Here is a 57,317-nt window from a genome sequence, read left to right as displayed (position 1 = left end):
CATCGTTGATGCACATTTGGCGAAGACGCCGTTCATGGTCGGCGGGCGCTTGACCATCGCCGACCTGTCGTTGGCGGGGTATGTGTTCATGCCTGAAGACACGGGTATCGCGCTGGACGAATTCGTTCATATCGAGGCCTGGAAAGCGCGGATCAAGAGCACGCCAGGCTGGAAGCACCCCTATGACCTGATGCCGCGGAAAGCGCCTGTTCAAGCGCCATTCGGATGACTGGTCGTGACAAGCGCTAGCGCATGACTACGCTCAGGACGTAAGACACATTCTGCAACAACTGGCCAGTTGGCCCTGATGGATCTCGCTCACCCGCTGCAGATGGAAGGCCGCACTGGTTTGCAGGTCGCCCCATGGGGGGGCCGGAACTCACGGGGTGTCATGTGCAACCCCCGTGCTACTCCAAGCGGAGGCTCTACATGCTCAAAAAATGCTTGTTGGCTTTGGCAATCGGCGCGGTTTTGTCAGCGTCGGCCGTGTTGGTGCCTGACTCCATTGGCGGTGCGTCCAGCGCGTATGCGAAGGATGGCGGTGGTGGAGGTGGCGGTGGTCATGGTGGCGGCGGTGGCGGCGGTGGTCATGGCGGCGGTGGGGGTGGTAGCGGTGGTGGAGGCGGCGGCGGTGGCGGTGGTCACGGCGGCGGCAGCGGTGGTGGAGGTGGTCATGGTGGTGGCAGTGGAGGCGGCGGCAGTGGCGGCGGTGGAGGCCACGGCGGCAGTGGGAGCGGACACAGCGGCGATGGCGGCGGGCATGCCAGCTCAGGCCGTGGTGAAAGTGGACGCAATGGCGCCGATGATGGTGCCAACCATGAGGCAAACCATGAGGCCAACCATGAGGCCAACCACGAAGCGAATCACGAAGCGAATCACAGTGTTGGCGAGGCCCACGGTGTAGGGCATGGCGCCGATGATGGGGCCGATCATGATGTCGGCGATGATCATGGCGGTGACCGCACCTAGCATTTGAGTGGCCCGTACCGGCCTCTTCGCGGGTAAACCCGCTCCCACAGGTATTCCACTGCTTTCAAGGCCAGTGAAGATCCTGTGGGAGCGGGTTTACCCGCGAAGAGGCCGGTACAGGCACTGCACATTTCAAATCGACAACCGCACCACCCGGTTATCCAGAACCTGCGATTCTTGCCCCCGCCTTTTGTTCACCACCAACTCGCCAATCGCAATCAGCCGGGTCCGGGTGATGTTGCGCGACAGCCCCAGCAACTGAGCGGTATGCACCTGGTTGTAATGGCAAAAACGGTACGCCGAGCGCAGCAGGGCATTTTCGACCTTCTCGTACAGCCCCCCAGGCTGCTCCTCGTACAATTGGCTAAACGCCCGCTGCAGCAGTTCCTCCACTGCATTGCTGGCAGGCTCCTCCTGCCGTTCGATACGCAGGTTGGACAGCCGCAAATCCTGCGTCTGGATCACCCCGTCAGCACAGGTCAACAAGCTGTGGTGAATAACGTTTTCCAACTCACGGATATTGCCAGGCCACGCATAGTCAACCAGCTTGGCCTGGGCCGTCGGGCTCAGCTCCACCGGCCCGTAGCCCAGCCGGTCGCTGTAGCTACGAATGAAATGCCGCGCCAATGGCAGGATGTCACCTGGCCGGTCACGCAGCGGGTGCAACTGCAAGGTCACCACGTTCAGCCGGTAATACAGGTCTTCGCGAAAATGCCCGGCATTGATGGCCTTCTCGAGCTGCACGTTAGTCGCCGCCAGCACCCGCACATTGATCGGGATGCTTTTGCGTGAACCCAGCCGCACCACTTCGCGCTCCTGCAACACCCGCAGCAGCTTGACCTGGATCGGCAAGGGCAGGTCGCCAATCTCATCGAGAAACAGCGTGCCGCCGTCAGCCTCCTCGAACCAGCCGGCCTTGGCCGCCAGGGCGCCGGTGAAGGCGCCTTTTTCATGGCCAAACAGTTCGGCCTCCACCAGCGACTCGGAAAACGCCCCGCAATTGACCGCGACGAATGGGCCGTTACGCCGGCCGCTGAGGTTATGAATATGGCGTGCGACCAGCTCCTTGCCCGTGCCGGTTTCGCCGATGATCAGCACGCTCGCCTCACTCGGCGCGACCTGTTGCAGGTGGGCGAGCAGCGCCTGTGACCTGGGGTCTTCGAAAACCTGCGCGGTCGCCCTGATCGAGGTGGCCAGTGTCGGGGACGGGGGGAGGGTCAGCAGTTGCATGGGCAATCCTCAGGAATAGAAGGAGGGGGCAGGGCGCTTGCCGTTGAGGGCCCACTCGCCCAGTTCATGGAGGCGGTAGTCCACGGGGTCGTGCAGGGTCTGTGTCCTCAGGTTGCGCCAGTGGCGGTCGAAGCGCAGCGAGGCGTGGGTAGCGCGGGCACCGGTGACCTCGAACAGCCGGTTGCAGATATCCAGGCCATGGCGGCTGGCGGCAACCTTGGCAGTGCCGATGGCCAGGGCCAGGTCGCCACGTTCCTCTGCGCTTAAGGCATGCTCCTTGGCCCAGGCGCTATCGAGCTGGCGGGCAGCGCGTTCGATCAGCAAACGGACGCTTTCCAGGCCGACCCAGAACTCGCCGTAATGGCGCAGCACATAAGGGTCTTCGGCAGTGGTGGTGGCGTTTGAGCGGAACCACGGCCGGCTTTCCTTGAGGGTGTACTGGCGGGCTTCTTCGTACGCGCCTTCGGCGATACCCAGGAACAGATTGGCAAAATGCAGCTGCGCAATCAGCGGGCGCAAGGCGGCGAAGGGCGTGCTCAGCGGCCCTGGGTCGAGCAGCAGTTCAGTGTGCTCGACCCGCACCCGTTCAAACGTGGCGCTGCCGCTGTCGGTCTGGCGCTGGCCGATGTTGTGCCAGTCGCCGTGCAGGCTGATACCGGTGCGGCCACTGGGGATCGCGGCGATCAGCAGTTTGCCGCCCGCGCGTTCGTCCACTGCGGAGGCGATCAGCATTTCCGAGTCGCTGGCACCGGAGCAGAAGCTCTTCTTGCCAGAGAATTCGCACCAACCGTCGAAGTGCTTGACCACGGTGCGTGTGTCCAGCGGGTTGAGGGCGTTACCCCAAAACCACTGCTTGCGTGCAGTCTGCTCGAACCACGGCTGCCATTGGTCTGGGCGCGAAAACAGGCGCACGGTGGCCAGCATCAGGTGATGGAAACCGAAGACGTGGGCAATGGAGCTGTCGACCCGGGCGAACTCGCGCACCACTTCGAAAGTATCGAACCAGCTCGCGCCTTGGCCACCGAACGCCTGTGGGATAGCCAGCGACAACAGGCCGCTGCCACGTAGCGCGTCGCGCTCAGCCTTGGGCGTACCGCCGCGCTCGTCACGCTCTACGGCGGTCTGGGCGAACTGCCCAGCCAACTCGCGGGCGATGGCCAGGGCAGGGCGTGGTGCCGTGTTTACCGGTGCATTCATGGCCGCTCCTCAGGCGCTTTTGCGCAGCGCGTGATGGGCGCCGAACAGCGGCACGGCACGTTCGGCGGCCAGGCGGATACGCGCTGCGAGGGCCTCGCTGGAAACGCGGTAGTCGGCCAGTTCCGCTTGGCTGGCAAACACACCAATCGGCAGTGTCAGGGCCTGCAGGAAGCTGAACAGCGGGCGCAACTGGTGATCGAGCACCAGCGCGTGGCGCTCACTGCCCCCAGTGGCGGCGAGCAGCACTGGGGTGTCGACCAGGGCGTCCTGGCCGATCAGGTCGAACAGGTGCTTGAAGTGGCCAGTGAAGCTGCCGCGGTACACCGGCGTGGTCACCACCAGCTGGTCGGCCTTTTCCACCAGCCGCAGTTGCTGCTCCACGGCCTCGGGCAGCTCGCTGCGCCACAGGGCACTGCCCAACGGGCGGGCAATGTCACCCAGGTCGATGAGGTGAGGCTTGATGTTCAGGTGTTCGGCCAGTTCCGCGAGGATCGCCTCGGTCAGGGCCAAGGTGCGCGAAGGGCGGGAAGTACCGCCAGACAGGGCGACGACATTCAGTGGGGTGCTCATGGGCAAGTCTCCGGTTCGGGTTGAGCGGGGGACTTTGCTGGAGCAATCGTCGTGCCGTTTATAAAACGTATTTTAGATCAACGGGTTACGCGTTTTAGCGCCCGGGGCGATGTTGCCGTGCGGGCGCTGGCTGTTGATCGGGTGTTGCGCTGCAGACAGTTGGCCGGGTGTTGGCGGCTGTACAGTTGGGAGTGTTATAGAGGCATTTGGGTGCGGCTAAAAAAGAATAAGAACTTATATTCTTATTCCGCTGACCAGTCGGCGCGCGCGAGGCTCGATTTCATAGGCGCTGCAAATCCCATGGCGACCCCCTAGCAACCCATCGCCACATCCACCCCTAACCGTGCGGCACTGCCTTGGTCGCCGCATTGCCCGCATATTCAGGCTTCAAGTGCCCCTGCTCATCCAGCAGGTACGCATCCATCACCTCGCGCACCACCGGCCCTGCCACGCGCCCGCCCGCTTCGCCGTTCTCGATCATCACCGCCACCACCACGCTTGGGTGATCGGCCGGTGCGAAGCCGACGAACAGGGCGTTGTCGCGGTGCCGTTCCAGGGTCTTGTTGCGGTTGTAGCGCTCGCCTTGCTTGATCGCCACCACCTGCGCCGTGCCGCTCTTGCCGGCGATGCGGTACTGGGCGCCGGCTGCCGAGGCGCGGGCGATGCCGCGGGGGTCGTGCATGACCATCTGCATGCCTTGGCTGACCTGGTCCCAGGCGCGTTTGTCATGCAGCACGATGTCGGGCATCGGGTTGGGGTCGACCGGGGTCTCGCCACCCACTGTCATGGCCAGGTGCGGGCGGTGCCATACACCCTTGCTCGCCAGCAGGCTGGTGGCCTGGGCCAATTGCAGCGGGGTGACCTGCATGTAGCCCTGGCCGATCCCCAGGATCAACGTCTCGCCCGGGAACCAGGCCTGGCGGCGCGTGGCGCGCTTCCATTCGGCGGAAGGCATCAGCCCGGACGCTTCCTCGAACATGTCCAGCGACACTTTCTGCCCCAGACCGAATTCGGCCATGTAGTCGTGCAGGCGCTCGATCCCCAGCTTGTGCGCGAGGTCGTAGAAGTAGGTGTCGTTGGACCGCATGATGGCGGTGTACATGTCTACCCAGCCGTCACCGCTGCGGTTCCAGTTGCGATATTTGTGTTCGTAGTTGGGCAGCTCGTAGTAGCCCGGGTCGAACACCCGGCTGCCGGGGGTGATCACGCCACTGTCCAGGCCGGCGATGGCCACTTCCGGCTTGACCGTCGAGCCCGGCGCATACAAACCGCGCAGCACGCGGTTGAACAGCGGCCGGTCGATGGAATCGCGCAGGGCGGCGTACTGCTTGAAGCTGATGCCTTTGACGAACAGGTTGGGGTCGAAGCTTGGGTTGCTGACCATCGCCAGCACGTCGCCATTGGCAGGGTCCAGCACCACCACCGAACCGCGGCGGTCGCCCAGGGCCTTTTCGGCCGCCAGTTGCAAGTGGCTGTCCAGGCTCAGGATGATGTCCTTGCCGGGGATCGGGGCCTTGTGGTTGAGCACGCGCATGACCCGGCCCTGGGCGTTGGTCTCGACTTCTTCATAGCCCACCTGGCCGTGCAGCTGGCGTTCGTAGAAGTGCTCGATACCGGTCTTGCCGATCGACTGCGTGCCGCGATACTCGGTGCTGTCGAGGGTCTTGGCTTCTTTCTCGTTGATGCGCCCGACATAACCCACCGAATGGGCGAAATGCTCGGCCAGTGGGTATTCGCGGATGAACTGCGGTTCTACCTCAAGGCCGGGCAGGCGGAACTGGTTGACCGCAACCAGGGCGATCTGTTCTTCGTTCAGGCCGACCATCAGGGTGACCGGCTCGAAGGGTTTGCGGCCGCGGCGCAGGTCCTTGTCGAACTGCCGGCGGTCATCCTCCGAAAGGCTCAACACCTGCGCCAGGGTATCCAGCACTTTGGCTGAGTCGCCGGCCCGCTCACGGGTCATGGTCAGGTCGAAACTGGGCTTGTTGTCGGCCAGCACCACACCGTTGCGGTCATAGATCAGCCCGCGCTCAGGGGCGATGGGCAGCACGTGTACGCGGTTGTTTTCCGACACGGCGCTCTGCTGGTCATGTTGCAGCACCTGCAGCACATAAAGGCGGCCCACGAGGACGGCGACCAGGGTGAAGACCAGGGTGGCGCAGGCGATCAGCCGGCGGTTGACCAGGTGCTTTTCCTTTTCGTGGTCCTTGAGGGGGATGGGCTGCGGCATGGGTGGCTCTGTGGGGTGGCGGTGTGGCCGGGCGGCGGCCCCGGGGCCGGCGATGCTACGCAACCCCTCCCTTTCGCTCAAGGCAGGGGGCCTTGGGCCGGGGGCGGCGATCAGCTGTTGGCCCCGGTATCAGGGTGTTCACGGCGAACATGAAGATTTGTTCATGCCGGCACTCGGATGGCTGCGCAGAGGGGGCGTATAAGGTTGTTTGTGGATCCACAAAACAACTGCTGTGCGATAAGCGAACGAAATAATCATCAGGCGCTAAATTCATAAAATATTGAAAATTAACGTGTTCTTGTATTAATTCGTTGTGAGCTTGCCGCTTTGTGTCGTCGGATTGGTGTTTAGCAAATCACACACGGTTGTCTGTGGATCCATTATCTGGTTGATTAGCGCCTGACGACGGCCAGCCCTCCGGCCGTGCGCGACGACAATTACAAGAAGGGTCCAGTCATGAATGGCTTATCTGGGGCACGGAACCGTCAACGTTCCTTCTGCTCTGCTTGCGTGTGCACGTCTGTCCTCCCGCCTGTGGCCCGCATTGGCCTGCAGGTGGCCCCATGAACATCGATCTCAAGCAACGTCTGGACAATGACCCGATGGGCCGCTTCCAGTGCCTGGCCATCGGCATTTGCATCGTGCTGAACATGATCGATGGCTTTGACGTGCTGGTGATGGCCTTCACGGCCGCCTCGGTGTCTGCCGAGTGGGGCCTGAGTGGGGCGCAGGTGGGGCTGCTGCTCAGCGCCGGCCTGTTCGGCATGGCGGCAGGGTCACTGTTCATTGCGCCGTGGGCCGACCGCGTTGGCCGGCGCCCATTGATTCTGTTCTGCCTGGCGCTTTCCGGTGTGGGCATGTTGCTCTCGGCGTTGAGCCAGAGCCCGTTGCAACTGGCGCTGCTGCGCGGGCTGACCGGCCTTGGCATCGGCGGCATCCTGGCCAGCAGCAATGTGATCGCCAGTGAATATGCCAGCAAACGCTGGCGTGGCCTGGCAGTGAGCCTGCAGTCCACGGGGTATGCCCTGGGCGCGACCTTGGGCGGCTTGTTGGCGGTATGGCTGCTGGGCCACTGGGGCTGGCGTTCGGTGTTCCTGTTCGGCGGCATCGTCACGGTGCTGGTGATCCCGCTGGTGCTGCTGTGGCTGCCGGAGTCGCTGGACTTTTTGTTGGCACGCCGCCCGGCGAACGCCTTGGCGCGGGTCAATCGGTTGGCCGACAAACTCGGGCAACCGGCACTGTCCCAGCTGCCGCTGCCCGCGCAAAGCGTGCCTGGTGCCGCCACAGGGTTCAGGCAGTTGCTGACCCCCGCCATGCGCCGCACCACGCTGGTGATCTGGTTGCTGTTCTTCCTGGTGATGTTCGGCTTCTACTTCGTCATGAGCTGGACCCCGAAGCTGCTGGTCGCGGCTGGCTTGTCGGCGCAGCAGGGCATTACCGGCGGGGTGCTGCTGAGCGTTGGCGGCATCCTTGGCGCGGCGCTGATTGGCGGCCTGTCGTCACGCTGGCCACTGAGCCGCGTGTTGGCGATGTTCATGCTGGTCACGGCCGGGCTGCTGGTGCTGTTCGTGGCCAGCGGGTCATCGGTCACCGCCGCGCTGGCGCTGGGCTTGCTGATCGGGCTGTTCGCCAACGGTTGCGTGGCTGGGCTGTATGCGCTGTCACCGGTGGTCTATGACGCGTCGGTGCGCGCCACTGGGGTGGGCTGGGGCATCGGCATTGGCCGGATTGGCGCAATCCTGTCGCCGACCGTGGCCGGCGTACTGCTAGACGGCGGCTGGCAACCGCTGCACCTGTATGGGGTGTTTGCCAGTGTCTTCGTGCTTGCTGCTGGTTGCCTGCTGTTGCTCAAGCCAGCATCGCGGCCGGGGCAGGCAGTGATGGCCGATGCCTAGGGTCGGGCTTTTGGTGCCCGGCCTGGCCGTAGATCCCAGCAAAATGTTGCCTAGAATGGGTGTGGCTGGCAGGTGTACGCCGCAGCAATTTTGCCGGCATTGAGATCGAGCGCCGCCCGCGCGGCGCTTCGCAGCACAAGGCTGCTCCCACATCTGTTTCGGGCCAATTATTCCTGTGCCATGAGCGCGCACCCCCTTGGCGCCTGACACGATATTGAGTCGGACCAACAAGGCGGTCGCGCGCAAATATCACAGGCCTCACTGGCCCGAAACAGATGCGGGAGCAGCCTTGTGCTGCGAAGCGCCGCGCGGGCGGCGCTCGATCTCATGGCCACCCAATGCGTCGTGGCGAGCACTACGATAAGATTACCGCTCATGTCTCTGGAAACTGCCTGGATGAGCAAGCCCGGTCAATTAGTGCTGGTTACGCTTCGCAAGATGATCGCCTCCGGCGAATTGGCGGCCGGCGAGCGTCTGATGGAAATCCCCACCGCCGAACTGTTCGGTGTCTCGCGGATGCCGGTGCGCATGGCATTTCGCACCCTCGAACAGGAGGGCCTGCTGGTGCGTTTTGGCGGGCGTGGGTTTCAGGTGCGTTCCGTCAGCGCGGACGACATCGCCGGTGCGGTCGAGGTGCGTGGCGTGCTGGAAGGCCTGGCTGCGCGCCAAGCGGCAGAGCGTGGGCTGTCCGCTGAAGCGCGCGCAGCGCTGCAGCGCTGCCTGGTCGAAGGCGACCAGCTGTTTGACAAGGGTTTTGTCACCGAGGAAGACCTGCAGGCCTACCATGACCTCAACATGCGCTTTCACCAGGTGATCATCGCGGCCAGCCACAACCCGGCGATTGCCGATGCCCTGGCGCGCAATGACCACCTGCCGTTTGCCTCGGTCACTGCGCTGGCCGTGGACCGCCACGACCTGGCGCGAGAGTACCGGCGCTTCAACTATGCACACATGCAGCACCATTCGGTGTTCGATGCCCTGGTCAGCGGGCAGGGCGCCCGCGCCGAGGCCATCATGCGCGAGCACGCCAATGCCACCTTGCGCTACGCCGAGACGTTCGGCGCGGCCACGGCCGATGCGCGCATGAAGGTCATCCTGCCCTCGTCCTGAAGCGCTTCAGATATCCAGCACCAGCAGCGGCGTTTTCGAGCGCGAGCAGCAGGGCGTGAACTGATCGTTCTGCGCCTGCTCCTGCTCCGTGAGGAACAGGTCGCGATGCTCCGGTGTGCCTGCCAGCACGCGCGTCAGGCAGGTGCCGCAAATGCCTTGCTCGCACGACATGGCGATCGCGATGCCGTGCTGTTCAAGCACCTGCACCACACTCTGGTCGGCGGGCACTTCGAAGACCTGGCCGGTGCTGTTCACCTGCACCGAGAAGCTGCCGTCGTTCTGCGTATCAACCGGCGCGGCGGCAAAGTATTCGCGGTGCAGGCAGGCCTCCTGCCAGCCCTGCGCCTTGGCGCTTTCCAGCACATGCTGCATGAACCCGCTTGGGCCGCACACATACAGGTGCATATCGTCTTGCGGGTTGGCCAATACCTGAGCGATGTCCAGTGCAGTCTCGGGTTGCTCGTCGAAATGCACGAACAGGCGGTCGGCGAAGGCGGCACCGCGCATGCGTTCGACGAAGGCTGCACGTTCGCTGGAACGGGCGCAGTAATGCAGTTCGAAGTCCTCGCCGCTGTGGGCCAGTTGCTCGGCCATGCAGAGGATCGGCGTAATGCCGATGCCACCTGCGAACAACAGGCTGCGACGGGCGCCCTGGGCCAGGGGGAACAAGTTGCGCGGTGCGCTGATACGCAGGCGGGCACCGTTGTGCACCTGCTCGTGCAGGCTGCGCGAGCCGCCACGTGAGGCAGGGTCCTTGAGTACGCCGATCAGGTAACGGTGGCGTTCTTCGGGGTGATTGCACAGTGAATACTGGCGGACTTGCCCATCCGGCAGGTGCACGTCAATGTGCGCGCCTGCACTAAAGGGCGGTAGCAGGCTGCCATCGAGTGCGGCCAGCTCGAAGCTGCAGATGTCCTGCGCTTCGTCGTTACGGGAAACCACTACGGCATCGATCATGTCCGTTCCTCGTCAGGCTGGGCTTGCGCTGGTCGCGATCAGTTGGGCTTGGGCCGTGCGTTCGTTGGCGATCAGGCGCTCCAATATTTTGCGCGACTGGACCCCGCCGGCATCGATGTTGAGCTTGAGCAGGTTGCGCTCGGGGTAGGCGAGCAGGTTCTGTTGCTGGCGTTCGAGCATTTCCAGGTCTTCGCTGAAAATCTTGCCCTGGCCCTCGCGGATGTTGGCGGTCAGCGTTTCGTCGTGCGCTGCAAAGTTGCGCGCCATGCCCCAGAAGTACCAGATCGAGGTGTCGGTCTCTGGGGTGATGAAGTCGACCACGATGCTCGAGGCTTTGTGCTGCGCATCGGCGTGATAACCCCCTTTGCCTGCGTGGGCCACGCCAACTTCGATCAGCACATGGCTGGGTGGGGTGAAGCGGCAGATCTGCCAGCGGTCCACCGGCACATCGTCAGCCAGGCCGTTGCCGCGCAGGGCCATGCGCCAGAACGGCGGTGCCATGATGTTTTCCATGTGTCGGGCAGTCACCACTTCGTCACCGGTGACGGTGGTCACGGGCGGGGCTTCGTCGATTTCCTTCTGACCAATGCTGGAGGCATGCACGTAGGTTTCGTGGGTCAGGTCCATGAGGTTGTCGATCATCAGCCGGTAGTCGCAGCCAATGTGGAACAGCCCGCCGCCGTAGGCCCACGCGTCATTCACCGCCCACTCCAGGTGTGGGATCAGGCTTGGGTCCGCTTGCGCCTGGTCGCCGGGCCAGACCCAGATGAAGCCGTAGCGCTCGACCACCGCGAAGGTCTTGTTGCAAGGGAAGCCCCTGACCCGCTGCCCTGGCATCTCGACGGTCTTGCCGTCGCAGCCCATCACCAGGCCATGGTAGCCACACACCAGGTTGCCGTTTTCGACATAGCCCAACGACAGCGGGGCGCCACGGTGCGGGCAAAAATCTTCCACTGCAGCCACCCGGTTTTCGTGGCCCCTGTAGAACACGATCCGCTCCCCGCAGACCTGACGGCCCAGCGGTTTCTCGGCGATTTCATCGGGGGTGCAGGCGACATACCACGTGTTTTTGGGGTACATGAAGGCTCTCCGGAGTAGCGATTGTTTTTATTTAATGGATCCATTAAATGTGGCGGAGGGCGGCCCGGTCAACGATTGTGGCATTTTTTGCTGATTTATTTGGGCGATTATCGGACTGCTATGAGTGGTTCTTTGTTTTATGGATCCATTAGCCGGAGTTTTCAGCACCGCTGGATGTCACCCTGCCGCGCTTGAACGATCCGGAACCTGACGAAACCAATCCCGACCTCGCCTGGCACAAAAAGCAGTGGCATGCAGTGCCTAGCGAGACCCTGACCGAACAGGTTTTTTTCAGGTCCTGGACTTCGGCGCGATCACGTTTGAAGCCAGTGGTCGAGACGTTGGCCAGGTTGTTGGAAATGGTGTCCTGGGCGGACAGGCCGGTTTTAGCGACCCAGCGAGCCGGAAGCATGCTGTTCTCCTCGTGCGCCTGTTTACGGCACCCGTTCAAATATGATTAGCCGATTTGCAATTGAGCGCTTGTACTCATTGAATGTTAGGAAGTATTAGCGCCAAGGTTCAGCGTCGAAAACTAGTAGAAGTACCAGGTGACCCGTTCCACTCGCGACGCCGAAGGTTGACTTCCAGATCACCCTTTCCGCTTGCCAGACCGACCCGGACCAGAACGCCTTCGCAACACTGGAGCTGGATGGCAAGAATGGCTCGCTGCCGATCGGCCCCATCGCAAAGGGTGTCTTCAAGTAGGCCCAACACAATGATGAAAATAATCTGTCTTGGTGACACAACCGATCATGGCGGAGATTCAGTTGGAACTCAATCAATAGTGTCTGTTTTGGGTTTGCGGCTTCGTTTTAGGTATAAAGTTTTCTAATGGCTGATGATGCAACCATGGGGTCAGGGTCTTTGGATAGTTGTTGCAGGATGTCTTTGGGCACCTTGGGATTGCAGGCAATTCGGTGTCTTACAGTTGCGTCCGAATCGATTGCGAGTCGCTCGAAGACCGTTCTATTAAGTTTTCGTTTGGTTGCTATTTTCCATCGGATATCTATGTCGCTGCTCTTCGAGAGAAGGTCTATGATGTCGTCGGGAATGTTTTTGTTCCCAGCTACGCATCGTGCGAGCTCCGGGTAGTTATTAAGTATTTCAGTCCATACTTCAAGTGAGGCAGTTTGGTGTGCGAGCGTGGTATCTTCATCATCGTCGCAAAGGATTCTGAATTCTTCAGCTGAAATACCCATCTATTTCCCCTTTTGGCCCTTGCATTGCACCTCGATCATTGATCTTTCTCTCTGGGCGGAGTGTGCTTCGATTTTGTTGGGGATGCTCTCTCAGTGGATGTTTGATGCGCCTGTTGGTAGTAGTTTTCCAATTTCCTTCAAAGCCTCATCTTGCCTTTCATATAGCTGGGTGTTGATGTAGGTCTGGCATTCTGGTGTGAAGTTCATCGGTTAAGTCTCCATGCTATTCTTCCCACTGTTTTTTGTGTTGCCTCAAAGCAAATTGTTCTTTCATTTTTTTGTTAAAAGCATTTATATGAGCCTTGTCTCTGTTGTCATACTCCACGCGAAAGCCCCGATGCTCATCTAGAAAGCGTCCCCCGTTGAAGGGGTCCGGTATGAATTTTGCCGTATTAGGAACGGAATCTTTGGCGGAGATTTGAGTGTGTCCTAGGGCGCTGTTCATAGCTTGACTGTAGTCGTCGTGCAACTCGTCGCATTGACGCTCTTTCCTGATTCTCTCTCTTTCTAGTTATTTTCTCTTGTCTTTAGCGCTGCATGGGTTGGCGGTTCTTGTCAGTTCAAGTGGGTCGATCCACTGTCTCGGGTTTGGCGCGTACTGGTACGTATTAATCTCGCCATCAAGCACTACTGGATCCTTACTAATAAACCTTGCTGTCCGAGGATCAGTAGCGATGGTGAAAAATGGTGTCATTTTGTTTCTTGATTGGTGGCTGACTTGTGATGGGTGGAGCATCTTTGTGATGCTCCACTATCCGATAATTGGGCGCTATTGTTGCTGCTTCTTTCGCAAATCTAAATTGTAGTGCGCGACCTGCTTGACATTTGTGACGGTGTCTTTCGATAAGCGTTCTAGAATTTCAATAGGTGTTTTTTGATTTGCAGCAATAGCCTGCCTAACACGAGGCTCTTCGTCTCTGGATAAAAGGTGCATGCTGTCGAGGTCTAGTTTACGTTTTCTAGCTACAGTGTGGCGAGTTTTCCAGTTACCACTAAGGGCTAGTTTGGCGAGGATAATGGCTGGTATGGTGTTGTTTTGTAATAGCATTAACTCGTAATCCGCATGTTGCTCAAGCATGCTTTCCCAGACGTGCATCTCTGCCTCATCTGAAATTGCCCTGCTTTTAAGTGTCGGGTCATCGCTTTCGATTAAGCTCATGAATTCCGCTGCTGAGTTTATCATTTCTTTTCCTGGCACTTTAATGATTTTAAGTCTATCTGACGACCAGTTGGGCCTTTGTGTTTTTTGCCAGTAAGCATGTCCCCATGCTCATTAAGGTCGGCTAACCATTCGAGCGTGCTGTTTCTTGATTCCGTGAATACTTTCCAAGAACTACCGTGCTCGGTCTTATCTGGTGAGTACCAGTTTCCGTCTTTTGGATCTCTGTACAAGCTTACGTTACCAACTCCCGGTACATGGCCGCTGCACCTTTTGTCATATCTCTGGATAATCCATTTTTCAGCGCAGCAGGTTCTGTTGTCGATGTTTTTCTTTCCAGTAGGAGGAGGCGTTCTCCCTGTGCGTGATAATCCTAATGGATCGGTCCATTCGATCGGGTTGGGTGCATACGTATAAGAATTGATGTCACCGTAAAGACCTATCGGGTCTCGAGTGATAAATCGACCCTGAAAGGGGTCATAATATCGATACCGGCTGTAGTGAAGCACAGCCTCGGGGTCGAAATACTGCCCTTGGAAGCGCAGTGGATAGTGCATTCCTGACAAATCTGCTTGTTTATTTCCATTTTCTTTGGCTGTTCCCCACGCCTCATAGATTGCTGTCCATGCAATTTTCGCATTAGCGTCGGTGACTTCCATTGGAATGCCGAGGTGATCGCATTGATACCAGACCAGAGCATCGAACGGCTTCGGCGTTGGCTTGTGCTGCCATACTGGATCTCGGTCGATGTCATACGGGAAATGATAGTTTGGCTGCCGCAGCATTTCCTCAATGTGATTCATCACCCCTTGCGCGACAGGAACGAAGGTTCCTGGCTCAAATACATAATGTGTGGTCTGCCCCTTGCCATCTCGGCCTCGTTGCTCGAACGCCAGCGTATCGCCGTCCCAGATAAACAGCGTCAGATTGCAGCCTAGCTGCTCATCCAGCGCACGCCGTGCGTTCTCGTTCCAGACCGGTCCGGCCTGGACCCGGTTGCGGTACTTCGAGCGCGAGTCCTTGTAGACACGGCGGCCTAAAGCGTCATAGCCAAACTCGACAACCAGCCGATCGTCCTCGTATCTACGCAGGCGGTCGTACAGGTCCCAGGTGAACTTGCCAGCCTTGCCGTTCTCTATCCGCTCCAGCAGATTGCCGCGCTCGTCGTACCGGTATTGCGTTCCGCAGTAGCTGCGCAGCACGTTGTCCATCAGCTTGCGTGGCGAGTGCGGATTTGGCCCGGGCGGTGCCTCGGGGTCCAGCAGGTTGCTCGCTGGGTCAAAGGCAAATATTTCCTTCTCGTAGTTAAGGCTGGCTTCAAGCAAACGACCAACCGGGTCATAACGGTAGCGCAGATCGCCACGGTTCAAGTCTTTGATGTGGCATAGCTGCCCGGCTTCGTCATAACGGTAGGTGCGAGCCGCTATGCGTTTGGACTCACCTTGCCGAGCGAGCGTCTGTTCCAGCAACTGGCCATTCGGGCTCCAAGTCTGTCGTTGGACCAGGCCATTGCCCTGCACGCGACCGATCTCTCGGTGCAGGTCATCACGCTCGTAACTGATCAACTCCTGGTCATCAAGTTTGAGCGCGAGCAGGTGGCCGCTGCCGTAAGTCAGCCAGCTGACTCGGTGGCCATCGGGACGGGTGGTGGCGACGCGGTGGTTGAGAGCATCGTACTCATGCTTAAAGACTGCAACCTGTGGTTTGACCAGATAATCAAGCCACTGATGCTCGCGCGTATTGTTGCCCGCGGCATCGTAGAACCACTGCAGTTTGCAGGTGCCGTTCTCAGCCCAGGTCAGATTGCCATTGCCGTCATAGGCAAAGGTCTCGATCTCCCATTTCTCACCGCCGCGCTTTGGGCACAGGGGGCTGTTAAGTGAAGTCAATCAGGGGTTGCCGAATATCAAGGTCGCACTCGACGTAGTGATCAACATGACGTCCTGGTAACCCTTGCACAGCCGTGACCTGCTATGCCTATGGGATACAACGCGCAAAGAGGACAGTCCCCCGATGCTGGTCGTCGAGCAACTGCACAAGTCATTCATCACCCCTCAAGGCCCGCTGCCTGTGCTGCAGGGCATCGACCTGCGCCTGGCCCGCGGCAGCAGCCTGGCGCTGATGGGGGAGTCGGGGAGTGGCAAGAGCACCTTGCTGCATTTGATTGCCGGCCTGGACCGGGCCGACAGCGGGCGCATCCTGATTGATGACGAACCACTCGATGGCCGTTCGGAGTCGGCACTGGCGCGGTGGCGCCGGGATGGCATTGGCCTGGTGTTCCAGCAGTACAACCTGATCAGCAGCCTGGACGTGGCGGCCAACCTTGCGTTTCAGGCCCGGCTTGCCAACCGGCATGACCCGCACTGGCTGGCGTACTTGGCAGAGCGCCTGGGGCTGGCTGCGTTATTGACGCGCTACCCGGAACAGCTATCTGGCGGCCAGCAACAGCGGGTCGCCATTGGCCGCGCCCTGGCCGGTCGCCCCGCCTGGGTGTTGGCAGACGAGCCGACCGGCAGCCTTGACGAAGCCAGCAGCGATGAGGTGTTAGGCCTGTTTTTGCAACTGGTCACCGAGGCCGGCAGCAGTGTCCTGATGGTGACCCACAGCCAGCGCCTGGCGGCGCGGCTAGCGCACAGTTGCTACCTGCAGGCGGGCCGCGTGCGCGCCGAGCACGGCCTATGAGCCCATTGCTGCTGACCCTGCAGGCGCTGTTGAGCCATTGGCGGCGCCATCGCGTGCAGTGCCTTAGCATCTTTACCGGGTTGTGGCTGGCCACTGCGTTATGGACCGGCGTCCAGGCACTCAACAGCCAGGCACGTATCGACTACGCCCGTGCCAGTGCGGTACTGGCGGCACCGATGCAGGCGCAATTGGTGCCGCGTGACGGCGAACGCTTCGAGCAGGCGCTGTATGTGCAATTGCGCCAGTTGGGCTGGCCGGTTGCCCCGGTACTGGAGGGGCGGCTGCGGTTTTCTGGCGAGCAGCCGGTGACTGTCCGGCTGATTGGCGTCGAGCCGTTGAGCTTGCCAGTTTCCACCGCCGTGGCCGGTGTGCGGGTGGCCGATTTCGACCTGCAGGCCTTTATTGGCAAGCCGGGGCAGGCCTGGGTAGGGCCGGACACCTTGCGCCAACTGGGCAAAACCGTTACCGACGTGGCCGTCAGCAGCGAAGGGCAGCGGCTCCCACCCTTTGTGCTCAAGCCGGAGTTGGCGCCCGGGGTGATCGTGGTCGACATCGGCCATGCGCAGGCCTTGCTGCAGGCACCCGGACAGCTGTCGCGGCTTCTACTGACAGGGCCTTCGGCGCCCTTGCCCGCAGCCATCGCTGCGCGGCTCGAACTGCAAACACCGAGTGATGACGGTGGCCTGCAACGCCTGACCGAGAGCTTTCACCTGAACCTCACCGCACTCGGCTTGCTGGCCTTCGTGGTCGGGCTGTTCATCGCCCACGCCGCCATTGGCCTGGCACTGGAGCAACGCCGTGGCTTGATCAGAAGCCTGCGGGCCTGCGGCGTCATTTTGCATTGCCTCTTGCTCGGCTTGGCGCTGGAGCTGGGCCTGTTCGCGGTGCTGGGCGGGCTGGCCGGGGTGGCGGGCGGCTATGGGCTGGCCGCGTTGCTGTTGCCGGACGTTGCCGCGAGTTTGCGTGGCTTGTATGGCGCCCAGGTCGCCAGCGTGTTGCACCTGTCGGCTGGGTGGTGGTTGGCTGGGGTGCTGGTGAGTGTGCTCGGGGCCTTGTTGGCGGGGCTGAGCAGTGTTTTGCAGGCCGCGCGCCTGCCCCTGTTGGCGCTGGCTCAACCCCAGGCCTGGCGCTTGGCGCAAGGCCGTTGGTTGCGGCGCCAGACGTGGGTGGCACTGCTGTTGCTGCTGGTGGCGCTTGGCTGTTGGCAACTGGGCCAGGGCTTGGCCAGCGCTTTCGCCTTGCTGGCGGCGTTGTTGCTGGCCTCGGCGTTGCTGTTACCTCCCTTGCTCGACGGCGTGCTGGCCTGGGCTGCGCGTGGGCGCCGACGGCCGCTGTCGCAGTGGTTCGTCGCCGACAGCCGCCAGCAATTACCCGGGTTGAGCCTGGCGCTGATGGCCTTGTTGCTGGCACTGGCCGCCAGTGTTGGCGTGGGCAGCATGACCGAGGGCTTTCGCAAGACCTTCATCGGCTGGCTCGATGCGCGTTTGTCCGCCGACCTTTACGTGACGCCTCGGGACACCGCGCAGGGCCTGCAGATCAGTGAGTGGCTCAAGCAGCAACCTGCGGCCACGGCGGTGCTGCCAGGCTGGCGTGTGGAAACGCACCTTAAGGGTTGGCCAGTGCAGGTGCAGGGGGTTATCGACCACCCGGCCTACCGCGACCGCTGGCCGTTGCTGGACCAGCACGCGCAGGCCTGGCAGCAGTTGGCGGCGGGCAAGGCGGTGATGCTCAGTGAACAATTGGCCCGCCGCCTAGGGCTGGCGGTGGGCGACACTTTGATGCTGGCGGCCGACGCTGCGCCGCCCATGACGGTTGTGGGGGTGTACGCCGACTACGGCAACCCCAAGGGCCATTTGTTGGTCAATGCCGACTGGCTGCGCAGGCATTGGCCGCAGGCGACATTGACCGGCCTGAGCGTGGATGTCGCGCCCACGCACCTGGCGCCCCTCAAGGCTGCGTTGCAGCAGCGCTTTGCCCTGGACGACAGCCGGGTGGTCGAGCAATCGCGCCTGAAGCGCTGGTCGACCGAAGTGTTCAACCGCACCTTTGCCGCCACCGCCGCCCTCAACAGCCTGACACTGGGTGTCGCCGGCGTGGCCATGTTCATCAACCTGCTGACCCTGAGCCAAAGCCGCCTGGGCCAGCTGGCGCCGCTTTGGGCATTGGGTGTGCGGCGCACGCAACTGGTTTGGCTGACCCTGGGCCAGACGCTCATGCTGAGCAGCCTCACCGTGCTGCTGGCGATCCCTGTCGGTGTCGTGTTGGCCTGGTGCCTGGTGGCGGTGGTGAACGTGCAGGCATTTGGCTGGCGGTTGCCGCTGTATGTGTTTCCTGGGCAATTGGTGCAACTGGCGGTGCTGGGCATCCTCACCAGCCTGCTGGCCAGTGCCTGGCCGCTGTGGCAACTGGCGCGGCGACAGCCCAGCGATCTGTTGAGGCAGTTTGCCGATGAACGTTAAAGCCTGTGTCGTGCTGTGCGCGCTGCTGAGCGGCTGTGACCAGCCTGCGCCAGCGCCGCAGAGTTTTGCCGGGTTGGGCGAGCAGGCCAGTGGGTTCAGCCAGGTGACCCGCGATCACCCCTTGGTGTTCCCGCGCGATCACGGTGCTCATGAGGGGTTTCGCATCGAATGGTGGTATGTCACCGCCAACCTTGAAGACGCCCAAGGGCGGGACTGGGGCGCGCAGTGGACGCTGTTCCGTTCGGCCTTGCGCCCAGGGGCGGAAACGGCCGACTGGAACAGCCCGAACCTGTGGATGGGGCACGCGGCGCTGACCGGGCCGGGTGGGCATCGCGCTGGCGAGACCCTGGCGCGTGGCGGTATCGGGCAGGCAGGCGTCGAAGTCCAGCCGTTCCGGGCCTGGATCAATGACTGGTCACTGCAGGGGGGGGAGGGCATTGCAGAGTTGCACATGAAGGCTGCCGGCCAAGGCTTTGGTTACGACCTGAATCTGCGCAGTGACAGGCCGCTGGTGCTGCACGGCAGCCAGGGCTACAGCGAAAAGTCGGGCAAGGGGCAAGCGTCGTATTACTACAGCCAGCCGTTCTACCGCGTCAGCGGCGAGGTGGAGCGCGATGGCCTATGCATTGCGGTCACCGGGCAGGCCTGGCTGGACCGGGAGTGGAGCAGCCAGCCGCTGGCGGCCGGGCAAACGGGCTGGGACTGGTTTTCACTGCACCTGGACAGCGGCGCGAAGCTGATGCTGTTCCAGGTGCGCGAGGCCAAGGGTTTGCCGTATCGGGCGGGGACCTGGGCCAGTGCCCAGGGTGAGGTGGTAGCGCTGCGAGGCGATCAGATTCAGCTTCAGGCGTTGGCCTGGACGCGGCAGGAAAACGGCAAGGAGGTGCCGACACGTTGGCGAGTGCGGGTGCTGGCGTACGGCGTGGATGTGCAGGTTGATGCCGTCGAGCCGCGTGCCTGGATGAACACCCGGTTTCCTTACTGGGAGGGGCCGGTGAGGTTGCAGGGGAGTGCGGGCGGGCGGGGGTATCTGGAGATGACGGGGTATTAGGGGCATGCAGGGGTGTGAGGCTGCCAGGTGTATGGCGATGGGGGGGGGCGCCTGTGAGATCGAGCGCCGCCCGCGCGGCGCTTCGCAGCACAAGGCTGCTCCCACATTTGTTTCGGGCCAGTCATGTCTGTGAAGGCGGCGCGCGACCGCCTTGTGTGTTCGACTCGATAGCGCGCCATGCACCTGTAGGAGCAGCCTTGTGCTGCGAAGCGCCGCGCGGGCGGCGCTCGATCTCGACAGCGCCGCAAACCTCAACCCGATCACCTCAAACCATCACCTCAATCCTTGATCAACCCCCGCAACGCCGCCTTGGCCTCAGGCGTACGCAGGCATTCGATAAACAACTGGCTCTCCCGCTCCACAGTGGCCTCCAGCTCCGTGCGCCCCCCATCCTTGAGCAGGCGCTTGCTAATACGCAGCGCCTCTTGCGGGTAACTTTGCAGCCGCCGCGCCAGTTGCCGGGCGGCCGCCAAGCACTGTTCGCCATCTTCATGCAGCTCACTGGCCAAGCCCCAGGCTACCGCCTGCTCACCCTCAAGCAACGCGTTGCCCATCAGCAAGCGGGCGGCGCGGGCGTGCCCGAGCATGCGCGGCAGCAGCAGGCTGGAGCCGAACTCCGGGCATACCCCCAACGGCGCAAACGGCATGCGCAGCTTGGCCGTGCGGCTGACCAGCACCTGGTCGCAATGCAGCAGCAGGGTGGCGCCGATGCCGATCGCCGCGCCACTGACGGCAGCGATCAGGGGTTTATCCAGGCCCATCACAATGCGCATCAGGCGGAACACCGGGCTGTCCCTGTCGCTGGGCGGGTTGTCGAGGAAATCGCGCAGGTCATTGCCGGCGCTGAAGCAGTGGGGGCCGCCCGTGATCAGCACCGCATCAACGTGCGGGTCTTCGCCCGCCGCCAGCAGCAGGTCGCCAAACTGGCGGTACATGGCGATGTTCAGGGCATTGAGCTTGTCGGGGCGGTTGAAGGTCAGGGTCAGCAGGCCCTGGTCCAAGTCGCGTGTGATCAGGTCGTTCATGGCAGCCGCTTTTGTTGTTGTGGTCAGGCCCGGCAACAGGGTGCACACCGGGCATTGGCCAGTAGGGTTTATCATGGCGCTCGGCTTGCTGTACAGTCGTTCAGCCCAGTCTACTGCCCGAGAATCGCCGATGAGCCAGGAAGCCCGCTACCACCGCATGCTGCCGGAATTGCGCAAAGCCAACCTGGTCGAGGCGACCTTGGTATGCCTCAAACGCCATGGTTTTCAGGGGGCTTCGATCCGCAAGATTTCCGCCGAGGCGGGGGTTTCGGTGGGGTTGATCAGCCACCATTACGCGGGCAAGGACGAACTGGTGGCCGAAGCTTACATGGCGGTCACCGGGCGGGTCATGGGCCTGCTGCGCGAAGCCATGGCCCAAGCCGCGCCCACGGCCCGCGAACGGCTGTCGGCGTTCTTCCGTGCCTCGTTTTGCGCCGAACTGCTCGACCCGCAACTGCTCGATGCCTGGCTGGCGTTCTGGGGCGCGGTGAAGACCGCCGATGCGATCAACCAGGTGCACGACCATTCCTACGGTGAGTACCGCAACGAGTTGAGCCGGCTGCTCGCCACGCTGGCGGTGGAAGAGGGCTGGCAGGGCTTTGACGCCGACCTGGCGGCGATCAGCCTGAGCGCGTTGCTCGATGGCTTGTGGCTGGAGTCGGGCCTCAACCCGGGCACCTTTACGCCGGCCCAGGGCGTGCAGATCTGCGAGGCCTGGGTGGATGGCTTGCAGGCCGGTGGTCGGCAACGCTTCAGCCTGCCCAAGGGCTGTTGATCGTCTGTTCAGTAACGAGTAGGCTGCTGTCGCGAGTGTGTAGAACAAACCAATAAAAAAAGAGACTTCACGCAATGACGCCTCGGGTATTGATCGTCGATGACGATCCGCTTATTCGTGACTTGCTGCAGGCCTATCTGTCCCAGGAAGGCTATGACGTGCACTGCGCCGACACCGCAGAAAAGGCCGAGGCATTGCTCGGCAGCCAGGACGTCGACCTGGTGCTGCTGGACATTCGCCTGCCCGGCAAGGACGGCCTGACCCTGACCCGAGAGCTGCGGGTGCGCTCGGAAGTCGGCATCATCCTCATCACCGGGCGCAATGACGACATCGACCGCATCGTCGGCCTGGAGTGCGGCGCCGACGACTACATCATGAAACCGCTCAACCCCCGCGAGCTGGTGTCCCGTGCCAAGAACCTGATTCGCCGCGTACGCCATGCCCGCGAGGTGCACCCGGCGCCCGCCTGCGCACAGTCGATCAAGCAATTTGCCGACTGGGCACTGGACACTGACCGTCGACGCCTGATCGACCCGCGTGGCGGGCAAACGCTGCTGACCCATGGCGAGTTCCAACTGCTCAGCGTCTTCCTGCGCAACAGCGGCCACACCCTGAGCCGCGACCAGTTGATGGACCAGATCCGCAACCGTGAGTGGGTACCCAACGACCGCTCCATCGACGTGCTGGTCGGCCGCCTGCGCCGCAAGCTGCATGACGACCCGGCCGAGCCGCAACTGATCATCACCATTCATGGCACCGGCTACCTGTTCACCGCCAGCGTGGCCGCGTGAGCACCCTGCGCCGCCTGCTGGCGCTGGCGGTGCTGGTACCAGGCTTGCCAGCAGCGGCGGCTGAGCCGGTGCGCTACTGCGACTACCCCGTGTACCCGCCGATTTCCTGGAGCGATGGCCACCAGGTGCGTGGCCTGGCGCCGACGGTGGTGCGGGAGCTGTTTGCGCGCATGGGCCGAGAGGTGCAAACCGTGGTGCTGGGCAATTGGAAGCGCTGCCTGATGGACGCTGCCGCCGGGCGGGTGGACGTGGTGCTCGCCTACGACAGCGACCAACGTGACCAAGGCATGCGTTTTTCGTCGGTACCGGTGATACGTGAAGAGGTGGCGGTGTTTTTCAATCGCCGCCGGCCCGTGCAGTTTCAGCACCTGGAAGACTTGGCCGGGTACCGTGGCGGCTTGCTCTACGGTGAAAGCTACGGCGCCGACTTCGACCGTTTTGTCGCGCGCCACCAGAACATCGAGCGGGTCTCGTCCAGCCAGCAGAACTTCGGCAAGCTGATCCGTGGGCGCATCGACTTCGTGATCCAGGAGCGGCGTACCGGCGAGCTGTTCATCGAGCACCTGCCCGGCGCCGAAGACATCCGCGCCTTGCCGGCCGCGCTGAGCGTGGACTACCTGCGCGTGGCGGTGTCGCGCCAGTCCTCCCTGAGCCAGCACATGGACGAGATCGACCACCAGTTGCGGCGCATGCACGAAGCTGGCGAGATCGACCGCTGGCTGGAGCAGAGCGAAGTGACCTACCGCGACATGATCAACCTGCCGGCGGATGCCCGATGATCCGCCTGCGCACCGACGGCCTGTTGCGCCGCCTGCTGCTGTTTATCCTGCTGTTCAGCCTGTGCTTCACGGTGCTGGCCAGTTCCGTGCAGCTGTATTTCGAGTACCGCCGCGAGATGCGCGACATCGAGGCGCGCATGGCGTTGATCCGCGCGGGTTACCTGGCCAGCCTGGAGCGCAGCTTGTGGGACCTCGACGAAGCGCAACTGGATGTTCAATTGCGTGGCCTGGTGGACTTTTCAGATGTGGCGAGGGTACGCCTGCTCAGCGATGACTTCACCCTGTTGCGCGGTGAAGCCGAGCCTAAGGGGCCACTGCGCATCGAGCGTTTCCCGCTGGATTACCAGCCACCGTCGGGGCCGGCACGGCACCTTGGCGAGCTGGAGGTGAGCATCGACCTGGGTGCGGTGCACCGGCGGCTGTATGCCACGGGCCTGGCCAGCCTGTTGTGGATGGGGGTGTTTCTGTGTGGCCTGGCGGTCGCGTTGTCTGGCTTGTTCTACCGCCTGGTGACGCGCCATTTGCAAGTCATGGCCGAGTTTGCCCGGCGGATCGGGGCCGGGCACTGGCAGGAGCCGCTGCGCCTGGATCGCCGCCGTTCGGCGCATGCCGATGAGATCGATACCGTGGCGCATGCCCTGGACGACATGCGCCGGGCCATCCTCAGCGACATCGAGCGCCGCGAGCTTGACCGAGTGGCCCTGCAGGACAAGCGTGACGAGCTACAGGCCATGGTCGAGCGGCGTACCGCGAGCCTGGCCCGGGCCAAGGATGAGGCCGAAGCCGCCAACCTGGCCAAGTCACGCTTTTTGGCGACCATGAGCCATGAGCTGCGCACGCCGCTCAATGGCATCCTCGGCATGGCCGAACTGCTACGTGGCGCCAGGCTCGATGCGCTCGACCGGCAACGCCTACAGGCTTTGTACAAGGCGGGCGAAGGGCTGTTGGCCATTCTTAACGAGGTGCTTTGCTTTGCCCGTCTCGAAGAGGGCGAGAGCCAGGCCGAAATGCTCGGTTTTTCACTTCGCCAGTTGTGCACGGAGGTGCTGGCATTGCTCGAACCAATGGCCTTGGAACGCGGCGACACCCTGCACGTGGAGGTCGATGAGCAACTGGCGGCGCATCAGCATGGCGCCGAGCAGTACCTGCGCCAGGTACTGAGCAACCTGCTGGCCAACGCCATCAAGTTCACCGCGCACGGCCAGGTCGAACTCAGGGTGCAGGTGCTGGCCAGCGATCAGAACGGGCAGCGCCTGCGCGTGTCGGTCAGTGACAATGGCATTGGCATCGAACCGGCCATGCAGGCGAAGATTTTTGACCGTTTCGTGCAGGCCAGCGAAGCGGTGGCCCGGCGCTATGGTGGCACTGGCCTGGGCTTGGCGATCTGCAAGCACCTGGTGGAAAAACTTGGCGGCCGCATCGGCCTGAACAGCGTGCCGGGGCAGGGCAGTTGCTTCTGGTTCGAGCTAGACATGGCGCGTGGGCAGCCTGCCGTTGCCCATGAGCCGGCCTGCTCGGCGTCGGCCAGCCTGAGTATCCTGGTGGTCGAGGACGTGGCGTTGAACCGTGAGGTGGCGGGTGGGTTGCTGGTACGCGATGGCCACCAGGTGTGCTTTGCCGAGGATGCCGAGCAAGCCCTGCAAGCCTGTGCCCAGCAGCGCTTCGACCTGATCCTGCTGGATGTGCACTTGCCCGGCTTGAGCGGGGTTGAGTTGTGCCGGCGCATCCGCGCCACCCCAGGGCCAAACCGTGGCAGCCGGATCCTGGCGCTGACTGCCGGGGTGCAACCGGCGCAAGTCCCCGATTACCTGGCCGCAGGCATGCAGGGGGTGCTGGCCAAACCGCTGCGCCTGGAGCACCTGCGCCAGGCCCTGGCCGAGGTTGCGCCTGCCCCGGTGGCTGCACCTGGCTCGGGCATGGACTGGTCACTGTTGCAAACCCACCGCAGCTTGCTGGGTGAGCAGAAGTTGCAGGCGCTGCTGGCAGTGCTGCGCCAATCGATCGAGCAGCACGCCACGGCGCTGGCCGAAGCCTTGCAGGCACGCGACTGCGCTGCAGTGTCGCACTTGGCGCACCGCCTGGCGGGCAGTTGCGATTCCCTCGGCTTTGCTGGCTTGGCTGGCCTGTTGCGCCGCCTCGAAGACGCCGCCCAAGGCCAAGATGAACAGGCGCTGCTGGCGCTCAGCGAGCCACTAGCGGCACAGCTGGAACAGGCCCGCACCACCCTGAAACAGTTGATCCAGAGCTGACGTACAAAAAACTTACGACTTTTTACATCTTTGATCGGTTCGTACAACGGCACCTTACATCCGTTTCCAATAATCGATGGCAACCGTGTTGCACGCGGTCCATGAGGCTTATTGGAGATAACAATAATGACATGCCGTAGCGCTCAGCCCCTCCTTGAACGATCGTTTTGCACCCCCTGCTACAGCGGGGTGAACCATGACTGACACCCACGAAGGCAAAATCCAACTGACCCGCGCGCTGAAAAGCCGGCACATCTTCATGCTGTCGCTGGGCGGCGTGATCGGCACCGGCCTGTTCATGGGCTCGGGCGTCACCATCAACCAGGGCGGGCCGGTGGGGGCGATCCTGGCCTACCTGGTGGCGGGGCTGTTGATGTACCTGGTGATGGTGTGCCTGGGCGAGCTGTCGGTGCAGATGCCGGTTTCCGGTTCGTTCCAGGCCCATGCCACCAAGTTCATCGGCCCAGCCACGGGCTTCATGATTGGCTGGGTGTACTGGATGAGTTGGGCCACCACGGTGGGCCTGGAGTTCACCGCTGCGGGCATGCTGATGACCCGCTGGTTCCCCGAGGTGCCAATCTGGTATTGGTCGGCGTTGTTCGTGGTTGTGCTGTTCGGCCTCAATGCCCTGGCTACACGGGCCTTTGGCGAGGCGGAGTACTGGTTCTCGGGGATCAAGGTGGCGACCATCCTCGGCTTTATCGTGGTCGGCCTGCTGGTGATCTTCGGCGCCATCCCGCTGAACAACGGGGCGCCGGCACCGATGCTGAACAACCTAGTGGGCGAGTCGCTGTTCCCCCATGGCCTGTCGGCGGTGTTCGCGGTGATGATGACCGTGGTGTATGCCTTTCAGGGCTGCGAAATCATGGGCGTGGCGGCCGGTGAGACCGAGCACCCGGAAAAGAGCATCCCCCGGGCCGTGCGCAACGTGGTGTTCCGCGTGCTGATCTTCTATGTGCTGGCGATTGCCGTGCTGTCGGCCATCGTGCCGTTCGAGCAGGCCGGGTTGATGGAAAGCCCGTTCGTGCAGGTGTTCGACATGGTCGGCATTCCCTATGCGGCCGACCTGATGAACTTCGTCATCCTCACCGCCATCCTGTCGGTGGGTAATTCCGGGCTGTATGCCTCCACGCGCATCCTCTGGGCCATGTCCAAGAGCGGCATGGCACCCAAGAGCCTGTCGCCGCTGAGCAAGCGCGGCGTGCCACTGCGTGCCCTGAGCATCACCCTGTGCTTTGCCCTGGTGTCGCTGATGACCAGCTTCGTGGCTGCCGACACCTTGTTCATGGTGTTGATGGCCGTGAGCGGCATGTCCGGCACTGTGACCTGGATCGTCATCGCCCTGGCGCAGTACCGGTTCCGCAAGGCGTACCTGCGTGATGGCGGGCAACTGCAGGACCTCAAGTACAAGGCGCCGCTGTACCCCTTGGTGCCGCTGCTGTGCATCACCCTGTGCTGTTCGCTGTTCGTGTTTCTGGCCATCGATGAGACCCAGCGGCCGTCGTTGTACTGGGGCTTTGGTTTCATTGCCCTGTGCTATGCGGCGTATTACGGGGTGAACCGCCGGCGGCAAGGGGCCTTTGCGCCGAGTGCGCCTGGGGTTTGAAGCCGCTTGTTGGGGGCAGCCTTGTGCTGCGAAGAGGCCGGTGCAGGCATCAACATTGTTTTGAGCCTGCACTGGCCTCTTCGCAGCACAAGGCTGCCTCTACAAGGGAAGCGCAAGGGTTTTGATCCGAGTTGTGCAAAGTTGTAACAACCCATCCCGCCTTGTTGAACACTCGTTTAGTATCACCTTCATCACGTCCTCCACCCCAATAACAACAGCGAGGCCTCCCATGACCACCCCGTCATCGTCAGTGTTGAGCAAGGTCGAAGCCGGTGTTGCCTGGCTCACCCTCAACCGCCCCGAGCAGCGCAACGCACTGGACATTCCCACCCTCAAGCATCTGCATGCCCTGCTCGACACCTGCAACAGCGACCCCGCCGTCCGGGTGGTGGTGCTGACCGGCAGCGGGCGCAGCTTCTGTGCCGGCGCCGACCTGGCGGAATGGGCCGAGGCCCAGGCCCGTGGTGCACTGGAAAGCTACGGCTGGACCGAGACCGCCCACGCCCTGATGCTGCGCCTGCACAGCCTGGATAAACCGACCCTGGCCGCCATCAACGGCACCGCCGTCGGCGGCGGCATGGACCTGAGCCTGTGCTGTGACCTGCGCATCGCTGCTGCCTCGGCACGCTTCAAAGCCGGATACACCAGCATGGCCTACAGCCCCGATGCCGGCGCCAGCTGGCACCTGCCACGGCTGATTGGCAGCGAGCAAGCCAAACGCCTGTTGTTCCTCGACGAACTGTGGGGCGCCGAACGGGCCTTGGCGGCAGGGCTGGTGAGCGAGGTCTGCGCCGACGAGCAATTGCCTGCGGTGGCCGCTGAACTGGCGGGCCGCCTGGCCAACGGCCCGACCTTCGCCTACGCGCAGACCAAGCGGCTGATCCGCGAAGGCGCCCAGCGCACCCTGGCCGAGCAACTCGAAGCCGAGCGCCAGGCCGGCTTGCTATGCGGGCGCAGCCAGGACGGCGCCGAGGCGCTCAAGGCCTCGGTAGAACGGCGCCCAGCGCACTTCGTCGGCCAATAACCCGTTACCTCTCCAGGACCTTCGCAGATGAATTTCCAACTGACCCAAGAACAAGAAATGTTGGTGGATGCGGTACGCAGCTTCGTGGCCAAGGAACTGCTGCCCCATGAAGAAGCGGTAGACCGTGCCGACGCGGTGTCGCCGGAACTGGCTGCGCAGATCCGCGGCAAGGCCATCGCCGCCGGGTTCTATGCCTTCAACATGCCTGAAGAAGTCGGCGGCGGTGGCCTCGATTACCTGTCCCAAGCGCTGATCGAGCGCGAGTTGTCCAAGGTTTCCTGGGCGCTGCACGTGTTTGTCGCACGCCCGTCGAAGATTCTCATGGCCTGCAAGGACCAGCAGGTCACCGACTACCTGCTGCCGTGCGTGCAGGGCGAAAAGACCGATTGCTTCGCCCTTACCGAGCCTGGCGCGGGCTCTGACGCCAACGCCATCAAGACCCGCGCCGTGCGCCAGGGCGATGACTTCGTGATCAACGGCAGCAAACACTTCATCAGCCACGCCGGGCATGCCGACTTCGCCATCGTCTTCGCGGTGACCGACACCTACGAGCACAACGGGCGCAAACGCAATGCGGTCACCGCCTTGCTGGTCGACCGGGACACCCCCGGCATGACCATCCGCCGCGGGCCCAAGTGCGTGAGCAACCGCGGCTACCACACCTACGAGCTGTTCTTCGACGACTGCCGGGTGCCAGCCAGCAACGTGCTGGGCGAAGTCGGCAAAGGCTGGGAGGTGGCCAACGCCTGGCTTACCGCTGGCCGGGTGATGGTCGCCGCCAACTGCGTCGGCCAGGCCCAGCGTGCACTGGACGCATCGCTGCAGTGGGCCGCCGACCGCAAGCAATTTGGCCAGCCCATCGGCAGCTACCAGGGTGTGTCGTTCAAGCTGGCGGACATGGCCACGCAGATCCGCGCCGCCGAACTGCTCACCCTGCACACCGCCTGGAAGATGGACCAGGGCAGCATGACCGATGGCGAGGCGGGCATGGCCAAGCTGTTGGCCAGCGAAGTGCTGGGCAAGGTCGCTGACGAAGCCGTGCAGATTTTTGGCGGCATGGGCCTGATGGATGAGGGGCCGGTCGAGCGCATCTGGCGCAACGCCCGCATCGAGCGGATCTGGGAGGGCACGTCGGAAATCCAGCGGCACATCATTTCCCGTGAGCTGCTGCGCCCGTTGCTGCGCTGATCGACCTGGAGACTCAGCATGTCGCATTCCAATCGTGACAACCTCAAGCGCCTGCTGGCCCCACGGCACTTGGCCTTCGTGGGTGGGCGCAGCATGGCCCGTGCCCTCAAGCGCTGTGCCGAAGGTGGCTTTGCCGGCCCGCTCTGGCTGGTCAACCCGCAACACGCGAGCCTGGAGGGCATCCCTTGCGTGGCGCGGGTGGCAGACCTGCCATGCGCCCCAGACGCGGTGTTCATCGCCACCCACCGTGAACTGACCCTGCAGTGTGTCGCGGAACTGGCCGCCATCGGTGCCGGTGGCGCCATCTGCTACGCCTCGGGCTTCGCCGAAAGCGGTGAACAAGGCCGCCTGTTGCAGCAGCGCCTGCTTGAGGCCGCCGGCAGCATGGCCTTGCTTGGCCCCAACTGCTATGGCCTGCTCGACTACTTGCACGGCGCGGCCCTATGGCCGGTGGCCCATGGCGGCAAGCAGGTGGAGCAGGGCGTGGCGATCCTGACCCAGAGCGGCAATTTTGCCTACAACCTGTCCATGAGCGACCGCTCGCTGCCGGTGGCCTACATGGCATCGGTCGGCAACCAGGCGCAGTTGGGCGTGGCCGAGTTGATGGACGTGCTGCTCGACGACCCACGGGTGACCGCCATCGGCTTGCACCTCGAGGGCCTGAAAAACGTGCCGGGCTTTGCCCGCGCCGCCTACAAGGCACTGCAACAGGGCATCCCGATCATTGCCCTGAAAACCGGCGTGTCGCAGATCGGCGCTGAACTGGCGCTCAGCCACACCAGTTCGCTGTCAGGCTCCGATGCCCTGTACGACAGCCTATTCCAGCGCCTGGGCGTGATCCGCGTGAGTGGCCCGGTGAGCTTCGTCGAGACCCTCAAGGCTGCCGCCTGTGGCCGTTTGCCGGCCGGCGACCGGCTGGTCGCCCTGGCCTGTTCGGGCGGCGATGCGGGCTTGATCGCCGACTACGCCGAGCGCAACCAGTTGCGCCTGCCCGCGCTGGCGCCAGGGCAGGTGAGGGCACTGGCCCAGGTACTTCCGGCCTACGCCAACCTGGTCAATCCGCTGGACTTCACAACAGCGATCTGGGGCGATGAAGTGGCCCTGCAACAGATGCTCGACAGCACCCTGGGCGCTGACACCGATGCCGCCATGCTGGTGCTCGACTACCCCGCAGCGTTCACCGGTGAGCGCAAGGAATGCGACCTGTTGCTGGCGCTTTACTGCGACGCCCTGGCGCGCCACGGCAAGATCGGCTTCGTCACCTCGGCGTTCCCCGAGCTGTTGCCAGCCTCGGCCCGTGAGCGCCTGCATGCCCATGGCATCGCCGCGCTGCAAGGCGTGGAAGATGGCCTGGCAGCGTGGGGGCGGATCGTGGCCTATCAGCGCAACCGCCAGCGGCTGCTGGAACAGGGCGAGGCGGCGCAGGTGCCGCTGTGGCCACGGCCCCTTGCAGGTGAAAGCCGCCTGCTAGACGAATGGCAGTCCAAGCAGGCCCTGAGTGCGTTTGGCCTGCCGGTGCCAGGCGGGGTGCTGAGTACCCCGGAGCACGCGCTAAACGATGCCAACCGCGTTGGCTACCCGCTGGTGCTCAAGGCGGTCAGTGCGCAGTTGCCGCACAAGACCGAAGCCGGTGCGGTGGCGTTGAACCTGCGTGATGGCGCAGCGCTGCAGGCCGCCCTGGCGCAGATGCGCCAGCGCATCGACGCCTATGCGCCGGGGGTGGCGTTCGACCAGGTCTTGCTCGAACCCATGGCGCCGCCGCCCTTGGCCGAGTTGATCGTCGGCATCAAGCGTGAAAACGACTTTGCCCTGGCCTTGGTGATCGGGGCGGGCGGTGTGCTGGTGGAGCTGCTTAAAGACAGCGTCAGCCTGTTGCTGCCCACCACCGACAGCGCCATTCGCGCAGCACTGCTTGGCCTGCGCAGCGCCAGCCTGCTGCAGGGTTTTCGGGGGCGCCCGGCTGCCGACCTGGATGCTCTGGTGGCGGCGATCCGCGCGGTGGCCGACTATGCCTGCGAAAACGCCGGGCAGCTGCTGGAACTGGATGTGAACCCATTGATGGTCGGTGCCCACGGCACCACCGCGGTCGATGCGCTGATCCGCCTCGGCCAGCCGCAAGGAGATCAGCATGAATGAGCACTCGATGACCGCCGGCCAGGCGCTGGTACGGCTGCTGGCCAACTATGGGGTGGATACCGTGTTCGGCATCCCAGGGGTGCATACCCTGGAGCTGTACCGCGGCTTGCCCGGCAGTGGCATCCGCCATGTGCTGACGCGGCATGAGCAGGGCGCGGGCTTCATGGCCGATGGTTACGCCCGGGTCAGCGGCAGGCCGGGCGTGTGTTTTGTCATCACCGGCCCAGGCGTGACCAATGCCGCCACTGCCATCGGCCAGGCCTATGCCGACTCGATCCCGTTGCTGGTGATATCCAGCGTCAACCACACCGCCAGCCTGGGCAAAGGTTGGGGCTGCCTGCACGAAACCCAGGACCAGCGCGCCATGACCGCGCCGATCACGGCGTTCTCCGCCGTGGCACTGAGCGCTGAAGACCTGCCCGAGCTGATTGCCCGTGCCTGGGCAGTGTTCGACAGCGAACGCCCGCGCCCGGTGCACATCTCGGTCCCGCTGGACGTGCTGGCCGCGCCGGTTGCCCGCGACTGGAGCGACGCGGTGGTACGTCGCCCTGGGCGCGGCCTGCCCGACCGGGGCACGCTGGAGCAGGCCGCGCTGAAACTGGCCGCAGCGAAACGGCCAATGATCATCGCCGGCGGTGGCGCACTGCAGGCCGCCGCGCAACTCGAACAGTTGAGCACCCGCTTGGCAGCGCCGCTATTCACCAGCGTCGCTGGCAAGGGCCTGCTGCCGCCTGAGGCGCCATTGAACGCGGGTTCTAGCCTGTGCGTCGCGCCGGGCTGGCAGATGATCAGCGAAGCCGATGTGGTGTTGGCGGTGGGTACCGAAATGGCCGATACCGACTTCTGGCGCGAGCGCCTGCCGCTCAACGGTGAGTTGCTGCGGGTCGACATCGACCCACGCAAGTTCAACGATTTTTACCCGTGCGCGGTGGCCTTGCACGGCGATGCTCGACAGACCCTCGACGCTTTGCTGGCGCACTTGCCCGAGGTCGAGCGCGACCCTCGCCAGGCCATCGAAGCGGTGGCCGGCCTGCGCCAGGCCATTCGCACTGGGCACGCACCGTTGCAGGCCATCCATCAGGCCATTCTCGACCGCATCGACGCGGTGCTGCCAGACGACGCCTTCATCAGCAGCGACATGACCCAACTGGCCTACACCGGCAACTACGCCTTTGCCAGCCGGGCGCCGCGCAGCTGGTTGCACCCCACCGGTTACGGCACCCTCGGCTATGGCTTGCCGGCGGGTATCGGCGGCATGCTCGCCACTGACCATCGCCCCGGCCTGGTGCTGGTGGGCGACGGCGGTTTCCTCTACACCGCCCAGGAACTGGCCACCGCGGTCGAGGAACTGGACCGGCCGTTGGTGGTATTGCTGTGGAACAATGACGCCCTTGGCCAGATCCGCGACGATATGCTCGGCCTGGATATCGAGCCGGTCGGCGTACTGCCGCGCAACCCTGATTTCATCGGCCTGGCCCGTGCGTTTGGCTGCGCGGTGCGTCAGCCACGTGACCTGGATGCCTTGCAGGCTGACCTGGCCGACGGCTTCGCCACGCCAGGCGTGACCTTTATCGAACTCAAACATACCTGCGTCTGCTGACCGCAGCGCATCGTCCATAACAAGAGAAACCACCATGCAATTTCGCCGTACGCTCCTCGCTGCCTCCCTGGCCCTGCTGATCACCGGCCAAGCCCCGCTGTATGCCGCGCCGCCGCTGTCGATGGACAACGGCAGCAACGCGCTGACCGTGCAAAACAGCAACGCCTGGGTCGAGATCAGTGCCAGTGCCTTGCAACACAACATTCGCACCCTGCAAGCGGAGCTGGGTGGCAAGTCCAAGCTGTGCGCCGTGCTCAAGGCAGACGCCTACGGCCACGGTATTGGCCTGGTGATGCCGTCGGTGATCGCCCTTGGCGTACCTTGCGTGGCGGTGGCCAGCAACGAGGAAGCCCGCGTGGTGCGGGCCAGCGGCTTCACCGGGCAACTGGTGCGGGTACGCCTGGCCAGCCTGAGCGAGCTGGAAGATGCCCTGCAATACGACATGGAAGAGCTGGTCGGCAGCGCCGAGTTCGCCCGCCAGGCCGATGCCATCGCCGAGCGCCATGGCAAGACTTTGCGCATTCACCTGGCGCTCAACTCCAGCGGCATGAGCCGTAACGGCGTGGAAATGGCCAGCTGGAGCGGGCGAGGTGAGGCACTGCAGATCACCGACCAGAAGCACCTCAAGCTGGTGGCGTTGATGACCCACTTCGCCGTGGAAGACAAGGATGACGTGCGCAAGGGCTTGGCAGCGTTCAACGAGCAGGCCGACTGGTTGATCAAACATGCCAAGCTCGACCGCCGCCAACTGACCCTGCACGCCGCCAACTCGTTCGCCACCCTGGAGGTGCCGGAAGCACGCCTGGACATGGTCCGCACCGGCGGTGCGCTGTTCGGCGACACCGTGCCCGAGCGTACCGAGTACAAGCGTGCCATGCAGTTCAAGTCGCGGGTGGCGGCGGTGCACAGCTACCCGGCTGGCAACACTGTCGGCTATGACCGCACCTTCACCCTGGCGCGCGACTCGCGCCTGGCCAATATCACCGTCGGCTATTCCGACGGCTACCGCCGGGTGTTCACCAACAAGGGCCATGTGCTGATCAACGGCCACCGCGTGCCGGTGGTGGGCAAGGTATCGATGAACACCTTGATGGTCGATGTCACCGACTTCCCCGACGTCAAGAACGGCAACGAAGTGGTGCTGTTCGGCAAACAGGCCGGTGGCGAGATTACCCAGGGCGAGATGGAGGAAATCAACGGCGCTTTACTGGCCGACCTCTACACCGTGTGGGGTAGCTCGAACCCCAAGATTCTCGTCGATTGACCGCATTGGAAGGGAGACTGCCATGCGCTATGCCAAGCTGACCCAACGCATCGCCGGTGACGGTGCTGCCGCCTGGGACATCCACTACCGCGCCCTGGCGATGCAGGCCGAGGGCAAGGACGTTCTGCTGCTGTCGGTGGGCGACCCGGACTTCGACACCCCGGCCCCCATCGTTGAAGCGGCCATCGACAGCCTGCGTGCCGGCCACACCCATTACGCCGATGTACGCGGCAAACTCGCGTTGCGCCAGGCCATTGCCGATCGTCACCGGCAGCGCAGCGGCCAGCCCGTCAGTGCTGACCAGGTCACGGTACTGGCGGGTGCCCAGTGCGCTTTGTTCTGCGTAGCCCAGTGCGTGCTCGACCCGGGTGATGAAGTGATCGTCGCCGAGCCGATGTACGTCACTTACGAGGCGGTGTTCGGTGCCTGTGGTGCCACGGTGGTGCCGGTGCCGGTCAAGCCGGAGAACGGCTTTCGGGTGTGCCCGCAGGACGTGGCCGCGCGCATCACCCCACGCACCCGCGCCCTGGCCCTGAACAGCCCGCACAACCCTTCGGGCGCGAGCTTGCCGCGCTCGACCTGGGAGGCGTTGGCCGAGCTGTGCGTCGCCCACGACCTGTGGCTGATCTCCGACGAGGTGTACAGCGAACTGTTGTACGAAGGCGAGCATGTCAGCCCGGGCAGCCTGCCAGGCATGGCCGAGCGCACCGCAACCCTCAACAGCCTGTCTAAATCCCATGCCATGACCGGCTGGCGGGTGGGCTGGGTGGTGGGCTCGCCTGAGCTGGCCACGCACCTGGAGAACCTGGCGCTGTGCATGCTCTATGGCTCGCCGGACTTTATCCAGGACGCCGCCGTGGTGGCCTTGAATCAGCCCTTGCCCGCCCTTGAGGCGATGCGCGACGCCTATCGCCAGCGCCGGGACCTGGTGTGCGAACAGCTGGCCGGTTGCCCGGGCGTCAAGGCGCTCAAACCCGACGGTGGCATGTTCGTGATGGTCGATATCCGCGAAACCGGCCTCAGTGCCCAGGCCTTCGCTGACCGCCTGCTGGACCGCGAAGGTGTGTCGGTACTGGCGGGAGAAGCCTTTGGCCCGAGCGCCGCCGGGCATATTCGCCTGGGGTTGGTGGTAGGCGCCGAAGCTTTGGCCGAGGCGTGCCAGCGCATTGCCCGGTGTGCGGGTGAACTGATGCAAGGAGAACTGTCGTGAATGTCCTGATCGTCCATGCTCACCCCGAGCCGCAATCCTTCACCGCCGCCCTGCGTGACAAGGCGGTGGCTACCTTTCGCGCCCAGGGCCATGCGGTCAAGGTCAGCGACCTGTATGCCATGGGCTGGAACCCGGTGGCCAGTGCGGACGATTTCGCCACGCGAGAGAACCCCGAGTACCTGGTGTATGCGCTGGAGCAGCGCCTGGGGGTGAAGAGCGGCGCCATTGCCGCAGATATCCAGCAAGAGCTGGACAAGCTGTTATGGGCCGATTTGCTGGTGCTGAACTTCCCAGTCTTCTGGTTCTCGTCGCCGGCCATGCTCAAGGGCTGGATCGACCGGGTGCTGGTGTCGGGTGTCTGTTATGGCGGCAAGCGTTTCTACGACCAGGGTGGGCTGGCCGGCAAGAAGGCACTGGTGACGGTGACCCTTGGCGGGCGTGAGCACATGTTTGGCGAAGGGGCTATCCATGGGCCGCTCGAGGACATGTTGCGGCCGATTCTGCGGGGGACGCTGGCGTACGTTGGCTTCGACGTGCTGCCGCCGTTTGTGGCTTGGCATGTGCCGTATATCAGCGACGAAGCGCGGCAGGGTTTTCTCCAGCAGTATCAGCAGCGCCTGGAGCAGTTGGCGGATGATCAGCCGCTGGTGTTCCCGCGGTTGGCGCAGTTCGATGAGGCGTTGTACCCGCTGGCGTGAATCAACCCGAGTTTGAGTCGATTGATCCGGCCCTATCGCCGGCAAGCCGGCTCCCACACTTACCGCACCGACTCTGAATTGTGTGCGATACCTGTGGGAGCCGGCTTGCCGGCGATAGGGCTATGAGTACCTACCAATGAGTATCTGCCCAAAAACGACCACCCACACATTCGGGGTATGTTGCCCTCAAGCAAATCCCCCGATAGTGAACCCATCGGCTCGATCCGGAGCAGTCACACGATGGAGTTGCTATGCGCAAGGCACTGAAGGTGATTGGCAGCCTGTTGCTGGCGTCGACCGCGACGCAGGCACTGGCGGTAGAGGGGGACAGCGGTAACACGTTAAGGCTGTACAACTGGACCGACTACATCGGCGAAACCACCTTGGCCGACTTCGAGAAGGCCACCGGCATCAAGGTCATCTACGACACCTTCGATGGCTACGAAACCGTCCAGACCAAATTGCTCACCGGCCGCTCCGGCTACGACCTGGTAATGCTCAACGCCTCCCTGGTACCCCCGTTGATTCAGGCCGGCGTGTTCCAGCCGCTGGACAAGCAGCAACTGCCCAGCTGGCATAACCTGGACGAGCAGGTGGTGAGCAACCTGCAAGGTTACGACCCCGGCCTCAAGTACTCGGCACCCTATACCTGGGGCAGCTCCGGGATCACTTACAACGTCGACAAGATCACCGCGCGCATGCCCGATGCACCGATCGGCTCGCTGGCCATGCTGTTCGACCCCAAGATCGTTTCGCGCTTCGCCGACTGCGGTGTCACCCTGATGGACGCGCCGACCGAGGTGATCCCGCTGGCCCTGCAGTACCTGGGCAATGACCCCCGCAGCGCAGCGCCCGCCGACCTCAAGGCTGCCGAGCAGCTGCTGATGGGCATTCGCCCGTACATTCGCAAGTTCGACTCGGTCAACTACCTCACCAGCCTGCCCAACGGCGATGTCTGCCTGGCCCTGACCTGGTCAGGTGACTACGCCACCGCCCAGGCCCGTGCCATAGAAGCGAAAAAGGCCATCAAGCTGGCGTTCTTCATCCCCAAGGAAGGCTCGCTGATCTGGTTCGACAACCTCTACATCCCCAAAGACGCGCCGCACGCGGCCAATGCTCACCGCTTCATCGAGTTTTTGCTGCAGCCGCAGACCATGGCCAAGGTCACCGACTTCATCCACTACGCCAACAGCAATGCCGCTGCCACGGCGCTGGTGCACGCCGACATCCGCCAAGACCCGGCGATCTACCCCGATGCCCAGACCCGCGAACGCCTGTTCGCCCAGAAGACCCAGAGCCCCAAGGACATGCGCGCCATCACCCGGGTCTGGAGCACGGTCAAGACCGGTTTCTGAACACTGCCAACCGATTTCCGCCAAGGAGCTGCCCATGGCCACACCCAGCAAAGCATTCGCCATTGCCCACGACCCACTGGTGGACGCCGACAAGGCCCACTACATGCACGGCTACCATGTGTTCGACGAGCACCGCGAGCAAGGTGCGCTGAACATCGTCGCAGGTGAGGGCGCCTATATTCGCGATACCCACGGCAACCGTTTTCTCGATGCGGTCGGCGGCATGTGGTGCACCAACATCGGCCTGGGCCGTGAAGAGATGGCCCTGGCCATTGCCGACCAGGTGCGCAAGCTGGCCTACTCCAACCCGTTCTCCGACATGGCCAATGACGTCGCCATCGCGCTGTGCCAGAAGCTCGCGCAACTGGCGCCAGGTGACCTCGACCACGTGTTTCTCACCACCGGTGGCTCTACCGCCGTCGATACCGCCTACCGGCTGATTCAGTACTACCAGAACTGCCGGGGCAAGCCGCACAAGAAGCACGTGATCGCGCGCTACAACGCCTATCACGGCTCCACCACCCTGACCATGGCGATTGGTAACAAGGCTGCCGACCGCGTGCCAGAGTTCGATTACGCCCATGACTTGATCCACCATGTCTCCAACCCCAACCCGTACCGTGCCCCGGACGACATGGACGAGGCCGAGTTCCTCGACTTCCTGGTGGCCGAGTTCGAGGACAAGATCCTCTCCCTGGGCGCCGACAACGTGGCGGCGTTCTTCGCCGAGCCGATCATGGGCTCGGGCGGGGTGATCATCCCGCCCAAGGGCTACTTCGAGCGCATGTGGCAGGTGTGCCAGACCTACGACATCCTGTTCGTCGCCGACGAGGTGGTGACCTCGTTCGGTCGCCTGGGCACCTTCTTCGCCAGCGAGGAACTGTTCGGTGTCACGCCAGACATCATCACCACCGCCAAAGGCCTGACCTCGGCCTACCTGCCGCTGGGCGCGTGCATCTTCTCCGAGCGGATCTGGCAGGTGATCGCCGAGCCGGGCAAGGGCCGCTGCTTCACCCACGGGTTCACCTACAGCGGGCACCCGGTGTGCTGCACGGCGGCATTGAAGAACATCGAAATCATCGAACGCGAGCAGTTGCTGGCGCACGTCAAGGACGTGGGCAGCTACCTGGAGCAACGGCTGCAAACCTTGCGCGACCTGCCTTTGGTGGGGGATGTGCGTTGCCTGAAACTGATGGCCTGTGTCGAGTTCGTTGCCGATAAAGCCAGCAAGGCGCTGTTCCCTGATGCGGTCAACATCGGTGAGCGCATCCACAGCAAAGCCCAGGCCAAGGGGCTGCTGGTGCGGCCGATCATGCACCTGAACGTGATGTCGCCGCCGTTGATCATCACGCATGCGCAAGTCGACGAGATCGTCGAAACCCTGCGCCAGTGCATCATCGAAACGGCGCGCGAACTGACCGCGCAAGGGCTGTACCAAGGGCGATGAGCCTGGCGCAAAGGGCTGTGCGTGGGCGTGCCTGGCAGGCTAGACTGCCGGGCATGACCCAGGCCACTTCCGACACTCCGCTCACCCTCTCGCTGGGGGCGCTGCAGCACTGGCATGCAGCGCTGCAGCGTGCGCTCGCCCACTGTGAATCAGGCGATGCCCTGAGCTACGTGGCGGCTGCGATCAGCCAACTGGTGCAGGTCGAGTCGATGATGATCAGCCTCGAATGCCAGGGGCGTGCACCGCGCCTGCTGTACAAGCAGGGCATCCCCGAGGTGCATCGTGATGCGGTGCTCGAGCGTTACTTCAGCGCGGGCTACCTGCTCGACCCCTTTTGCCTGGCCGTGCAGAGTGGCTTGGCCGAAGGGTTCTATCACTTGCAGGAAATCGCCCCGGACAACTTCTTCGACAGCGACTACTACAAGGCCTACTACCTGGGCACCGGCTGCAGTGAAGACAGTTACTACATCGTCGACCTCAGCGAGGGCCGCAAGCTTTCGTTCAGCTTGTTTCAGGGGTGCAGTGGCACGCGTTTGAGCAGCGGGCAGATCGACCTGTTGCGGGCGGTCGAGCCCATGGTGCGCGAGCTGCTGGTGCGTTATGCCCGCTACAACCTTGAACCTGCCACGGCCTCGGCCGAACGGGGCAGCGTACAGGCAGCGTTCGAGAGTTTTGGCTGCCAGGTGCTTACGGATCGTGAGCGTGAAGTGGCGCACATGATCTTGCGCGGGCACTCGGTGAAGTCCACGGCGGTGGAGTTGGGGATCTCGCCGGAGACCGTGCGCATGCACCGCAAGAATTTGTACCTGAAGCTTGAGATCAATTCACAGTCGGAGCTGTTTGCGCGGTTTATCGACTGGTTGCGCCAGGGTGCCGTCGAGCACACCCTGGCGTTGTAGGCGCGGCCCTGGGCGTCAGGCCTCGATCAGGGCAGTGATGGCCCGGCCGACCTCCTGGGTGGACTTGTGCCCGCCCATGTCGCGGGTGGTATTGCCTGCGGCGATAACCTGCTCGATGGCCTTGAGGATCTCATCGTGAGCGGCGCGGTAGCGCGGGTCGGCACCGTCGTTGCCGAGGAATTCGAGCATCAGCGCTCCGGACCAGATCATCGCGATCGGGTTGGCGATGTTCTTGCCGAAGATGTCCGGCGCCGAGCCGTGTACCGGTTCGAACAGGGACGGGAACTTGCGTTCGGGGTTGAGGTTGGCCGAAGGGGCGATGCCGATGGTGCCTGCGCAGGCCGGGCCGAGGTCGGAAAGGATGTCGCCGAACAGGTTAGAGGCCACGACCACGTCGAAGCGGTCCGGTTGCAGCACGAAGCGGGCGCAGAGGATATCAATGTGCTGCTTGTCCCAGCTGATTTCCGGATAATTGGCAGCCATGGCTGCGGTGCGTTCGTCCCAGTACGGCATGCTCACGGCCATGCCGTTGGACTTGGTGGCCGAGGTGACGTGCTTGCGCGCGCGGGTTTGTGCCACGTCGAAGGCGTATTTGAGGATGCGGTCGACCCCACGGCGGGTGAACACCGATTCTTGCAGCACAATCTCGTTTTCGGTGCCTTCGAACATGCGCCCGCCCATGGACGAGTACTCGCCTTCGGTGTTCTCGCGGATCACCACGAAGTCGATGTCGCCGGGTGCGCGGCCGGCCAGCGGGCACGGCACGCCCGGGAACAGGCGCACCGGGCGAATGTTCACGTACTGGTCGAAGTCGCGGCGGAACTTGAGCAGCGAGCCCCACAGCGAGATGTGGTCCGGGACCTTGTCGGGCCAGCCGACTGCGCCGAAGTACAGGGCGTCGAAGCCTTTGAGCTGCTCGAACCAGTCGTCCGGCATCATCTTGCCGTGGGCCAGGTAGTAATCGCAGCTGGCCCACTCGAAGAACTCGAAGCTGATGGCCAGGCCGTGCTTGCGAGCAGCAGCCTCGACCACGCGAATGCCTTCGGGGAGCACTTCGGTGCCGATGCCGTCACCGGGGATGGCTGCGATTCTGAATGTCTTGGTCATGGGGCGCACTCGTTGGCTAGGGAACAGGTGCGAGCCATGCTATAAGGCCTTCAATCGGAGATAATCCAGCCTTTCATGGATTCTTGGAACACGAAACGTGAATAATCTGCCCAACCTCGATGACCTCAATATCTTTCTGCAGGTGGCCAAGCGCGCCAGCTTTGCCGCCGTGGCCGACGAACTGGGCATGTCGGCGGCGTACATCAGCAAACGCATTCGCGTGCTCGAGCAAAACCTGGAGGTGCGTTTGCTGCACCGCACCACGCGGCGGGTGACGATCAGCGAAGAGGGTGAGCGGGTGTACCAGTGGGCGCTGCAGATTTTCGATGCGGTGCAGCGCATGGGCGATGACATCAGTGCCCAGCACCGCGAACCGGCAGGGCAACTGCGCATCGCCAGCAGCTTGGGCCTGGGGCGCAGGTTCGTGGCCCCGGCCTTGTCGGAACTGGCCGAGCGCTACCCGCGTCTGGATATTCGGCTGGATGTGCATGACCGCCTGGTGGACCTGATCGAGGAGGGGGTCGACCTGGACATCCGCGTGGGCAATACCATCGCGCCCAATCTGATCGCCAAGTTGCTGGCCAAGAACCGGCGAGTGCTCTGTGCTTCACCTGCGTACCTGGCGCGGCAAGGCACACCGAAAGTGCTGGCCGACCTGGGCAGCCATGACTGCTTGGTGATCAAGGAGCGCGACCACCCGTTTGGTATCTGGCAGCTCGAAGGCCCTGAGGGCCAAGAAAGCGTGCGGGTGACGGGGGGATTGTCCAGCAACCATGGCGAGGTGGCCCACCAGTGGTGCCTGGATGGGCGAGGAATATTGTTGCGGTCCTGGTGGGATGTGCACGACAGCCTGCTGGATGGGCGCCTGGTGCAGGTGTTGAGTGACTATCACCAGCCGGCGGATATCTGGGCCGTGTATACCTCGCCGCTGGCAAGTTCGGCCAAGGTGCGGGTGGCGGTGGATTTCTTCCGGCAGTATTTTGCCGAGCGGTATAGGTTGCCAGGGTAGCCGGGCTTTCGTGTTGTGGCGCCTATGCGATCGAGCGCCGCACGCGCGGCGCTTCGCAGCACAAGGCTGCTCCTACAGTTGTTTCGCAACGCCTGTACCAGCGCGCGCGACCGCCTCAGGAATAATTGGCCCGAAAAAATGTAGGAGCAGCCTTGTGCTGCGAAGCGCCGCGCGTGCGGCGCCCGATCTCATAAAAGCCCCAAAAACCAAGTCAGGCACCCAACGCCTACCTCACCGGTATCCGGCTAACCGCCTTGATTTCCCGCAGGGCCAGGCTCGACTGGATCGACGCTATGCCAGGTTGCCGCCGCAACACGTCTTCGACGAACCGGCCATAGCTTTCCAGGTCGGTCGCCAGCACCGTCAGCACGTAATCAGCCTCACCCGTGACCTTGTGGCAGGACAATACCTGCGGCAATTTCAGAATCACCTGCTCGAAGTCGTCAGGTGCTTCGGCCGAATGGTTGCCGAAGCGCACCTGGGCGAAGGCCATGACGTCATAACCCAGTTTCTTGCGGTCCAGGTTGGCCTGGTAGTCCTTGATAAGGCCCAGCTCCTCCAGGCGTTTGCGCCTGCGCCAGCAGGGCGTCACGGTCATCGACAGGCGCTCGCCCAAGGCGGCGCTGGACAAGGTGCCGTCCTCCTGCAGCAGGCGCAGCAGTTCGCGGTCTACTTCGTCCAGTTCTTCGTAAGCAAAGGCTTTGCTCATTATGGGGCTACCGGGTGAATGTTTCGCTCAAGCATCCGGTTTGGCTGAGCATAAAGCAAAGCATTTTCAGCGGTCTGTCGCGAAAATTGGTTATCCGATACCACCTTGAAAAAGGACATTCGCGTGCTGACAGTCTTTAGCAACAAACACCGCTTGCACCATGGCTCCGAGCTCAAGGACGGGGCCATCACGCCGTCATTCGAGAACCCTCAGCGTGCCGATACCGTGCTGGCGCGTGTGCAGTCCACAGGCCTTGGCGATGTCATCGCCGAGCAATCGTTTGACCGTGCCTGCTATGTCGCGGCGCACAGCGAGCGCTATGTGAGCTTTCTGGAAAATGCCTGGGCAGAATGGACCGCCACCGGCAAGACCCATGATGCGCTGCCGCTGGTATGGCCGGTACGCGACCTGGCCATCGATCGGGAGCCGGGCTTCATCGATGGCAAACTGGGCTTCTACGCCATGGACGCCGGCGCGCCGATTACCGGCGGCACCTGGGAAGCCGTGCGCAGCAGTGCCAACGTGGCACTGACCGGCATGCAGCGTGTAATCGATGGCGCGCCCAGTGCCTTCGCCCTGTGCCGCCCCCCTGGGCACCATGCGGCCCGCGAATACATGGGCGGCTATTGCTACCTCAACAATGCCGCCATTGCCGCCGAACGCTGCCTGAGCCAGGGTGCACGGCGCGTGGCCGTGCTGGACGTGGATTTCCACCACGGCAACGGCACGCAGAACATTTTCTATGACCGCCCCGATGTGTTTTTCGCCTCGATCCACGGTGATCCGCATGTGTCCTACCCGTACTTCTCCGGCTATGCCCACGAACAGGGCGCGGGGGCCGGGGAGGGCTTCAATGCCAACTACCCGCTGGGCAAAGGCACCCTCTGGGCGCAGTACCGGCTGGCGTTGCAGGACGCGCTCAAGCGCGTTGTCGCGCACCAGCCGGACTTTCTTGTCGTGTCGCTTGGCGTCGATACCTTCGAGGACGACCCGATCAGCCACTTCAAGCTCACCAGCGAAGACTTCCTGCGCCTGGGCGCCGAGATCGCACGCGTAGGCATCCCGACGCTGTTCGTGATGGAGGGCGGCTACATGGTCGATGAAATCGGCATCAATGCCGTGAACACGTTGCAAGGGTTCGAAGGCGCGGTTCGATAGCACACCGTGGCAAGGCCCTGCGCGGGCCTTGTTCGAAAGCCCTGATACCCACAATAAAAAGAGGTCGCTCATGCAAGACATGTCCGCAAGCCTTGATCAAAGCAAACCTACAGACTCAGCCCAAGACGGGCACCTCAAACGCACGCTGGAAAACCGCCATATCCAGCTGATCTCCATTGGTGGCGCCATCGGCACCGGCTTGTTCATGGGCTCGGGCAAGGTCATCGCGCTGTCCGGTACCTCCATTCTGCTGGTCTACGCGATCCTCGGTTTTTTCGTGTTCTTCGTCATGCGTGCCATGGGCGAGCTGCTGCTTTCTGACCTGCGTTTCAAATCGTTCGCCGACATCGTCGCCCACTACCTGGGCCCGCGCGCCGGCTTCGTGCTGAGCTGGTCCTACTGGCTGAGCTGGAGCGTGGCGGTGGTCGGCGACGTGGTGGTCGTGGCGGGGTTCTTCCAGTACTGGTATGCGGATGTGCCCGCGTGGATACCGGCGTTCTTCACCCTGTTCGTGCTGCTTGGGCTGAACATGTTGGCGGTGCGGATCTTCGGCGAAGTGGAGTTCTGGTTCGGGATCATCAAGATCGTGGCCATCGTCACGCTGATCATCACCGCAGCGGTGATGATCGCCACTGCCTATGTGTCACCCAATGGCGTGGTGGCCTCGCTGTCCAACGTGGTGGCGCCCGGCGCGGTGCTGCCCCATGGCATCAGTGGGTTTTTCGCAGGCTTCCAGATTGCCGTGTTTTCCTTCGCTGGCACCGAGCTGATCGGTACCACCGCCGCCGAGGCAAAGAACCCGCACCGTTCGCTGCCCAAGGCCATCAACACCATTCCTTTACGCATCCTGCTGTTCTACATCCTGGCGCTGGTGTGCATCATCAGCGTGGTCTCGTGGGCAGAAGTGCCGGCCAACCGCAGCCCCTTCGTCGAGCTGTTCCTGTTGGCCGGCTTTCCCGCCGCTGCCGGCATGCTCAACTTCGTGGTGCTGACGTCGGCGGCATCCTCTGCCAACAGCGGCGTCTATTCCGGCTGCCGAATGCTGTTTGGCCTGGCCGAGCGGGGTAATGCACCCGCTATCTTTGCCAGGCTTTCGGCCCTCAGCGTGCCGGTGCACAGTTTGCTGTTTTCGGCGATGTGCATGCTGGCCGGGTTGGCCCTGCTGTTCATCATCCCCGAGGTGATGACGGTGTTCACGCTGATTTCGACCATCTCGGCGATTCTGGTGATCTTCACCTGGTCGATGATCCTCGCCGCGTACATCGCCTACCGCAAGCACAACCCGGCCGCGCACCAGGCGTCGAAGTTCAAGCTGCCGGGTGGCGTGCCGATGGCCGTCACCTCGCTGGGCTTTCTCGGCTTCGTGCTGGTGCTTCTGGCCCTAGAGCCGGATACGCGGATGGCCCTGTGCGTGATGCCGTTGTGGTTTGTCTTTCTGCTTGTGGCTTATCGTCGGCGCAAGGCCTAACGCCCCTTGGCCAGGTAGGCGGCATATTCGTCATCCGGCACCATGCTGCCACCGGTGCCCCACACCAAGTGGGTCGCGTTGGCCATGCGCTGCGCCGTCAGCCCCATGCGCGCCAGGTACTGCGTTGCTTGCAGTACCTGCACCATGCCAGGCATGCCGGCCAGCGCCGAGGGCTCGAGGCGTACCTGCTCCAGGTCATGGGCCAGCACCAGCAATTGGTACAGCCGCTCGTCCGTGACCGTGTAGTAGCCGTCGAGCAGGCGCTGCATGGCCTTGCCGACAAAGCCGGAAGGGCGGCCTACCGCCAGGCCATCGGCTGCGGTGACGTTGTCGATGCCGAAGTCCTGCACGCTGGTTTCGTCATGCAGCCCGGTGTACACGCCAAGGAACATGCAGGGCGAATGGGTGGGTTCAGCGAAGACGCAGTGCACGTGATCACCAAACAGCAGCTTCAAGCCGAACGCCACCCCGCCAGGCCCGCCACCCACGCCGCAGGGCAGGTAGACGAACAGCGGGTGCTCGGCATCGACCTTGATGCCGGCGGCCTTGAACTGGCCCTGCAAGCGTTCGGCAGCCACGGCATAACCGAGGAACAGGTGAGGCGAGTTTTCATCATCGACGAAGTAGCAAGTAGGGTCCGCTGCTGCTTGCTGGCGGCCTTGTTCCACCGCAACGCTGTAGTCGGAGGGGTATTCGATCACGCTCACGCCGTTGGCGCGCAGCTTGTCCTTTTTCCACTGCCGCGCATCTGACGACATGTGCACCGTGGCCTGGAAACCCAGCCGCGCGCTCATGATGCCGATCGACAGCCCGAGGTTGCCGGTCGAGCCAACCGCTACCTTGTACTGGCTGAAAAATTGCCGGGCGTCATCGCTGGCCAGTACTCGGTAATCGCTGTCCAGGGTGATCAGCCCGGCCGCCAGGGCCAAGTCTTCGGCATGCTTGAGCACTTCGTGGATGCCGCCGCGGGCCTTGATCGAGCCGGAAATCGGCAGCTCGCTGTCGGCCTTGAGCCACAGCGCACCGCCTTGGGCAAGACCAGCCTCTTGCAGCAAGGTGTGCTGCAGGGCAGGCAGCGGGCGAATCGGCGACTCGATGATGCCGCCAGACGCGGCGGTGTCGGGGAACACCTCGGCCAGGTACGGTGCAAACCGCTGCAGCCGGGCACTGGCTGCGCTGACGTCGGTGGCAGTGAGGCCGACGTCGCCCAGGGCTTGTGCGGTGGGCACGATGCCAGGGTTGAACCAGCAGGTTTCGCGCAGCGCGACCAAGTCCTCGACCCGCGGGTGAGAGGCGTACCAAGCGTCTAGCGTTTTGCCGTGAATCATGCGTTGTTCCTGTGCTGGTGGGGATTGCCAGGGGGCTGCTGGCTCTTGTAAGAGTGGCCGTGCCGGGGCGCCGGACCGGTCGGAAAGGGCTCCAAGCTTGGCCAGTTAATGTAAATCACGGTGGTGTTGGTGCTCCCACTGGTCGCTCTCGATGTGACAGCGCAGCCCATCACGTCGCCTGTTGTGCAATCAACGCCAGGCACCGTTGCACGATCGGGCTCACATCGCCCTTGCGACGGCTTAGGATGATCGGGCTGACGGCGCTGGTGTCCAGCAAGCTGACATACTCGATATCCGTGCGGTGCTGCTGTTGCACCGACGCCGGCACCAGGGTCACGCCGAGCCCGACGGCCACCAGGCCGATGGCCGTTTGCAGTTCGTTGGCCCACTGGCTGATCTTCAGGGTCATGCCGTGGTGGGCGAACAGGGCCAGCACATGGTCGGCATAGCTGGGCCTGGGGTTGGCCGGGTACAGAATGAACGGCTCCTTGGCCAGTTGCGCGAGGGTCAGTGGGGTGCCTGCCATCGGGTGGCCCTTGGGCAATACCGCGACCAAGGGGTCTTCGCACAGCACCTGCTGGAGGATGGCCGGGTCATCGATACGAATACGGCCGAAGGCGATGTCGATGCGGCCACTCTTGAGTGCCTCGACCTGCTGCAGCGTGGTCATTTCGCTCAACCCCAGTTCCAGCTCGTTGTCCTGGCGCAGTTCGCGGATCAGCGCTGGCAGCACGGTGTACAAGGTCGAGGGAGCAAAACCGATGCCCAGCCACTGGCGTTGCCCGTGGCCGATACGGCGGGTGTTGTCGCTGATGTTTTCCAGTTGCTGGAGCAGGGTGCAGGTCTGTTCATAGAAGAACCGCCCGGCTTCGGTCAGGCGCAGCGGGCGCTCACGCAGCACCAGCAGCGTGCCGAGCTGCTCCTCGAGCTGGCTGATCTGCCGGCTTAGCGGCGGCTGGGCGATATGCAGCAGCTCAGCGGCACGGGTGAAGTTCAGCGTTTCGGCCAGCACCTTGAAGTAGCGAAGGTGGCGCAGTTCCATCAGACCTCCAGGGTATGGTGGGAGATTCATTTGATATTGGACGGGTATCAGGGTCTCGCGCAATGCTTGATCAATCAAGTAAGTGCAACTATCGGGTCTGCCATCTGCGGTCCGATCTGACGGGACCTGGCAACAATGACAAACACCCTGATTGAACGTATAGATGCAATTATCGTCGACCTGCCGACCATTCGCCCGCACAAGCTGGCCATGCACACTATGCAGCAGCAAACCCTGGTGGTATTGCGCGTGCGTTGCAGCGACGGCGTCGAAGGTATCGGCGAGGCAACCACCATCGGTGGCCTGGCCTACGGCTACGAAAGCCCCGAGGGCATCAAGGCCAATATCGACGCACACTTGGCACCGGCGCTGATCGGCCTGCCGGCTGACAACATCAACGCCGCCATGCTCAAGCTGGACAAGCTGGCCAAGGGCAACACCTTTGCTAAGTCGGGGCTCGAAAGCGCCTTGCTCGATGCCCAGGGCAAGCGCCTGGGCCTGCCGGTCAGCGAACTGCTGGGCGGCCGAGTACGCGACAGCCTGGAAGTGGCCTGGACGCTGGCCAGCGGCGATACCGCCCGTGATATCGCCGAAGCCCAGCACATGCTGGAGATCCGTCGCCACCGTGTGTTCAAGCTGAAGATCGGCGCCAACCCGGTGGAGCAGGACCTCAAGCACGTGGTGGCGATCAAGCGCGAGCTGGGTGACAGCGCCAGCGTGCGGGTCGACGTCAACCAGTACTGGGACGAGTCCCAGGCCCTGCGCGCCTGCCAGGTGCTCGGCGACAACGGTATTGACCTCATCGAACAGCCCATTTCGCGGATCAACCGCGGCGGCCAGGTGCGTCTCAACCAGCGCAGCCCAGCGCCGATCATGGCCGACGAATCGATCGAAAGCGTCGAAGACGCCTTCAGCCTGGCCGCCGACGGTGCGGCCAGCATCTTCGCTCTGAAAATCGCCAAGAACGGCGGCCCACGTGCAGTGCTGCGCACAGCGCAAATCGCCGAAGCGGCCGGTATCGCCCTGTACGGCGGGACCATGCTTGAAGGCTCGATCGGCACCCTGGCTTCGGCCCACGCGTTCCTCACCTTGCGCCAGCTGACCTGGGGCACCGAGCTGTTCGGGCCGCTGCTGCTGACCGAAGAGATCGTCAACGAGCCGCCGCAGTACCACGACTTCCAGCTGCACATTCCACGCACGCCAGGCCTTGGCCTGACCCTGGACGAGCAGCGCCTGGCGCGCTTCGCCCGCCGCTGAACTGTACATTCAACGCCTTAAGGAGAACCCGCATGCTGTTCCACGTGAAGATGACCGTGAAACTGCCGGTCGACATGGACCCGGCCAAGGCCGCCAAGCTCAAGGCCGATGAAAAGGAACTGGCCCAGCGCCTTCAACAAGAAGGTACCTGGCGCCACCTGTGGCGCATTGCCGGGCACTACGCCAACTACAGCGTGTTCGATGTGGCAAGCGTCGAGGCCCTGCACGACACCCTGATGCAACTGCCGCTGTTCCCGTACATGGAGATCGAGGTGGACGGCTTGTGCCGCCACCCGTCGTCGATCCACAGTGACGACCGCTGATTCGTCCCTGACTACCTGACAAGAACAAGATGAGGTAAGCAAAATGACCGTGAAAATTTCCCACACTGCCGAGATCCAGTCGTTTTTCGAAGAAGTCGCAGGCCTTGGGCACGCCGAGGGTAACCCGCGTTTCAAGCAGATCATCCTGCGCGTGCTGCAGGACACTGCCCGTCTGATCGAAGACCTGGAAGTGAGCGAGGACGAGTTCTGGCATGCCGTCGACTACCTCAACCGCCTGGGCGGCCGTAACGAGGCGGGCCTGCTGGCAGCGGGCCTGGGGATCGAGCACTTCATCGACCTGCTGCAAGACGCCAAGGATGCCGAAGCGGGCCTGACCGGCGGTACCCCGCGCACCATTGAAGGCCCGCTGTACGTTGCAGGCGCGCCGCTTAGCCAAGGCGAAGCACGCATGGACGATGGCACCGACCCCGGCGTAGTGATGTTCCTTCAAGGCCAGGTATTCGGCGCCGACGGCAAGCCGCTGGCAGGCGCTACCGTCGATCTCTGGCACGCCAACACCCAGGGCACCTATTCGTACTTCGATTCGACCCAGTCCGAGTACAACCTGCGCCGACGCATCATGACTGACGCAGAGGGCCGCTACCGCGCCCGCTCCATCGTGCCGTCCGGTTATGGTTGCGACCCGCAGGGGCCAACTCAGGAGTGCCTGGACTTGCTTGGCCGCCACGGCCAGCGCCCGGCGCACGTGCACTTCTTCATCTCCGCGCCGGGGCATCGCCACCTGACCACGCAGATCAACTTCGCCGGTGACCAATACCTGTGGGATGACTTTGCCTATGCCACCCGTGATGGTCTGATCGGTGACCTGCGCTTTGTCGAGGATGCGGCGGCGGCGCATGATCGGGGTGTGCAAGGGGAGCGTTTCGCCGAGTTGGCCTTCGACTTCACGTTGCAGGCTGCGCAGGCGCCTGAGGCCGAAACCCGCAGCCATCGCCCGCGTGCGTTGCAAGACGGCTAAAGCTCGACCCTTGTTGGAGCAGCCTTGTGCTGCGAAGAGGCCGGTGAAAACACAGTAAATCTCCGCTGCTGTCACCGGCCTCTTCGCAGCGCAAGGCTGCTCCTACACACGCCAGCCTCCACAGGTTTCACCGTTTATGCCTGGGCCTTTCCGTGCGGGGAGGGTCCGGGCTTTTTTGTGTGCCACATGTGGTGTGGGAAAAGAAAGTGTTGTCTTGAGTTTGGAGGTGGCGCTCGGCTGACGCTCAACCCTTGTAGGAGCAGCCTTGTGCTGCGAAGAGGCCGGTGAAAACACAGTAAATCTACGCTGCTGTCACCGGCCTCTTCGCAGCGCAAGGCTGCTCCTACACACGCCAGCCTCCACAGTATTCACCGTTTATGCCTGGGCCTTTCCGTGCGGGGAGGGTCCGGGCTTTTTTGTGTGCCACATGTGGTGAGGGAAAAGAAAGTGTTGTCTCGAGTTTGGAGGTGGCGCTCGGCTGACGCTCAACCCTTGTAGGAGCAGCCTTGTGCTGCGAAGAGGCCGGTGAAAACACAGTAAATCTACGCTGCTGTCACCGGCCTCTTCGCAGCGCAAGGCTGCTCCTACACACGCCAGCCTCCACAGTATTCACCGTTTATGCCTGGGCCTTTCCGTGCGGGGAGGGTCTGGGCTTTTTTGCGTTTACACGGAATATTGGGGGAGTGGGCTGCTATGTGCTTGTCGGCAGACAGGGTGAAGGCGGCCAGGTGCTTGCCTTAGGCTTGGAGGTGGGGCGGATAACGAGCGCCGCGCGGGCGGCGCTCGATCTGATAGGCGCTGAAAATGCCAAGCCTGGCACCCAGTGCCTCCGACTACAATCGGGTCATGCTGGCCAACACTTCAGGCCGCGACGGGGTGCTCACGCTGCATGCTGTGTCGGAAGCACTTGCAGCCTTTGGCCAGCAACACGATGGCCAGCAATGACGCAACGAAGCTGACGATCGACATCGAAGAACCGACCGCAGCCGGTACGCCGAAGTAGCGGTCGGTGATCAGCGCCACCAGCGTGGTGCCCAAGCCCAGGCCCAGCAGGTTACTGATCAGCAGGAACACCGCCGATACCTGCGCACGCACCTGGTTCGGCGAGAGGATCTGCATGGCCGCAGTGGACGCCGGCATGGGGAACGAGGCGAAGAACATGGCCGGTACCAGCAGGGTCACCGACAGCCACAGCTGGTCCACCTGCGAATACAGCACGGCCGGCACGATCATGCCCAGCGCACCGATTACCCCGGTACGCATGGCCGCATCGCTGCGGCCGCGCTTGGCCAGGTGGTCGGTCAGCCAACCGCCGAACACCACACCCGTGGTGTTGGCCAGCAGCAGGATGGTGCCGAGCATGAAGCCGGCTTGCTCGGGGCTCATGCCGAACTTGCGGATGTACAGCGCCGGTGTCCAGCTCATCATGCAGAACAGCGCCATGGCGTAGAACGAGAAGCCCAGGTAGTGGCAGCTGAACGTGGCCCGGTGACGGCCGATGAAGCGCAGGCCGTCGGTGAGCTTCACCTTGCGCACATTACCGTCGGCGTCCAACTGCGCGCCCTTGCGCTCGGGGTTGCGCACGGTCAGCCAGATCAGCAGGCCCACGAGCACCCCAGGCAGGCCGACGATGAAGAACGCCAGTTGCCAGGCCTTCATGGCGCCAAGGAAGGCCACCTCGATGGTCTGTGCGTCCTTGAGCAAGGTGATCACATAGCCGCCGACCAGAAAGGCAATGCCGCCACCGACGAACGAGCCGATGGAGTAGATGCCCACTGCGCGGCCGAGCTTTTCCTTCGGGAACAGGTCGCTGAACATCGAGTAGGCCGAAGGCGACAGGGCTGCTTCGCCGACGCCCACGCCGATACGGGCAAGGAACATCTGCGTGAAGTTCTTGCTCAGGCCGCAAGCGGCGGTGGCGAAGCTCCAGAAAATCACCCCGACCGCGATGATGCGTGGCCGCGAAAAGCGGTCGGCCAGGTAGGCGATGGGCATGCCCATGAAGGCGTAGAACAGCGAAAACGCCAGGCCGTGCAGCAGGCTGAACTGGGTGTCGCTCAGCTGCAGGTCGGCTTTTATCGGCTCGATCATCAGGGCCAGAATCTGCCGGTCAACGAACGAGAAGATGTAGGCCACCATGCACAGGATGACCACATACCATTCGTACACGTAACGTTTTTGGGTGTGCTTGAGGTGTTGCGCTTCGGTCAGGGTATTCATGCTTGCAAGTTCCTGAGGGGACAGCCCTGATGGGGACAGCCTGATGGCCCCTTCGCAGCCCAAGGCCGCTCCTGCGAAGGGGCTGAACACGCGGTCAGTTATTGTCTGCAGAGGCTTGTGGCTTGATGGAAATCACCGCCAGGGTGGTGATCGCGCCCATCACCACGAGCATCACCGACACCGGCCAGGCATCCTTGTAAATGCTGAACAGCGCCGTTGCCGCCAGTGGCGCCAGGCCGCCGGAGAAGATCGAGGCGATCTCGTGCCCCATCGCCAGCCCCGAATAGCGCACCTTGGCCGGGAACAGCTCACCCATCAGCGCCGGCTGGGTGCCGATCATCGCGCCGTGACAGAAGGCCATGCCCAGCAACGCCGCCAGGTACACCCACACCGGTGAGTGGGTATCGAGCATCCAGAAGAACGGGAACGCCAGCACCATCAAACCGACCGAGCCGATGGCATACACCACCCGCCGGCCAATGATGTCCGACAGCCAACCCCAGAACACGATGGTGCCGGCCTCGACGATCATCGCCACCATCACGCTGGCCAGCACCAGTTGCGTATCCAGGCCGGTGAACTTGGCGTAGGCGATGGTGAAGGCGAGGAACAGGTAGGCGCTGCCGTTTTCGGCAATGCGGATACCCATGGCCTGCAGCACGGCCTTGGGGTGGTTGCGCAGCACTTCCATGGCCGGCATGTGCTCGGGCTTGTCCTGCTGGGCCTGTTCCTCGACGAAGGCTTTGCTCTCTGGCAGGCGACGGCGGATGTACACCCCTACGCCAAAGATCAGGATGCTGGCCAAAAATGGCACCCGCCAGCCCCAGCTCATCATGTCTTCGACGGGCAGCATCTGCACCAGGTAGAACGCAGCGGCAGACAGTACGAACCCGCCGGAAACACCCAGCTGGCTCCAGGCCGCATAGAAGCCGACGCGGTCCTTGGGTGCGTTCTCGCTCAGCAGCAGCACGCCGCCGCCCCATTCGCCGCCCGAGGCAACGCCTTGCAGCACGCGCAGGATCACCAGGCAGGCGGGGGCCAGGTAGCCGACCTGTTCGAAGGTTGGCAGCAGGCCCATGGCGAAGGTTGCCGCACCCATGATCGCCAGGGTCATCACCAAGGCCTTCTTGCGCCCGGCCTTGTCGCCGATATGGCCAAAGATCAGGCCACCCAGCGGGCGTGCCAGAAAGCCCACGGCGAAACCGGCAAACGAGGCCATGGTGCCAAGCACCGGGTCGGTGCCGGCGGGGAAGAACAGCGGGGCGAAAATCAGTGCTGCGGCCGTGCCGTAGAGGAAGAAGTCATACCATTCCAGGGCATTGCCCAGGACCGAGGCGATGACAATGCGGCGCATGGTGCGCGGGTCGGTATCGCGGGTGATGCTGGTGTTCAGGTTACTCATGAGCCATCTCCATGCGGGCCGGTCACCAGAACTTCCAGGTGTAGGAAGTGATCAGGCGATACTCGTTGTAGTCGTTGCCGTACTGCTGTTGGGTACGCATGTTCTTCAGGTCGAAGGCCAGGTCCTTGAGCGGGCCGCTCTGGATCACGTAGCTGAGCATGATGTCGCGCTCGCTTTCCTGGTCCCTTGCAAGGCCCGGGCCGCGGTCGATGTCGGTGCCTTTGATGTAGCGGGTGAACAGCTTCAGCCCGGGCAGGCCCATGGCGGCGAAGTTGTAGCCATAACGCACCGACCAGCTGCGTTCATCCGGGCGAATGAACGGCAGGCCCGCCCAGTTCGGCAGCCACAGCTGCGGCACGTAGCCGTTCAACGTCGGGAACACGGTATCGCCGGTCATGCGCTGGTAGCTCAGGCCCAGCATGTGCCCGCTTTTTTCCAGGGTGACCAGGCCGAAGTAGGCGCGGTTGTCCACGGCGCCGCTGCGTGCGGCACCGTCTTCACGGTTGTTGAAGTACCCCACGTCGGTTTTCAACTGGTAGCCGTCGGCGAACTTCAGGGCGTGCTTGATGCCGCCGTAGTCCTGCTTGTAGATGTCGTTGAGCACACCATGGAAGTAACTGGCTTGCAGGTCTGGGGTCAGGGCGTAGGTGGCGCCGGCGAAGTCCAGGCCATCACTGTCCAGGTCGTCGCGGGTGCCGAAGCGGTAGAGGCGCTCATGGTTGGACGACTCGCGGGTGACGATGGACCAGAAGCGCCCGCCAACCAGGGTCAGGTTGTCGATGTCGCGTGATTCGATCACCGCGCCCTGGTAAATGGTGTCGAGCTGCCGGCTGGGGTCGTTGGAGGCGACGGGGTAGAAAGGTTTCTGATCGCCGATCAGTACCCTGGTATTGGCGTACTTGACCTTCAGGGTCGCACCGCCGCGGCTGTAGTCGTCGGCGGCCTGCTGGCGGTGCTTGCTGAAGGGCAGCGAGCCATCGTTGCCGGTGGAGTCCAGGCGCACGGCGTATTGGCCGTTGAGGTCGAGACCGAGCGCCACGGGGGTATCGGTGTAACCGGATTCGAACTGCAGGTCGAAGCCCTGCGACCAGTTGCCGACCTTGGACACCGGCGCGCTGGGGTTGGTGAAGTTACGGTTCAGGTAGAGGTTTCTGAAATTGAGCGAGAGGTGGCTGTCATCCACCACATCGGCCAAGCACGTCAGGGGTAATGCGGCGCCCACACACAAGCAAAACGGTTTCGCACGCAACGGCCATTTGAGTTCCATGGGGTAATCCTGGAAGTGTGATCAGTACAAGTCCTGGGCAGTCGAGCAACTGGGCAGAAGGGCTGCAGGTCTTGCGCCCGCTTGTCTGTCACGTATTGTTTTTGTTTTTGTTTTTCAGATATCCAGCACCAGGCGCTTGCCGCGCGCCCGGGAACAGCACAGTACGATCTGCTCGTTGGTGTGTTTCTCCTCTTCGGTCAGGTAGTGGTCACGGTGGTCGGGTTCGCCTTCGAGCACGTCGCACAGGCAGGTGCCGCACACACCTTGCTCGCAGGACACCTCGACCTTGATCCCGATACTGCGCAGGGCGGCGGTCAGGGGCTGGCCTTCCTGCACCTGTACGGTCTTGCCGCTGCGTGCGGCGACCACCTCGAAACTGCCGCCCGAGGTGTCGACCTCGGCCTGGAAGTACTCGTGGTGGATGTGTGTGTCGTCGTAGCCTTGCTGGCGCGCCCCCGCGATCACCCAATCCATGAAGCCCGCTGGGCCGCAGGTGTACAGGTGCACGCCAGGCATGGCGGGGCCCAGCACCTGGGCCAGGTCCAGGTGCTGCTCAGGGCCTTCATCGCTGAAGTGGGTGAACACGCTGGCCGCGAACGGTGCGCCGAGCAGTTCGTCGACGAACGCGCAGCGGCTGCGTGAGCGGCCGCGGTAATGCAGCTCGAACGGCTTACCTTGGGCATGCAGGGCATGGGCCATGGCGATCATCGGGGTGATGCCGATGCCACCGCCCAGCAAGATCGAGCGCGTGGCGTCGCTGGCCAGTGGGAACAGGTTGCGCGGCGCGCTGATGCGCATTGGCGTGCCGGGCTGCAGCTGCTCGTGCACCGCCACCGAGCCGCCACGGGACTGGCTGTCCTTGAGCACGCCCAGGCGGTAGACATTGGCATGCGCGGGGTCGCCGCACAGCGAATACTGCCGCACCAGGTCGGGCGCCAGGTGCAGGTCGACGTGGGCGCCTGCCGCAAAGCGCGGCAGGGCCTGGCCGTCGACCGCGGCCAGCTCCAGTACGACCACGTCACCGCCTTGCACTTCGCGGGCTTGCACGATCACATCGAGCAGTTGTTCGCTCATGGTCGTGGCCCTAGAGGATGTAGCCGATACCGGCGAGGGTATCGTCACTGTTGATCAGGCTGATCACCTTGCGGTGGATCTTGAAGCTGCCTTGCGCCCGCACCAGGGTGTAGGTCAGGTCGGCGCTGTAGTGCTTGAGGCTCTCTTTGCGGAACTCGCGCACGTTCTGTGCGCAGCGCACGGTCACGTTGACGCCGTCGTCGCCCAGCACCCGGAAGCGCGAAATCGTGCGCACGGTGCGTGGTTGCGGGCTGGTGGAAATCGACTCGCCGCCGATCAACCGCTGCACGCGCAGGCCACGCATGTGGTGGTCGTCGTAGGCGTAGTTGAGGGTGTTTTCGTAGTCGCTCTCGCGCGGGTCGATGGGGATGATGTACGTGCCTTTTTCGGTCCATTGGCCGAGCCAGGTGTCGTACTCGCCGTGGTCGAGCATGTCGCCTTCCTGCCAGATGAAGGCGGTGACTTCTTGCAGCAATTGCAGGTTCATAGGGTTCTCCACGCTCACGCCGACATCATCTTTTTCCACTGCTGGTACGCCGCACGCATGCCGGTTTCGGCACTCACGTCGGACACCAGCCCGTCTGCGCTGGGTTTCTCGCCCGGCAGGCCGCGGTTGAGCATGATCCACAGGTCTTCACCGGCACGGGCGCCTTTCTGCACGCGCTCCCAGGCTTCGGAATCGTCCGGGGTGCCAAAGCCCATCGGGCCCTGGAAGTGCTCGTGCAGGCGCAGCCGGTAGCGGTTGGCTGCGGCTGGGCCGCCGTCCATGGTGATCACCGAGTGGTGGATTTCGGTCTCGGTCACCGAGATCGGCTGCAGCACGCGGAAAAACGCCATCGAGCAGGCGACGTTGGGGAACAGGTTGAGGTTGAAGCCCGAGCCACCGACGGCGCGGACGATGCGGCGCACCTGCTGCTCGTCGATGCCTTCGTCACGCAGTTCGGCGGCGAGGGACTCGAAGCGCTCGGGGATCGGCTTGTCGAGGTCGGCTTCCAGGTCCACCAGCTCGGGGATCATCACCATCACGCTGTGGCCGTTGCCGAGGTCTTCGACGTAGCCGGGGCCTTTGACGAAGTCGAACAGCTCCAGGGTCTGCTCGTCGACCGAGGACAGGAAGCTTTTGTGCACCAACGGGAAGTG

Annotated in this window: 50 protein-coding genes and 1 pseudogene (1 of these 51 running past the window's edge); 27 read left to right on the top strand and 24 right to left on the bottom strand. The window is 63.0% G+C overall.

All coding sequences use genetic code 11. The features are described from left to right. Positions 1-229, top strand: the end of a protein-coding gene (locus tag D886_RS0109455; RefSeq protein WP_027593693.1) for a glutathione S-transferase family protein. 416 nt of this gene lie to the left of the window's left edge; 229 of the gene's 645 nt are visible here — the last part of the coding sequence; its start codon lies beyond the left edge, outside the window; its stop codon occupies positions 227-229. A 245-nt stretch (positions 230-474) separates the two neighbouring features. On the opposite strand, the gene D886_RS28785 is transcribed toward D886_RS0109455, so the two are convergent. The 6 genes from D886_RS28785 to mrdA form a co-directional block, all read right to left on the bottom strand. Further along, positions 475-741: a hypothetical protein gene (locus D886_RS28785; RefSeq protein WP_027593692.1), complete on the bottom strand. Its 267-nt coding sequence runs from the start codon at positions 739-741 to the stop codon at positions 475-477. A gap of 27 nt (positions 742-768) precedes the next feature. Then, positions 769-951: a hypothetical protein gene (locus D886_RS28780; RefSeq protein WP_155951414.1), complete on the bottom strand. Its 183-nt coding sequence runs from the start codon at positions 949-951 to the stop codon at positions 769-771. Positions 952-1,101: 150 nt separating this feature from the next. Beyond that, positions 1,102-2,199 (bottom strand): sigma54-dependent transcriptional activator SfnR, encoded by a 1,098-nt coding sequence (sfnR, locus tag D886_RS0109440; protein WP_027593690.1) that lies wholly within the window; start codon positions 2,197-2,199, stop codon positions 1,102-1,104. A gap of 9 nt (positions 2,200-2,208) precedes the next feature. Next, a complete protein-coding gene (locus tag D886_RS0109435) occupies positions 2,209-3,396 on the bottom strand; it encodes an acyl-CoA dehydrogenase family protein (RefSeq protein ID WP_027593689.1) in 1,188 nt (395 codons plus the stop codon). Positions 3,397-3,405: 9 nt separating this feature from the next. Next, entirely contained in the window at positions 3,406-3,966 is a 561-nt protein-coding gene (msuE, locus tag D886_RS0109430; RefSeq protein ID WP_027593688.1) for an FMN reductase, read from the bottom strand. A gap of 337 nt (positions 3,967-4,303) precedes the next feature. Then, positions 4,304-6,196 (bottom strand): penicillin-binding protein 2, encoded by a 1,893-nt coding sequence (gene mrdA, locus D886_RS0109425; protein WP_027593687.1) that lies wholly within the window; start codon positions 6,194-6,196, stop codon positions 4,304-4,306. Between the two features lie 563 nt (positions 6,197-6,759). Between mrdA and D886_RS0109420 the strand changes: the two genes are divergently transcribed. Continuing rightward, complete coding sequence (locus D886_RS0109420) at positions 6,760-8,091, top strand: MFS transporter (RefSeq protein WP_027593686.1); 1,332 nt, start codon at positions 6,760-6,762, stop codon at positions 8,089-8,091. A gap of 396 nt (positions 8,092-8,487) precedes the next feature. Next, the gene (locus D886_RS0109415; protein ID WP_027593685.1) at positions 8,488-9,201 is read left to right on the top strand and encodes a GntR family transcriptional regulator; all 714 of its coding nucleotides are present in this window, start codon (positions 8,488-8,490) and stop codon (positions 9,199-9,201) included. 6 nt (positions 9,202-9,207) lie between these two features. Here D886_RS0109415 and D886_RS0109410 read toward each other — a convergent pair whose 3' ends face one another. The 7 genes and pseudogenes from D886_RS0109410 to D886_RS26850 form a co-directional block, all read right to left on the bottom strand. Beyond that, complete coding sequence (locus D886_RS0109410; RefSeq protein WP_027593684.1) at positions 9,208-10,158, bottom strand: PDR/VanB family oxidoreductase; 951 nt, start codon at positions 10,156-10,158, stop codon at positions 9,208-9,210. Positions 10,159-10,170: 12 nt separating this feature from the next. Further along, complete coding sequence (locus D886_RS0109405) at positions 10,171-11,238, bottom strand: aromatic ring-hydroxylating dioxygenase subunit alpha (protein WP_027593683.1); 1,068 nt, start codon at positions 11,236-11,238, stop codon at positions 10,171-10,173. Positions 11,239-11,530: 292 nt separating this feature from the next. Next, positions 11,531-11,650, bottom strand: a pseudogene (locus D886_RS27730) (flagellar basal body protein); the annotation flags it as partial. Between the two features lie 400 nt (positions 11,651-12,050). Beyond that, on the bottom strand, positions 12,051-12,437 hold the full coding sequence (locus tag D886_RS28195; protein WP_085273335.1) for a hypothetical protein: 387 nt from the start codon (positions 12,435-12,437) through the stop codon (positions 12,051-12,053). A 511-nt stretch (positions 12,438-12,948) separates the two neighbouring features. After that, complete coding sequence (locus D886_RS28775; RefSeq protein ID WP_225876703.1) at positions 12,949-13,131, bottom strand: RHS repeat-associated core domain-containing protein; 183 nt, start codon at positions 13,129-13,131, stop codon at positions 12,949-12,951. Between the two features lie 75 nt (positions 13,132-13,206). Continuing rightward, on the bottom strand, positions 13,207-13,596 hold the full coding sequence (locus D886_RS27410) for a hypothetical protein (protein ID WP_143503701.1): 390 nt from the start codon (positions 13,594-13,596) through the stop codon (positions 13,207-13,209). A 20-nt stretch (positions 13,597-13,616) separates the two neighbouring features. Then, a complete protein-coding gene (locus D886_RS26850; RefSeq protein ID WP_177323887.1) occupies positions 13,617-15,485 on the bottom strand; it encodes an RHS repeat-associated core domain-containing protein in 1,869 nt (622 codons plus the stop codon). A gap of 124 nt (positions 15,486-15,609) precedes the next feature. Between D886_RS26850 and D886_RS0109385 the strand changes: the two genes are divergently transcribed. The 3 genes from D886_RS0109385 to D886_RS0109375 are packed head-to-tail and all read left to right on the top strand — an operon-like array spanning position 15,610 to position 19,788. Continuing rightward, on the top strand, positions 15,610-16,278 hold the full coding sequence (locus D886_RS0109385) for an ABC transporter ATP-binding protein (RefSeq protein ID WP_027593680.1): 669 nt from the start codon (positions 15,610-15,612) through the stop codon (positions 16,276-16,278). Then, a complete protein-coding gene (locus D886_RS0109380; RefSeq protein ID WP_027593679.1) occupies positions 16,275-18,737 on the top strand; it encodes an ABC transporter permease in 2,463 nt (820 codons plus the stop codon). Before D886_RS0109385 ends, D886_RS0109380 begins: the two co-directional genes overlap by 4 nt. Further along, positions 18,727-19,788 (top strand): lipocalin-like domain-containing protein, encoded by a 1,062-nt coding sequence (locus D886_RS0109375; RefSeq protein ID WP_027593678.1) that lies wholly within the window; start codon positions 18,727-18,729, stop codon positions 19,786-19,788. Before D886_RS0109380 ends, D886_RS0109375 begins: the two co-directional genes overlap by 11 nt. A gap of 278 nt (positions 19,789-20,066) precedes the next feature. Here D886_RS0109375 and D886_RS0109370 read toward each other — a convergent pair whose 3' ends face one another. Next, entirely contained in the window at positions 20,067-20,813 is a 747-nt protein-coding gene (locus D886_RS0109370) for an enoyl-CoA hydratase (protein ID WP_027593677.1), read from the bottom strand. Positions 20,814-20,943: 130 nt separating this feature from the next. Between D886_RS0109370 and D886_RS0109365 the strand changes: the two genes are divergently transcribed. The 15 genes from D886_RS0109365 to D886_RS0109295 all read left to right on the top strand — a co-directional run bounded on the left by D886_RS0109365 (position 20,944) and on the right by D886_RS0109295 (position 39,834). After that, on the top strand, positions 20,944-21,588 hold the full coding sequence (locus D886_RS0109365) for a TetR family transcriptional regulator C-terminal domain-containing protein (RefSeq protein ID WP_027593676.1): 645 nt from the start codon (positions 20,944-20,946) through the stop codon (positions 21,586-21,588). 74 nt (positions 21,589-21,662) lie between these two features. Further along, a complete protein-coding gene (locus D886_RS0109360) occupies positions 21,663-22,379 on the top strand; it encodes a response regulator (RefSeq protein WP_027593675.1) in 717 nt (238 codons plus the stop codon). Positions 22,380-22,384: 5 nt separating this feature from the next. Next, positions 22,385-23,158, top strand: a complete 774-nt coding sequence (locus D886_RS0109355) for an ABC transporter substrate-binding protein (RefSeq protein WP_027593674.1) — start codon at positions 22,385-22,387, stop codon at positions 23,156-23,158. Then, on the top strand, positions 23,155-25,407 hold the full coding sequence (locus tag D886_RS0109350; protein WP_027593673.1) for a hybrid sensor histidine kinase/response regulator: 2,253 nt from the start codon (positions 23,155-23,157) through the stop codon (positions 25,405-25,407). Before D886_RS0109355 ends, D886_RS0109350 begins: the two co-directional genes overlap by 4 nt. Before the next feature lie 196 nt (positions 25,408-25,603). Further along, positions 25,604-27,013 carry an amino acid permease gene (locus D886_RS0109345; protein ID WP_027593672.1) on the top strand — a complete coding sequence of 470 codons (1,410 nt, stop codon included), beginning with the start codon at positions 25,604-25,606 and terminating at the stop codon, positions 27,011-27,013. A 229-nt stretch (positions 27,014-27,242) separates the two neighbouring features. Next, the gene (locus D886_RS0109340; protein ID WP_027593671.1) at positions 27,243-28,037 is read left to right on the top strand and encodes an enoyl-CoA hydratase/isomerase family protein; all 795 of its coding nucleotides are present in this window, start codon (positions 27,243-27,245) and stop codon (positions 28,035-28,037) included. Between the two features lie 27 nt (positions 28,038-28,064). Continuing rightward, positions 28,065-29,225, top strand: a complete 1,161-nt coding sequence (locus D886_RS0109335) for an acyl-CoA dehydrogenase family protein (protein WP_027593670.1) — start codon at positions 28,065-28,067, stop codon at positions 29,223-29,225. A gap of 18 nt (positions 29,226-29,243) precedes the next feature. Next, positions 29,244-31,361 carry an acetate--CoA ligase family protein gene (locus tag D886_RS0109330; RefSeq protein ID WP_027593669.1) on the top strand — a complete coding sequence of 706 codons (2,118 nt, stop codon included), beginning with the start codon at positions 29,244-29,246 and terminating at the stop codon, positions 31,359-31,361. Further along, positions 31,354-32,961: a 5-guanidino-2-oxopentanoate decarboxylase gene (locus D886_RS0109325; RefSeq protein ID WP_027593668.1), complete on the top strand. Its 1,608-nt coding sequence runs from the start codon at positions 31,354-31,356 to the stop codon at positions 32,959-32,961. Before D886_RS0109330 ends, D886_RS0109325 begins: the two co-directional genes overlap by 8 nt. 34 nt (positions 32,962-32,995) lie before the next feature. After that, positions 32,996-34,225 (top strand): alanine racemase, encoded by a 1,230-nt coding sequence (gene alr / locus D886_RS0109320; protein WP_027593667.1) that lies wholly within the window; start codon positions 32,996-32,998, stop codon positions 34,223-34,225. Between the two features lie 22 nt (positions 34,226-34,247). Continuing rightward, on the top strand, positions 34,248-35,435 hold the full coding sequence (locus D886_RS0109315; RefSeq protein WP_027593666.1) for a pyridoxal phosphate-dependent aminotransferase: 1,188 nt from the start codon (positions 34,248-34,250) through the stop codon (positions 35,433-35,435). Further along, positions 35,432-36,133, top strand: coding sequence for an NAD(P)H-dependent oxidoreductase (locus D886_RS0109310; protein ID WP_027593665.1), 702 nt, complete (start codon positions 35,432-35,434; stop codon positions 36,131-36,133). The genes D886_RS0109315 and D886_RS0109310 overlap by 4 nt, the downstream gene beginning before the upstream one ends. A gap of 251 nt (positions 36,134-36,384) precedes the next feature. After that, positions 36,385-37,488, top strand: a complete 1,104-nt coding sequence (locus D886_RS0109305; protein WP_027593664.1) for a polyamine ABC transporter substrate-binding protein — start codon at positions 36,385-36,387, stop codon at positions 37,486-37,488. 34 nt (positions 37,489-37,522) lie between these two features. Next, a complete protein-coding gene (locus tag D886_RS0109300) occupies positions 37,523-38,935 on the top strand; it encodes an aminotransferase (RefSeq protein ID WP_027593663.1) in 1,413 nt (470 codons plus the stop codon). Beyond that, positions 38,932-39,834, top strand: coding sequence for a helix-turn-helix transcriptional regulator (locus D886_RS0109295; RefSeq protein WP_027593662.1), 903 nt, complete (start codon positions 38,932-38,934; stop codon positions 39,832-39,834). The genes D886_RS0109300 and D886_RS0109295 overlap by 4 nt, the downstream gene beginning before the upstream one ends. A gap of 15 nt (positions 39,835-39,849) precedes the next feature. Here D886_RS0109295 and D886_RS0109290 read toward each other — a convergent pair whose 3' ends face one another. After that, positions 39,850-40,941 (bottom strand): tartrate dehydrogenase, encoded by a 1,092-nt coding sequence (locus D886_RS0109290; protein ID WP_027593661.1) that lies wholly within the window; start codon positions 40,939-40,941, stop codon positions 39,850-39,852. Positions 40,942-41,038: 97 nt separating this feature from the next. Between D886_RS0109290 and D886_RS0109285 the strand changes: the two genes are divergently transcribed. Next, entirely contained in the window at positions 41,039-41,950 is a 912-nt protein-coding gene (locus D886_RS0109285; RefSeq protein ID WP_027593660.1) for a LysR substrate-binding domain-containing protein, read from the top strand. 226 nt (positions 41,951-42,176) lie between these two features. Here the strand turns inward: D886_RS0109285 and D886_RS0109280 are convergent, their stop codons facing one another. Then, positions 42,177-42,659, bottom strand: a complete 483-nt coding sequence (locus D886_RS0109280) for an Lrp/AsnC family transcriptional regulator (RefSeq protein ID WP_027593659.1) — start codon at positions 42,657-42,659, stop codon at positions 42,177-42,179. Between the two features lie 123 nt (positions 42,660-42,782). Here D886_RS0109280 and D886_RS0109275 point away from each other — a divergent pair, with 123 nt between their 5' ends. Together D886_RS0109275 and D886_RS0109270 are read left to right on the top strand one after the other, a co-directional pair. Next, on the top strand, positions 42,783-43,817 hold the full coding sequence (locus tag D886_RS0109275; RefSeq protein WP_027593658.1) for a histone deacetylase family protein: 1,035 nt from the start codon (positions 42,783-42,785) through the stop codon (positions 43,815-43,817). Between the two features lie 70 nt (positions 43,818-43,887). Beyond that, complete coding sequence (locus D886_RS0109270) at positions 43,888-45,285, top strand: amino acid permease (protein WP_027593657.1); 1,398 nt, start codon at positions 43,888-43,890, stop codon at positions 45,283-45,285. Here the strand turns inward: D886_RS0109270 and D886_RS0109265 are convergent. Together D886_RS0109265 and D886_RS0109260 are read right to left on the bottom strand one after the other, a co-directional pair. Beyond that, positions 45,282-46,613 carry a D-serine ammonia-lyase gene (locus D886_RS0109265; RefSeq protein WP_027593656.1) on the bottom strand — a complete coding sequence of 444 codons (1,332 nt, stop codon included), beginning with the start codon at positions 46,611-46,613 and terminating at the stop codon, positions 45,282-45,284. The genes D886_RS0109270 and D886_RS0109265 overlap by 4 nt on opposite strands. Positions 46,614-46,782: 169 nt before the next feature. Next, positions 46,783-47,655 carry a LysR family transcriptional regulator gene (locus tag D886_RS0109260; RefSeq protein ID WP_027593655.1) on the bottom strand — a complete coding sequence of 291 codons (873 nt, stop codon included), beginning with the start codon at positions 47,653-47,655 and terminating at the stop codon, positions 46,783-46,785. A gap of 135 nt (positions 47,656-47,790) precedes the next feature. Here D886_RS0109260 and D886_RS0109255 point away from each other — a divergent pair, with 135 nt between their 5' ends. From D886_RS0109255 to catA, 3 genes are read left to right on the top strand one after another with little or no spacing between them, the layout of a single operon-like run. Then, positions 47,791-48,912 (top strand): muconate cycloisomerase family protein, encoded by a 1,122-nt coding sequence (locus D886_RS0109255; RefSeq protein WP_027593654.1) that lies wholly within the window; start codon positions 47,791-47,793, stop codon positions 48,910-48,912. 32 nt (positions 48,913-48,944) lie between these two features. Then, on the top strand, positions 48,945-49,235 hold the full coding sequence (gene catC, locus D886_RS0109250; RefSeq protein ID WP_027593653.1) for a muconolactone Delta-isomerase: 291 nt from the start codon (positions 48,945-48,947) through the stop codon (positions 49,233-49,235). Between the two features lie 43 nt (positions 49,236-49,278). Then, positions 49,279-50,214, top strand: a complete 936-nt coding sequence (catA, locus tag D886_RS0109245) for a catechol 1,2-dioxygenase (RefSeq protein WP_027593652.1) — start codon at positions 49,279-49,281, stop codon at positions 50,212-50,214. An 861-nt stretch (positions 50,215-51,075) separates the two neighbouring features. Here the strand turns inward: catA and D886_RS0109240 are convergent. The 6 genes from D886_RS0109240 to D886_RS0109215 all read right to left on the bottom strand — a co-directional run. Continuing rightward, entirely contained in the window at positions 51,076-52,434 is a 1,359-nt protein-coding gene (locus tag D886_RS0109240) for an MFS transporter (RefSeq protein ID WP_027593651.1), read from the bottom strand. A 94-nt stretch (positions 52,435-52,528) separates the two neighbouring features. Beyond that, the gene (locus D886_RS0109235) at positions 52,529-53,836 is read right to left on the bottom strand and encodes an MFS transporter (protein WP_027593650.1); all 1,308 of its coding nucleotides are present in this window, start codon (positions 53,834-53,836) and stop codon (positions 52,529-52,531) included. A gap of 22 nt (positions 53,837-53,858) precedes the next feature. Continuing rightward, positions 53,859-55,103, bottom strand: a complete 1,245-nt coding sequence (locus tag D886_RS0109230; RefSeq protein WP_027593649.1) for an OprD family porin — start codon at positions 55,101-55,103, stop codon at positions 53,859-53,861. Between the two features lie 114 nt (positions 55,104-55,217). Next, complete coding sequence (locus tag D886_RS0109225; protein ID WP_027593648.1) at positions 55,218-56,177, bottom strand: PDR/VanB family oxidoreductase; 960 nt, start codon at positions 56,175-56,177, stop codon at positions 55,218-55,220. Positions 56,178-56,187: 10 nt separating this feature from the next. Then, on the bottom strand, positions 56,188-56,664 hold the full coding sequence (locus tag D886_RS0109220; protein WP_027593647.1) for an aromatic-ring-hydroxylating dioxygenase subunit beta: 477 nt from the start codon (positions 56,662-56,664) through the stop codon (positions 56,188-56,190). 14 nt (positions 56,665-56,678) lie between these two features. After that, on the bottom strand, positions 56,679-57,317 hold a 639-nt coding region (locus D886_RS0109215; RefSeq protein ID WP_027593646.1), incomplete at its 5' end, for an RHO alpha subunit C-terminal catalytic domain-containing protein.

Origin of the sequence: Pseudomonas sp. LAIL14HWK12:I7 (genome assembly GCF_000483465.1) — a bacterium.
Taxonomy (GTDB): Bacteria; Pseudomonadota; Gammaproteobacteria; order Pseudomonadales; family Pseudomonadaceae; genus Aquipseudomonas; species Aquipseudomonas kermanshahensis.
Note: the sequence above shows the minus strand (reverse complement) of the source record. Positions and strands in the feature narration are given on the sequence as shown.

What these genes read in the sequence shown, in the direction of transcription:
- D886_RS28780 (WP_155951414.1), bottom strand. Translation starts at nt 951, where the DNA reads ATGATCATCGCCGACATCATGATCGGCCCCATCATCGGCGCCATGCCC.
- sfnR (WP_027593690.1), bottom strand. Translation starts at nt 2,199, where the DNA reads ATGCAACTGCTGACCCTCCCCCCGTCCCCGACACTGGCCACCTCGATC.
- D886_RS0109435 (WP_027593689.1), bottom strand. Translation starts at nt 3,396, where the DNA reads ATGAATGCACCGGTAAACACGGCACCACGCCCTGCCCTGGCCATCGCC.
- msuE (WP_027593688.1), bottom strand. Translation starts at nt 3,966, where the DNA reads ATGAGCACCCCACTGAATGTCGTCGCCCTGTCTGGCGGTACTTCCCGC.
- mrdA (WP_027593687.1), bottom strand. Translation starts at nt 6,196, where the DNA reads ATGCCGCAGCCCATCCCCCTCAAGGACCACGAAAAGGAAAAGCACCTG.
- D886_RS0109420 (WP_027593686.1), top strand. Translation starts at nt 6,760, where the DNA reads ATGAACATCGATCTCAAGCAACGTCTGGACAATGACCCGATGGGCCGC.
- D886_RS0109415 (WP_027593685.1), top strand. Translation starts at nt 8,488, where the DNA reads ATGAGCAAGCCCGGTCAATTAGTGCTGGTTACGCTTCGCAAGATGATC.
- D886_RS0109410 (WP_027593684.1), bottom strand. Translation starts at nt 10,158, where the DNA reads ATGATCGATGCCGTAGTGGTTTCCCGTAACGACGAAGCGCAGGACATC.
- D886_RS0109405 (WP_027593683.1), bottom strand. Translation starts at nt 11,238, where the DNA reads ATGTACCCCAAAAACACGTGGTATGTCGCCTGCACCCCCGATGAAATC.
- D886_RS28195 (WP_085273335.1), bottom strand. Translation starts at nt 12,437, where the DNA reads ATGGGTATTTCAGCTGAAGAATTCAGAATCCTTTGCGACGATGATGAA.
- D886_RS28775 (WP_225876703.1), bottom strand. Translation starts at nt 13,131, where the DNA reads ATGACACCATTTTTCACCATCGCTACTGATCCTCGGACAGCAAGGTTT.
- D886_RS27410 (WP_143503701.1), bottom strand. Translation starts at nt 13,596, where the DNA reads ATGAGCTTAATCGAAAGCGATGACCCGACACTTAAAAGCAGGGCAATT.
- D886_RS0109385 (WP_027593680.1), top strand. Translation starts at nt 15,610, where the DNA reads ATGCTGGTCGTCGAGCAACTGCACAAGTCATTCATCACCCCTCAAGGC.
- D886_RS0109380 (WP_027593679.1), top strand. Translation starts at nt 16,275, where the DNA reads ATGAGCCCATTGCTGCTGACCCTGCAGGCGCTGTTGAGCCATTGGCGG.
- D886_RS0109375 (WP_027593678.1), top strand. Translation starts at nt 18,727, where the DNA reads ATGAACGTTAAAGCCTGTGTCGTGCTGTGCGCGCTGCTGAGCGGCTGT.
- D886_RS0109370 (WP_027593677.1), bottom strand. Translation starts at nt 20,813, where the DNA reads ATGAACGACCTGATCACACGCGACTTGGACCAGGGCCTGCTGACCCTG.
- D886_RS0109365 (WP_027593676.1), top strand. Translation starts at nt 20,944, where the DNA reads ATGAGCCAGGAAGCCCGCTACCACCGCATGCTGCCGGAATTGCGCAAA.
- D886_RS0109360 (WP_027593675.1), top strand. Translation starts at nt 21,663, where the DNA reads ATGACGCCTCGGGTATTGATCGTCGATGACGATCCGCTTATTCGTGAC.
- D886_RS0109350 (WP_027593673.1), top strand. Translation starts at nt 23,155, where the DNA reads ATGATCCGCCTGCGCACCGACGGCCTGTTGCGCCGCCTGCTGCTGTTT.
- D886_RS0109345 (WP_027593672.1), top strand. Translation starts at nt 25,604, where the DNA reads ATGACTGACACCCACGAAGGCAAAATCCAACTGACCCGCGCGCTGAAA.
- D886_RS0109340 (WP_027593671.1), top strand. Translation starts at nt 27,243, where the DNA reads ATGACCACCCCGTCATCGTCAGTGTTGAGCAAGGTCGAAGCCGGTGTT.
- D886_RS0109335 (WP_027593670.1), top strand. Translation starts at nt 28,065, where the DNA reads ATGAATTTCCAACTGACCCAAGAACAAGAAATGTTGGTGGATGCGGTA.
- D886_RS0109330 (WP_027593669.1), top strand. Translation starts at nt 29,244, where the DNA reads ATGTCGCATTCCAATCGTGACAACCTCAAGCGCCTGCTGGCCCCACGG.
- D886_RS0109325 (WP_027593668.1), top strand. Translation starts at nt 31,354, where the DNA reads ATGAATGAGCACTCGATGACCGCCGGCCAGGCGCTGGTACGGCTGCTG.
- alr (WP_027593667.1), top strand. Translation starts at nt 32,996, where the DNA reads ATGCAATTTCGCCGTACGCTCCTCGCTGCCTCCCTGGCCCTGCTGATC.
- D886_RS0109315 (WP_027593666.1), top strand. Translation starts at nt 34,248, where the DNA reads ATGCGCTATGCCAAGCTGACCCAACGCATCGCCGGTGACGGTGCTGCC.
- D886_RS0109305 (WP_027593664.1), top strand. Translation starts at nt 36,385, where the DNA reads ATGCGCAAGGCACTGAAGGTGATTGGCAGCCTGTTGCTGGCGTCGACC.
- D886_RS0109300 (WP_027593663.1), top strand. Translation starts at nt 37,523, where the DNA reads ATGGCCACACCCAGCAAAGCATTCGCCATTGCCCACGACCCACTGGTG.
- D886_RS0109295 (WP_027593662.1), top strand. Translation starts at nt 38,932, where the DNA reads ATGAGCCTGGCGCAAAGGGCTGTGCGTGGGCGTGCCTGGCAGGCTAGA.
- D886_RS0109290 (WP_027593661.1), bottom strand. Translation starts at nt 40,941, where the DNA reads ATGACCAAGACATTCAGAATCGCAGCCATCCCCGGTGACGGCATCGGC.
- D886_RS0109280 (WP_027593659.1), bottom strand. Translation starts at nt 42,659, where the DNA reads ATGAGCAAAGCCTTTGCTTACGAAGAACTGGACGAAGTAGACCGCGAA.
- D886_RS0109270 (WP_027593657.1), top strand. Translation starts at nt 43,888, where the DNA reads ATGCAAGACATGTCCGCAAGCCTTGATCAAAGCAAACCTACAGACTCA.
- D886_RS0109265 (WP_027593656.1), bottom strand. Translation starts at nt 46,613, where the DNA reads ATGATTCACGGCAAAACGCTAGACGCTTGGTACGCCTCTCACCCGCGG.
- D886_RS0109260 (WP_027593655.1), bottom strand. Translation starts at nt 47,655, where the DNA reads ATGGAACTGCGCCACCTTCGCTACTTCAAGGTGCTGGCCGAAACGCTG.
- D886_RS0109255 (WP_027593654.1), top strand. Translation starts at nt 47,791, where the DNA reads ATGACAAACACCCTGATTGAACGTATAGATGCAATTATCGTCGACCTG.
- catC (WP_027593653.1), top strand. Translation starts at nt 48,945, where the DNA reads ATGCTGTTCCACGTGAAGATGACCGTGAAACTGCCGGTCGACATGGAC.
- catA (WP_027593652.1), top strand. Translation starts at nt 49,279, where the DNA reads ATGACCGTGAAAATTTCCCACACTGCCGAGATCCAGTCGTTTTTCGAA.
- D886_RS0109240 (WP_027593651.1), bottom strand. Translation starts at nt 52,434, where the DNA reads ATGAATACCCTGACCGAAGCGCAACACCTCAAGCACACCCAAAAACGT.
- D886_RS0109235 (WP_027593650.1), bottom strand. Translation starts at nt 53,836, where the DNA reads ATGAGTAACCTGAACACCAGCATCACCCGCGATACCGACCCGCGCACC.
- D886_RS0109230 (WP_027593649.1), bottom strand. Translation starts at nt 55,103, where the DNA reads ATGGAACTCAAATGGCCGTTGCGTGCGAAACCGTTTTGCTTGTGTGTG.
- D886_RS0109225 (WP_027593648.1), bottom strand. Translation starts at nt 56,177, where the DNA reads ATGAGCGAACAACTGCTCGATGTGATCGTGCAAGCCCGCGAAGTGCAA.
- D886_RS0109220 (WP_027593647.1), bottom strand. Translation starts at nt 56,664, where the DNA reads ATGAACCTGCAATTGCTGCAAGAAGTCACCGCCTTCATCTGGCAGGAA.